The organism is Paenibacillus chartarius (assembly GCF_042432825.1).
Lineage (GTDB): Bacteria > Bacillota > Bacilli > Paenibacillales > NBRC-103111 > Gordoniibacillus > Gordoniibacillus chartarius.
Genome location: NZ_JBHLWN010000098.1, coordinates 1 through 57671, shown reverse-complemented (window position 1 = coordinate 57671; position 57671 = coordinate 1). Strand labels below are relative to the sequence as shown.

At 57.1% G+C, this 57671-nt stretch carries 46 protein-coding genes, 1 other RNA gene and 1 riboswitch (1 of these 48 running past the window's edge); of the genes, 31 read left to right on the top strand and 16 right to left on the bottom strand.

All coding sequences use genetic code 11. From position 1 onward, the window contains the following. From ACFFK0_RS24225 to ACFFK0_RS24210, 4 genes are all read right to left on the bottom strand, one after another. Positions 1-1288, bottom strand: partial view of an extracellular solute-binding protein gene (locus ACFFK0_RS24225; protein WP_377472953.1) — the 5' portion only. Its footprint begins 356 nt before the window's first position; only the first 1288 of its 1644 coding nucleotides appear in the window; the start codon lies at positions 1286-1288; its stop codon lies off the left edge, out of view. A gap of 201 nt (positions 1289-1489) precedes the next feature. Beyond that, positions 1490-3886, bottom strand: coding sequence for a helix-turn-helix domain-containing protein (locus ACFFK0_RS24220; protein ID WP_377472952.1), 2397 nt, complete (start codon positions 3884-3886; stop codon positions 1490-1492). Positions 3887-4029: 143 nt separating this feature from the next. Further along, positions 4030-8505, bottom strand: a complete 4476-nt coding sequence (locus tag ACFFK0_RS24215; protein ID WP_377472951.1) for a carboxypeptidase regulatory-like domain-containing protein — start codon at positions 8503-8505, stop codon at positions 4030-4032. A gap of 186 nt (positions 8506-8691) precedes the next feature. After that, positions 8692-9162, bottom strand: a complete 471-nt coding sequence (locus ACFFK0_RS24210) for a C40 family peptidase (protein WP_377472950.1) — start codon at positions 9160-9162, stop codon at positions 8692-8694. 3 nt (positions 9163-9165) lie between these two features. After that, positions 9166-9330: riboswitch (cyclic di-AMP (ydaO/yuaA leader) on the bottom strand. A 305-nt stretch (positions 9331-9635) separates the two neighbouring features. Here ACFFK0_RS24210 and ACFFK0_RS24205 point away from each other — a divergent pair. Further along, the gene (locus ACFFK0_RS24205; RefSeq protein WP_377472949.1) at positions 9636-12785 is read left to right on the top strand and encodes an Ig-like domain-containing protein; all 3150 of its coding nucleotides are present in this window, start codon (positions 9636-9638) and stop codon (positions 12783-12785) included. Positions 12786-12973: 188 nt separating this feature from the next. Here the strand turns inward: ACFFK0_RS24205 and ACFFK0_RS24200 are convergent, their stop codons facing one another. Further along, positions 12974-13792, bottom strand: coding sequence for a hypothetical protein (locus ACFFK0_RS24200; protein WP_377472948.1), 819 nt, complete (start codon positions 13790-13792; stop codon positions 12974-12976). A 15-nt stretch (positions 13793-13807) separates the two neighbouring features. Continuing rightward, a complete protein-coding gene (locus tag ACFFK0_RS24195) occupies positions 13808-15808 on the bottom strand; it encodes a M1 family metallopeptidase (protein WP_377472947.1) in 2001 nt (666 codons plus the stop codon). Between the two features lie 177 nt (positions 15809-15985). Between ACFFK0_RS24195 and ACFFK0_RS24190 the strand changes: the two genes are divergently transcribed. From ACFFK0_RS24190 to queF, 5 genes are all read left to right on the top strand, one after another. Next, the gene (locus ACFFK0_RS24190; RefSeq protein ID WP_377472946.1) at positions 15986-17470 is read left to right on the top strand and encodes a phosphodiester glycosidase family protein; all 1485 of its coding nucleotides are present in this window, start codon (positions 15986-15988) and stop codon (positions 17468-17470) included. Positions 17471-17735: 265 nt separating this feature from the next. Further along, entirely contained in the window at positions 17736-19004 is a 1269-nt protein-coding gene (locus ACFFK0_RS24185) for a DUF2157 domain-containing protein (RefSeq protein WP_377472945.1), read from the top strand. Next, a complete protein-coding gene (locus tag ACFFK0_RS24180) occupies positions 18994-19512 on the top strand; it encodes a GDYXXLXY domain-containing protein (protein ID WP_377472944.1) in 519 nt (172 codons plus the stop codon). Before ACFFK0_RS24185 ends, ACFFK0_RS24180 begins: the two co-directional genes overlap by 11 nt. Positions 19513-19564: 52 nt before the next feature. Next, positions 19565-20062 carry a YwhD family protein gene (locus ACFFK0_RS24175; RefSeq protein WP_377472943.1) on the top strand — a complete coding sequence of 166 codons (498 nt, stop codon included), beginning with the start codon at positions 19565-19567 and terminating at the stop codon, positions 20060-20062. Between the two features lie 278 nt (positions 20063-20340). Next, positions 20341-20838, top strand: a complete 498-nt coding sequence (queF, locus tag ACFFK0_RS24170; protein ID WP_377472941.1) for a preQ(1) synthase — start codon at positions 20341-20343, stop codon at positions 20836-20838. A 292-nt stretch (positions 20839-21130) separates the two neighbouring features. Here the strand turns inward: queF and ACFFK0_RS24165 are convergent, their stop codons facing one another. Next, on the bottom strand, positions 21131-21631 hold the full coding sequence (locus tag ACFFK0_RS24165) for a DinB family protein (protein ID WP_377472940.1): 501 nt from the start codon (positions 21629-21631) through the stop codon (positions 21131-21133). Positions 21632-21803: 172 nt separating this feature from the next. Then, positions 21804-23906: a transglycosylase domain-containing protein gene (locus ACFFK0_RS24160; protein ID WP_377472939.1), complete on the bottom strand. Its 2103-nt coding sequence runs from the start codon at positions 23904-23906 to the stop codon at positions 21804-21806. 309 nt (positions 23907-24215) lie between these two features. Between ACFFK0_RS24160 and speE the strand changes: the two genes are divergently transcribed. From speE to ACFFK0_RS24130, 6 genes are all read left to right on the top strand, one after another. Next, a complete protein-coding gene (gene speE / locus ACFFK0_RS24155) occupies positions 24216-25043 on the top strand; it encodes a polyamine aminopropyltransferase (RefSeq protein ID WP_377472938.1) in 828 nt (275 codons plus the stop codon). A 332-nt stretch (positions 25044-25375) separates the two neighbouring features. Beyond that, complete coding sequence (locus ACFFK0_RS24150; RefSeq protein ID WP_377472937.1) at positions 25376-25594, top strand: hypothetical protein; 219 nt, start codon at positions 25376-25378, stop codon at positions 25592-25594. An 855-nt stretch (positions 25595-26449) separates the two neighbouring features. Further along, positions 26450-26566: a putative holin-like toxin gene (locus tag ACFFK0_RS24145; RefSeq protein WP_377472935.1), complete on the top strand. Its 117-nt coding sequence runs from the start codon at positions 26450-26452 to the stop codon at positions 26564-26566. A gap of 325 nt (positions 26567-26891) precedes the next feature. Next, a complete protein-coding gene (locus ACFFK0_RS24140) occupies positions 26892-28583 on the top strand; it encodes a substrate-binding domain-containing protein (protein WP_377472934.1) in 1692 nt (563 codons plus the stop codon). A gap of 17 nt (positions 28584-28600) precedes the next feature. After that, the gene (locus ACFFK0_RS24135; RefSeq protein WP_377472933.1) at positions 28601-29179 is read left to right on the top strand and encodes a 5-bromo-4-chloroindolyl phosphate hydrolysis family protein; all 579 of its coding nucleotides are present in this window, start codon (positions 28601-28603) and stop codon (positions 29177-29179) included. Beyond that, positions 29176-30285 carry a hypothetical protein gene (locus ACFFK0_RS24130; RefSeq protein ID WP_377472932.1) on the top strand — a complete coding sequence of 370 codons (1110 nt, stop codon included), beginning with the start codon at positions 29176-29178 and terminating at the stop codon, positions 30283-30285. Before ACFFK0_RS24135 ends, ACFFK0_RS24130 begins: the two co-directional genes overlap by 4 nt. A gap of 233 nt (positions 30286-30518) precedes the next feature. On the opposite strand, the gene ACFFK0_RS24125 is transcribed toward ACFFK0_RS24130, so the two are convergent. The 4 genes from ACFFK0_RS24125 to ACFFK0_RS24110 form a co-directional block, all read right to left on the bottom strand. After that, the gene (locus ACFFK0_RS24125; protein WP_377472931.1) at positions 30519-31037 is read right to left on the bottom strand and encodes a CBO0543 family protein; all 519 of its coding nucleotides are present in this window, start codon (positions 31035-31037) and stop codon (positions 30519-30521) included. An 84-nt stretch (positions 31038-31121) separates the two neighbouring features. Further along, positions 31122-32063: a DNA-3-methyladenine glycosylase family protein gene (locus tag ACFFK0_RS24120; RefSeq protein ID WP_377472930.1), complete on the bottom strand. Its 942-nt coding sequence runs from the start codon at positions 32061-32063 to the stop codon at positions 31122-31124. After that, positions 32044-32607, bottom strand: coding sequence for a methylated-DNA--[protein]-cysteine S-methyltransferase (locus tag ACFFK0_RS24115; protein WP_377472929.1), 564 nt, complete (start codon positions 32605-32607; stop codon positions 32044-32046). Before ACFFK0_RS24115 ends, ACFFK0_RS24120 begins: the two co-directional genes overlap by 20 nt. Positions 32608-32680: 73 nt before the next feature. Next, entirely contained in the window at positions 32681-33841 is a 1161-nt protein-coding gene (locus ACFFK0_RS24110; protein ID WP_377472928.1) for an Ada metal-binding domain-containing protein, read from the bottom strand. Positions 33842-34074: 233 nt separating this feature from the next. On the opposite strand from ACFFK0_RS24110, the gene ACFFK0_RS24105 reads away from it, so the two are divergent. Continuing rightward, positions 34075-36138 (top strand): methyl-accepting chemotaxis protein, encoded by a 2064-nt coding sequence (locus ACFFK0_RS24105; protein WP_377472927.1) that lies wholly within the window; start codon positions 34075-34077, stop codon positions 36136-36138. Between the two features lie 340 nt (positions 36139-36478). Here ACFFK0_RS24105 and ACFFK0_RS24100 read toward each other — a convergent pair whose 3' ends face one another. Then, on the bottom strand, positions 36479-37324 hold the full coding sequence (locus tag ACFFK0_RS24100) for a helix-turn-helix transcriptional regulator (protein WP_377472926.1): 846 nt from the start codon (positions 37322-37324) through the stop codon (positions 36479-36481). A gap of 134 nt (positions 37325-37458) precedes the next feature. Here ACFFK0_RS24100 and ACFFK0_RS24095 point away from each other — a divergent pair, with 134 nt between their 5' ends. Further along, complete coding sequence (locus ACFFK0_RS24095; protein WP_377472925.1) at positions 37459-37932, top strand: YwiB family protein; 474 nt, start codon at positions 37459-37461, stop codon at positions 37930-37932. Beyond that, the gene (argS, locus tag ACFFK0_RS24090; protein WP_377472924.1) at positions 37929-39608 is read left to right on the top strand and encodes an arginine--tRNA ligase; all 1680 of its coding nucleotides are present in this window, start codon (positions 37929-37931) and stop codon (positions 39606-39608) included. Before ACFFK0_RS24095 ends, argS begins: the two co-directional genes overlap by 4 nt. Positions 39609-39632: 24 nt before the next feature. On the opposite strand, the gene ACFFK0_RS24085 is transcribed toward argS, so the two are convergent. Then, a complete protein-coding gene (locus tag ACFFK0_RS24085; RefSeq protein WP_377472923.1) occupies positions 39633-40814 on the bottom strand; it encodes a S8 family peptidase in 1182 nt (393 codons plus the stop codon). A gap of 438 nt (positions 40815-41252) precedes the next feature. On the opposite strand from ACFFK0_RS24085, the gene rpoE reads away from it, so the two are divergent. From rpoE to ACFFK0_RS24040, 9 genes are all read left to right on the top strand, one after another. Beyond that, on the top strand, positions 41253-41834 hold the full coding sequence (rpoE, locus tag ACFFK0_RS24080) for a DNA-directed RNA polymerase subunit delta (protein WP_377472922.1): 582 nt from the start codon (positions 41253-41255) through the stop codon (positions 41832-41834). Positions 41835-42044: 210 nt separating this feature from the next. Continuing rightward, on the top strand, positions 42045-43646 hold the full coding sequence (gene pyrG / locus ACFFK0_RS24075) for a CTP synthase (protein ID WP_377472921.1): 1602 nt from the start codon (positions 42045-42047) through the stop codon (positions 43644-43646). Between the two features lie 147 nt (positions 43647-43793). Then, on the top strand, positions 43794-44180 hold the full coding sequence (locus ACFFK0_RS24070) for a response regulator (RefSeq protein WP_377472920.1): 387 nt from the start codon (positions 43794-43796) through the stop codon (positions 44178-44180). Positions 44181-44604: 424 nt separating this feature from the next. Continuing rightward, complete coding sequence (fba, locus tag ACFFK0_RS24065) at positions 44605-45459, top strand: class II fructose-1,6-bisphosphate aldolase (protein ID WP_377472919.1); 855 nt, start codon at positions 44605-44607, stop codon at positions 45457-45459. A gap of 153 nt (positions 45460-45612) precedes the next feature. Next, the gene (gene murA / locus ACFFK0_RS24060) at positions 45613-46872 is read left to right on the top strand and encodes a UDP-N-acetylglucosamine 1-carboxyvinyltransferase (protein WP_377472918.1); all 1260 of its coding nucleotides are present in this window, start codon (positions 45613-45615) and stop codon (positions 46870-46872) included. A 583-nt stretch (positions 46873-47455) separates the two neighbouring features. Next, complete coding sequence (gene rho, locus ACFFK0_RS24055; RefSeq protein ID WP_377472917.1) at positions 47456-48754, top strand: transcription termination factor Rho; 1299 nt, start codon at positions 47456-47458, stop codon at positions 48752-48754. Between the two features lie 36 nt (positions 48755-48790). Continuing rightward, on the top strand, positions 48791-50068 hold the full coding sequence (locus ACFFK0_RS24050) for a radical SAM family protein (protein ID WP_377472916.1): 1278 nt from the start codon (positions 48791-48793) through the stop codon (positions 50066-50068). Positions 50069-50132: 64 nt separating this feature from the next. After that, positions 50133-50330, top strand: a complete 198-nt coding sequence (rpmE, locus tag ACFFK0_RS24045; protein WP_377472915.1) for a 50S ribosomal protein L31 — start codon at positions 50133-50135, stop codon at positions 50328-50330. Positions 50331-50450: 120 nt separating this feature from the next. Beyond that, entirely contained in the window at positions 50451-50885 is a 435-nt protein-coding gene (locus ACFFK0_RS24040; RefSeq protein WP_377472914.1) for a hypothetical protein, read from the top strand. Between the two features lie 50 nt (positions 50886-50935). Here the strand turns inward: ACFFK0_RS24040 and ACFFK0_RS24035 are convergent, their stop codons facing one another. Continuing rightward, positions 50936-51388 carry a hypothetical protein gene (locus tag ACFFK0_RS24035; RefSeq protein WP_377472913.1) on the bottom strand — a complete coding sequence of 151 codons (453 nt, stop codon included), beginning with the start codon at positions 51386-51388 and terminating at the stop codon, positions 50936-50938. Then, positions 51385-52161 (bottom strand): DUF5683 domain-containing protein, encoded by a 777-nt coding sequence (locus tag ACFFK0_RS24030; RefSeq protein ID WP_377472912.1) that lies wholly within the window; start codon positions 52159-52161, stop codon positions 51385-51387. The genes ACFFK0_RS24035 and ACFFK0_RS24030 overlap by 4 nt, the downstream gene beginning before the upstream one ends. A 155-nt stretch (positions 52162-52316) precedes the next feature. On the opposite strand from ACFFK0_RS24030, the gene ffs reads away from it, so the two are divergent. The 7 genes from ffs (at position 52317) to ACFFK0_RS23995 (ending at position 57385) form a co-directional block, all read left to right on the top strand. After that, positions 52317-52416, top strand: an RNA gene (gene ffs / locus ACFFK0_RS24025) — signal recognition particle sRNA small type. Positions 52417-52562: 146 nt separating this feature from the next. Then, a complete protein-coding gene (locus ACFFK0_RS24020) occupies positions 52563-53954 on the top strand; it encodes an ATP-binding protein (RefSeq protein WP_377472911.1) in 1392 nt (463 codons plus the stop codon). A 57-nt stretch (positions 53955-54011) separates the two neighbouring features. Then, a complete protein-coding gene (gene dnaX / locus ACFFK0_RS24015; protein ID WP_377472910.1) occupies positions 54012-55781 on the top strand; it encodes a DNA polymerase III subunit gamma/tau in 1770 nt (589 codons plus the stop codon). Positions 55782-55804: 23 nt separating this feature from the next. Next, positions 55805-56113, top strand: coding sequence for a YbaB/EbfC family nucleoid-associated protein (locus tag ACFFK0_RS24010; RefSeq protein WP_377472909.1), 309 nt, complete (start codon positions 55805-55807; stop codon positions 56111-56113). Then, a complete protein-coding gene (gene recR / locus ACFFK0_RS24005) occupies positions 56113-56709 on the top strand; it encodes a recombination mediator RecR (protein WP_377472907.1) in 597 nt (198 codons plus the stop codon). The genes ACFFK0_RS24010 and recR overlap by 1 nt, the downstream gene beginning before the upstream one ends. A 131-nt stretch (positions 56710-56840) precedes the next feature. Beyond that, on the top strand, positions 56841-57125 hold the full coding sequence (locus ACFFK0_RS24000) for a DUF2508 family protein (protein ID WP_377472906.1): 285 nt from the start codon (positions 56841-56843) through the stop codon (positions 57123-57125). Further along, complete coding sequence (locus ACFFK0_RS23995) at positions 57122-57385, top strand: pro-sigmaK processing inhibitor BofA family protein (RefSeq protein ID WP_377472905.1); 264 nt, start codon at positions 57122-57124, stop codon at positions 57383-57385. The genes ACFFK0_RS24000 and ACFFK0_RS23995 overlap by 4 nt, the downstream gene beginning before the upstream one ends. Positions 57386-57671: the final 286 nt, after the last annotated feature.

Sequence of the window (57671 nt, the reverse complement as noted above, 5' to 3'; positions counted from 1 at the left end):
GGGCCGGAGCCAGCTTATCCGGGTTCTTCATGACGAGGTCCGTATATTTCGGATAGCCGTTCTCCATCTTGTAAGATACGCCTTCGGTGCCGAAGTTGAAGAACAGTCCGCCTTCCTCGGAGTAGCCCCAGTCAAGCAGCTTGACGGCAAGCTCCGCGTTCTTTGACTTGGCGGAGATGGCGACGGTGCCCTGGTTGGAGAATGGCTGGTCGCGCTGGCCGAACATCGGCGTATCGCCTTTCTTCAGCACCGGATAAGGAGCCCCGACGAGTACAGCCTTCGGGTCCTTGCTCTGCACGATCGGCGTCCAGCGCCCGATGCCGCCTCCGGCGTTGCCGACGGTCGCACCGGTGGCGCCGTTCGCGAAGTTGGCGTCAATCGCCTTCATGTCGACGGTCGCCAAGTTTTTATCGATCAGCCCTTCGGCGTACCACTTGCGGAAGGTAGCCAGGAATTCCTTGAAGCCGGGCTCCATCGGACCGTATTTCACCTTGCCGTCCAGCAGGAAGAAGTCCTTCGTCACGCCGAACGCTCCGACGAAATCTCCGGTGTAGAAGTCGTTCAGCGGGTTAGGCTGGCCGACGAACGTGATCGGGGCGGTCGCGCCCTTCTTTTCCTTGAACGCCTTCAGCGTTGTGTACCATTCGTCGATCGTCTCCGGTACCGGCAGGCCGAGCTCGTCGAGCCAGTCCTTCCGAATGATCGGCCCGTGGAACACCTGCAGGTACGTATCGCCGCGGATGAACGGGAACTGGTAGTAGCTGCCGCTGTCGGTTTTGACCATTTTGTCAATTTCCGGGTGTTCCTTCAAATATTTCATCAGGTTGGGAGCGTGCTTGGCCAGAAGATCGTTCAGCTTGAGAATGTAGCCGTCTTTAATCGCCTTCTCCGGTCCGCCGGGGAAGCCCTTCGCCCAGTCGAACTCCATCATGTCCGGCATGTCGCCGGAGGCGAGCATAACGGTGAGCGATTCTTTCGCCTTCGTGTTCGGAACGGTAATGAATTTGAGCGGCACCCCGGTGCGCTTCTGCCAGTCCTGGAAGAACGGAATGTCCTCGAGCGAAGACTTGACGCCGACCAGGTTGCCTTGCAGCTCCGCCCAATACGTGAGCGTCTTGTCGGTCTTGATCGGGTACGTCGTAGGTCCTGTAGATGAAGATGCGGCCGATGAAGCGGAATTCTCGCTGCCGGAGGCGGCCGGTGCGGACGTGCCGTTCGAGCAGGCAGCAGCCAAGGCGCTCAGAACGAGCGTCGCCGCGAGTGCAGGGATGAGCTTGAGTCGTCTCATGTGTGCAGACCTCCCATTCAATTGTACGAAATTTCTCGTCGAGCGGTTGAGCTCGTGGCTCCATTCTAGGATAGCGCTTACATTTCGGACAATCGCCAATACCTCCAAATCGATCGCGAGTTTCCCTTCATCCCTATGCAAAATATCCAAACCGATCGGCAAAATCGCTCTCAGACAGCGAAGCGAAGCCGCGAAGCCTTGCTACGACTGCGCTTCGGCGGCCTCCTTAAATTTGCCCGGGGTGATGCCCTCGTACTTCTTGAACGTCCGAATAAAGGCGTTGACGTCGTTAAAGCCGACGAGGCCGGCCGCATCGGTGACGCTCTGGCCGTCCTCCGCCATGATCCGCTTCGCCTGCTCCACACGCGTCTTGTTTATGCAGTCGAGCAGCCCTTCGCCGGTATGGTCTTTGAACAGCTTGGATAAGTACGTCGGCTTCATATCGAAGGCATGGCCGATCATGGAGATGTTCAGATTCGGATCGCTGTACCTGCTGCCGATCAGCTCCTTCACCTCGCGGACGAGCTCGTCGAGCGCCTGCTGCCGGGACTGCTGCAGATGCTGCTGGCGAAGGCCCGCCGTATACTCGCATACTTGACGAAGGAATTCGGTCGTTTGCCGCTGCATCTCCTGCACCGTATCGAACTGCGTGAGCCGTTCGATTCGTCTTGGATTTTGCACGAGGAAGCTGTCCTGCAGAGACCCGATCTCGCTGACGGTCTTAATCATCGTACTGACCAGGTTCAAGGTTAAGCAGCGGGCGATCGGCACCGATACCGCGGGCGTGCGCCGGAAATTGATTTCGATTATGTCGTCCAGCGTCCGCTTCGCTTTCTCGAAATCGCCTACCTTGGCATAATTGATCAGCTGCTGCTCGACTTGAAGCGGATAATAGTAGCCGACCTCGCTTTCCGGGCCCGCGGCGGACGAAATCCGGCGCTGCAGCTCTTCGTAAGACAAAATCTCCTTGGAGCCCATCACCAGCTTATATTCGAGCGCGTCCAGCGCTTCCACATACGCTTGGGCGATGCCGGAGGCGGTGCGGTGAATGCCGCTCACAGCCAGCGTCAGCTGAATGCCGTACGACTCGGCCAGAAACCGCTGCGCTTCGGATGCGATGCGCATGAGCTCTTCGCCGCGGTTTTCCTCGCCGTTCTGGCGCAAATTGACGAGGCATGCGAACACATCGTCCACCTCCGCCACGTAGCCGATATTCCGCTGCGAAGCCAGCTCCTCGACGACGTTCGTGACGATGAACATCAGCAGCATCCGCTTGGCGGCAGGGTCCATATGCGACAGCCGTTCGTCAAACGCCTCGCTGGGCTCGACGGCCAGGACGATGACCGCGAATTCGTCCGAAGCGAAGGCCATGTGGAACGCCGCCAGCGACTCTTCGATCGGAATGCCCGCCGTATCCGCCCGCCCCTTGAGCAGACGTCCGATAAAATGCGACCTCACCAGCTGCCGCTGCCGGTCGATCTGCGCGGACATGCTGTCCAGCTTGGTGAATGTACGGTGGATCGCCTGCTCGAGCAGCTGGAATTCGTTGCCTGCGCCGGGAAGCGGCACATCCGCATTGCCGGACACGGCGTGCATCAGATTGCGCAGCGGGTTATAGTTGCGGCGGAGGAAGAACGTCATAAGCAGCGCGCCGCCGAGCAGGCTGACACCGGCGCTCGCAATCGTCAAATTGCGGACGAGCTCGGCCTTCTCCCAATACAGATTGCTCGGAATCATCGATACATATTTGAGCCCGGAGCGGCTGGAGACAATCGCCGTCACCTCATACCGCTTATCGCCGATCTTCCAGTAGTATAGCGGCTCGAGCTCGTCCGTAAAGCGGTCGAACGGCAGTGCGTCGGTCAAGGAGACCGCGGAATTCGAAACGAGCACCTCGTTCTGGGGACTTAGGATGAACACGTGGCCTTTGTTGAACAGCTCGACGTTGCGGATCGAGTTCAGGATGCGGTCCTGGTCGATCATAATGACATTCGTCGCCGGCGAGCTGTTCTTGTCCATCGTATATGAGCTGATCAGGGCGACGGTATTGTGCTGGACGCCGCTGTCGTCGATGCGGACGAGCGGGAGGTAGTCGAGATAGTCGCGTCGGTTCAAGGTTTCCAGCCACGCGTCGTAGCCTGCCCCGCTGCTGACATGGAGCAGCTTGTACGCGTATGCGCCGTCGCGCACCAGACTTGGCCAGATCACCAGCTGGTCGCGGTTCAAGAACGTGTAAAATTTATCGATAAATGTGTAAGCCTTTTCATAATCCCTCATATCCTGAGAGATTTGATACAGATCATAATTGTATTCTTCAGGGTGGGATAAGTATTTGTTCGAGTAGAGGAGCTCCTGCATGCGGACGTTCCAGGTCAGTTCGAAGTTCAGTCGTTCCATCGCTTGAAAATAGCTGTCCATCATTTCCCGGACCTGCTTCAGCAGGGAGCCGTTCGCTTCGTGAATTTGGCTCTCCAGGGTGCGGCTGGCGACGATATACACGAAAACGCTTACGATAAGGGGCAGCAAAAGCACGGCGAGATAGGACAGCATCCATGTGACGATGACGCTTTTGCGGCGCAGCGCGATAACGGGTCGCATCCGTAGGTAGCCTCCTCTCATGGTCTGGTTGCTGAACATCAGCTTTGTACTATTTTACATGGCGGCGGGTCCTAAGTATACCACACGATGCCTAGCAGAAAAAGCCGCCCCCAAGAAAAGGAAGCGGCTGTCCGGCGCAAGCGTCAAGACGTTTGGCCGGGGATTTCGTAATTGGTCAAATAGGCCGGAACATCGATCGTACCGATCCGCAGCTTCAAGTTTTGCAGATTGAGCAGCGAACCGATGACGCCGGCGGGGATCCGGAACTTGTAGTAGCCCGACGACGTTTCTTCAAAGTCGGTGAATCGGCTGCTGTCGCTGAGCAGGTAAGGAATATTCAGGATCGTTGTCGACACCTCTGGTGCGGTAAGGCCTCTAATCGGCTCATTGTTTTTGTTGAACATCTTGAACGTTACCGTAGCCGACAAGTCCCAATTGTAGCTCTTGCCCGTAATGCCCGACAGCGTCACATCCGGCAATTTGGCAAGCAAGCTCGTATTAAGCGCCGAAATATCGGAAGACGTAAACAGCTTGCCATTTCTTGCGGTTGTGAACTGCTCCTGAATAATCTGCTTCGCGTAGGCGACGTTCGAGCTGCTGGCATAGTAGAAGCCCCAATTCATCAGGTCGGTTGCCGTAACCGAGCTCCAATCGCCGAGCAAGGCCCGGTTTAGCTTGGCGCTGTTGTTGTAATTGATTGGGATGGACTGCATCAAGTTCATTAGGTCGGCGCTCTCTGCTGCAAGGAATTCGGCTTTCTTCTCATCGAGAACGAGCTTATAGATGTCGAAGTTATCGTCCACGATCCAATCGATCGTCGTTTCCTTGATATCCTGCAGCGTAAGCGGGCTGCTGCCGTCCGTCGAGAGGTACTGCTTGATTCTCGCATAGGCGGCATTCATATCGACGATGTGGAATACGGCACTCCCCGTCACGCCGAAGCGCTCATTCGTTGCGGTTACGGTGACGTCCCCGTATTGCCTCGTATTGAGGTAATAATTACTTCCGCCGCCATCAATATAGGCATTGTCGGATGGCGTCACCGTCCAGGTCAGGTCCGTATTGGTTGCATTGTACGGAGCAATATTCAATCCAAGCAGGTAGGAGCCCAAGGTGACGTAGCTGGAGGCCCCGCCTCCGAATTTGCCGAGGCTGATCGATGTGATCGGAATCGCGATGTTCGGCGTCGTTACGGTGAGCGGCGATTCCGCCGTCTGAATGGCCGTGCCGTTCACGGAGAGCTCCGACAGCACATACGAAACGGCATCCGCTTCGCCCGTGAAAATAACGCTGTACAACTGTGCCGCATCGTCGTAAGTCAGCTCGCTGAACGATACGTCGGCAAGAGAGAGCGGCGAACCGTCGACCTGAAGCGAGATGTCCGACGCCTGCAGCCCTTTGAGCGAAACCCCGGCGGCATTCTTCACGGCAAAACGAAGCTGAACCCGCCTTGTGCCCTCATCCAGTTGAAGCGGCGAGCCGTTCCACCCGGACAAAGCGGCAAATGGCGTAAGGTCCGACGTTAAGGCGCGAATCTCGCTCAGCGGCAGCAGCTTGTAGCCGCCGGTCTTGAACGCAGCCTCCAGCAAATGCTGAGCCAGCCGTAGTGTCACCTCATTCGTAACGCTGGCGATGCCAAGGCCATTCATCGTTTCGGCCGTAACGCCGTTCCAAGCCGCCTCTTGTCCGCCGGACAGCGGCAGCAGCGCGAGGTGAAGCTCCGGGGCATCGTTCGCGGTTTGAACGAGCTCTTGGACCGCTGCCGTCAACTCGCCGGTTGCCCCAAAGCCGAGCAGGCGAACCCGGTCCTTGCTGAGCGCGTAGCGATACAAGCCGATTTCTTCGACATCCAGTCCGGTAATGCCGAGCGATTGCAGGTCATAGATACTGACGTTAGACAGTGCAGTGCCCGTGATACCGAGCTCAGAATTAAGGTCCGAGAGCGCTCTGCCGGCACTCTTGCGCAGCTCGATCACGTCCGACGCCGGCGACACGTTGCCGGCCGAATCGATCGCATACAGCACGTAATCGCCGCGCGGGAGGCCGTCGGTTGCGATCGATAAGGCGGTTTGCGCGAGAGCGGAGGTGCTGGCGAGCTGCGCACCCAGAATTGAGGCCGCGTCCATGGGAGTGCCGTCAGGGACCAGGTAAAGCACCGCGTCCTCGTCAAGCGTCGCTTGAATCGACGCTTCCGCCCACAGTACGATTCCCGTCGATACGTCGTTTAAGAGAGGGCCAAGCGTGTCGGACAGCGTGACGTTATCGAAGGCGAGTCCTGTCCGGTTCGAGTAGCCCTTTACGCGAAGCAGCTTCGGCGTATCGCTCGTAAAGCGGATCGGGCGGTCCGGGATGGACAAGTACGAATCGTACATCAGCAGATCGTCGGCAAGGTAGACGGTGCTTACGTCCTCGTGTTCAAGCGCGTACGTCAGGCCGTCCTGATTATGCACGAACGCAGTAGCTGGACCCGACGGATCCGTTGCAGCGAAATAAGACCGATACGGGAAGGAGACTTCCTGGATGCGTTCCAACGTGCCGTTGATTCCGCCGATGCCGCTCAGTTCGATGTTCGAAGCGAGGGTGGCCATCGCGAGCCGCAGCGTTTCTTCGCTGGTGCCCGGTACCGCCGTCAGCTGTAAGCCCTCCATCCGAAGCTCCAGTGACGAATCGGCAAAATCGAAGTACGGCGCTCTCAGCACCGTCGTCCCGTCAAAGCCTCCGGAGAGCGTAACACTTCGCTGAAGGATCAGCGGCTCCGCTAACGTAATGTCGTTATTGAGGAAGATCGTTGCCACGGAGCTGTCCGCCAGTGCTGCGAGCAGCTCATCGGCTGTCGAAACGGCGATTCCTTGGGCTAAAGTAAAGTCAATCAGCTCGGCGGCGTCCGGCTGAATCGTGACCGTGCGCGGATGCGCAGGCAGGTAGCCGGTCATGCCGATATGGACGGTGTACGTCGCAAGCGGCGGGATATTCGTCAGCTCATAGTAGCCGCTCGCATCCGTAGTCGTCGTTGCAATCACGCTATGGTTCTCATTGAGCAGCTGTACCGTAGCGCCCTCCAGTGCAGCGGATAGGTCGGTTGTGGCGTAACCGGATATTTTGCCGGTCTTGTATGCGAGTCTCTGGTCCGGTATGACGACCGGGTCTCCGCTCGTTACCCGGACGGAACCGACCGTGGCCGTCATGTAGAGCGGCGACTCGACGGCGAGCGTGTAATCGGCGGCGGAGAACGGCACATAGCTGAACAGATAGCGGCCCGCTTCGTCGGTTATGGCGATGAACGGGGTGCCGTTCTCGGCGTATAGTTTTACGGAAATACCGGCAAGCGGCGCTCCGAGCGGATCGTACACGGCCCCGGTTACGGAGCCGGCGTTCTTGACGAGCGGAGCTTGCACCAGTTCGTTAACGCCCGGTACGACGATCACCGTCGTGACGAGCGGCGCATACCCGCTGCGCTCTGCGCGAAGCGTGTACGTGCCGGGCGGAATGCCTTCGAAGCGGGCGATGCCTGCGGCATCCGTAATCACCGAAAAGTGGAGGTCGCCGTTCATCAGCGATACGTAGGCTCCTTCAAGATGCAAGGCGCCGTCCCCGACATGCACCGGCAGCGAACCCGTTGCAGCCGGAATAGGCTGCAGCTGAAGCGTGCCGAAATTATACCCGCTGCTTGTTAACGTAATGCCGGTGAGGGACCGCGTTTCGTAACCCGCTGCTTGTACGGTCAGGCCGATGGCGCCCGTCGGAACGTGTTCCAAGATAAAGAAACCGCTCGCGTCGGTGAAAGCCGAATACGTCGTGCCGGTTACCGTTACCTGCGCTTCGGCGATCGGCAGCCCTACGTCGGAATTGACGTAACCGATCAGGGTTGCAGTGCTGGACGCAGGCTTAATCAGGCGGACCGTCGCTGCTGCTGCCATAGCATTCGCTTTTACGGTTACGGATGTAGAACCGGTGCCGTACACGGCGCTTTGTACGGATATCGTGTGCTCGCCCGCAGGCACGTTCGTCAAGATGTACCGTCCCGCTGCGTCGCTCATGCCGGTGATCGTCTGCGTGCCCGCCTGAATGGTTGCGATCGCACCGTATACAGGGGCCATCTCTTCCGTGTAGACGGTTCCAGTTACGGAGCCGAACGAGGGGATGCGCAGCGTGTCGAAACGGACGCTTTGACCGGCAAATACGGTAAATAACGGCGAGCTGACCGAATTGAAGCCGTCCTTGCCGATTTGAAGCACACCGTTCAGCGTCACCGGGACATCCTCCAGCGTGAACGCACCGGCGGAATCCGTCATCGTCTGCACCCTGTCGCTCAGGGCGACGGTCGCGCCCGCTACCGGGCTGCCATTATCATCCACGACCGTACCGTAAAGCGTACCGAATTGCTGTACCTGCTCGAGCTGCTCCGGCTGCATCTGAGTCATCAGCATTTGAAAATCGGCCGCATCGATGACGTTGTCCCGGTTGAGGTCAAGGTCCGAGGAACCGCTATGAATCGCTTTGACTATATCGTCTATATGTACTCCGTCATGTCCGGGGTCCAGGTTCACGGATGCCAGTGCCGACACCGGAATAGCGGTCGTCAGCAGACAAGCGCTTAACAGCAATTTCAACTTGCGCAATATGATCGATACCCCCTGACATCTAGGAAAATTCAACTATTTCGATCATAGCACATCGACAGCAATCGCTCTACAACTAATGCCTTAGACCTATGTGTTAAAAGCTGGAAATAAAAGAAAGCCCCGATGCATCGGCTCACGCCAAGGCCATTCGGGGCAATCGTTTGCTAGAGAAGCTTCTCAATCTTACTGTACATCTGTCGTCAGCTGGGTGTAAAGCTCGTCCCACAGCACGCGTCGTGCGGAGACATACCGCTTCTTATAGTAGGAATCGCTAAGAGCTGTCTTGATGACGCCCTTATCGGTAGCGGAGTGAACGAAGTAACCGTCCCCTACATAGATGCCTACATGCGAAATGCCCTTGCCGCTGGTGTTGAAGAATACGAGGTCACCTGCGCGCAGATCGTCTTGGGATACCCAGTAGCCTTCTTCGTTCTGAGCCGCAGAGTTGTGAGGCAGCTCAATGCCGAACTGGTTGAAGACATATGCGGTAAACCCGGAGCAATCGAAGCCGCTGGTGGTTGTACCGGCCCACTTGTACGGTGTCCCCATCAGACCCGCGATCGTTTTGTTCATCGGGGTTTCTGCGGAAGCGCTACCGACCTGGAACGTGAACAGCACAACGAAACTGAGCAGTAAAACGACAGCCTTCTTCAATTGAGGAGCTCCTTCCACTGCCTACGAGGTTAGCTGGAGGGTTCGGTCGAAGGTATGCCCTATGATCCCTACGAGCCTGAGTCATAGACTCAGTCGCGAAATCAATTCACCCGTGAAGACTGGTTCCCCCGTTTTCCGCGGACCGCGGAAATTCGGCAATTATTGGGTTATTTTTTGTCCAGACTACGTATTCGTCAAAAACCACAATATTCCTCCTATAAAACTTATATATTCGAAAAAAAATTGCAAGGTTCCCATAGTCGGTGAAAAGGGCGCTTGGAAAGTGCGTCGAATGGGTGTGGGAAAAATCATTTCCCTATGCCGTTGGTATAGGCTGGGCTGACAGCGACGGCAATTGTATACGATGGTTTGATGGATTTTCAAGTTTATGTCGAAATCCAAAGGGTAAATGTAGATTATTGCCGAATGGTGTGGATCAATGCATATCATTTCAGACATCAGGAGGTAGAGTTATGCAATGTAGAAAGGCAACGCAGCGGTTCACATCCGCTCTATTGGCCGTTGTTCTGGTATTGTCCGCTTTTTGCGGAGCAAGGACCGTCAAGGCGGACCCCACTTCGAGCCCGATGACGATAGGGGTCGAGGCTAACGGCAGCACGTCGGTCAAACAGGGAGACGAGGTCGTGCTTAGCGTAAAAGCCGATCATTTGGATGCGTTCGACAATCAAGAGAATATCGTTCAGATGCGGTTCATTATTTCCTTTGATAATCGGGTGTTTGAGGGCGAATCTTTCGCAACGCGAAACGACAATTTAAATCGTTACGAATACACGGCCCCAGGCTCCTACGTGCCTAACGGCAGTGTGTTTAATAGCGTAAACAAGACGGTTAGCCCGCCGATTGTCGTCAACCAGGGAGGGCCTACCGAAGGAAACCTGGTTTTCGAAATTCAAGCCGAGAACGGCGAAATGTTCGAATCGAGTCTGACGGCCGGCGGTGCCATCGAGCTGCTGAAGGTGAAGCTGAAGGTAAGGGACGATGCACCCCTGAATGACGTCTCCATACCTACCAGTGTTGAAGTCAAGAAAGATGACTTGATGGTAAAAGTTTATGGCACCGACGGCACGGACGGATGGGCATATATGAACGAATTTGATGGGAGTTATTTCGGCGACGGTAATGTAGTTACCTATGGGATAGCGATGTCCGACGCGTCGGTGCTGGCTTCGGACAAGACGGCACTGGACATCGATTACAGGTCGAATGCCGACAAGGAGCACGTCGTGTCCGATATAGGCCTGCCCTCGGCCCAAGGCACAACGAGCATTACGTGGTCAAGCAGCGATACGGATGTCGTTTCCGACACCGGCACAGTGACTCGTCCCGCCTATGGCTCAGGCAATGCTGCCGTAACGCTGACAGCGAATCTGACTTACGGCACGGCGACCGATTCGAAGGAGTTCCAAGTGGTGGTGCTGGAAGCGGAGCAGACTTCGACTCCGGTAACCTTCTCGAGCTTAACGCCGCTGACGGATATGCTGTCGCTGGATGTAGGGGACTCGGTTACACATGATGTGTATGCTACCTACAGTGACCTCTCCAAGGTGAAGCTCACCGGAGCGGGGTACGCGGTATGGACATCCGACGACACTACGGTTGCTTTGGTGAATGACGGTGTCATCACGGCGATGAAGACAGGCGATACGGTCGTCTCCGCGACGTACAATGGCGTTACGGCAACTGTAAATGTGTCGGTGCCGAAGCGATTTTCGGATATGATCGTCTCGGCGGGGAAGACCGGCTTGCTCACGGATGAGACGACTCAGCTGGCGGTAAAATGGACCTACACGAACGCTCCGGATGAAGTGAAGACGTCCGAAGTATCGGAATGGTCGTCGTCGGACACTGCGGTAGCGACGGTCTCATCTACAGGACTTGTTACTGCCAAGGGCGCGGGTACGGCACAAATTTCGGCAACGGTCGGCGCACGTACGAATTTCGTTACGGTGACTGTGTCGGAGCCGAAGCAATTTTCCGATATGATCGTCTCGGCGGGGAAGACCGGCTTGCTCACGGATGAGACGACTCAGCTGGCGGTAAAATGGACCTACACGAACGCCCCGGATGAAGTGAAGACGTCCGAAGTATCGGAATGGTCGTCGTCGGACACTGCGGTAGCGACGGTCTCATCTACAGGACTTGTTACCGCCAAGGGTGCGGGTACGGCACAAATTTCGGCAACGGTCGGCGCACGTACGAATTTCGTTACGGTGATTGTAGCGCCTGCGGGTACCTTCTCGAGCTTAACGCCGCTGACGGATACGCTGACGATGGAGGTAGGGGACTCGGTTACCCATAATGTGCATGCTATCTATAGTGATCTCTCCAAGGTGAAGCTGACCGGAGCGGGGTACGCGGTATGGACGTCTGGCGACACTACGGTTGCTATGGTGAATGACGGTGTCATTACAGCGTTGAAGACAGGCGACACGGTCGTCTCGGCAACGTACAATGGCGTTACGGCAACTGTGAATGTGTCGGTGCCGAAGCATTTTTCCGATATGATCGTCTCGGCGGGGAAGACAGGCTTACTCGTGGATGAAACGACTCAGCTTTCTGTAAAATGGACATACTCGAACGCTCCGGAAGAGGTGAAGACGTCCGAAGTCACGGAATGGTCGTCGTCGGACACTGGGGTAGCGACAGTCTCTTCTACAGGGCTTGTTACTGCCAAGGGTGCGGGTACGGCGCATATTTCGGCAACGGTTGGCGGACGTACGAATTTCGTTACGGTGACTGTGACGACGGCTGGTTCAGAACCAGAACCGACACCGGAACCGACACCGGAACCGACACCGGAACCGACACCGGAACCGACACCGGAACCGACACCGGAACCGACACCGGAACCAACACCGGAACCGACACCGCAACCATCTGCACCGGTAGCTGAAAAGCCTGCCGAATCTGTCCCGGAACCGGCTAAACCAGAACCGCAGCCGGAAGATGTGTTCGTCAGCAGCGTTGTAAAGGCTGACAACAACGTGGTGAAAAATATCGAAGCCAAAATCGAAGAAGCACGACAGTCCAAGCCGGCACCGGCGCCTACGGACACCAAAGGACATTGGGCGGAGAAGACAATCGATACGTTCGTTAAGCTGAATGTCATTCAAGGCTACACGGACGGTACGGCGAAGCCAAACGCATCGATTACACGGGCTGAATTCGCCGTCATTATTTCCCGCGTGTTCGATATTCATGGCGGCGCGAATGCGGCGGCTAGCCTCAACGATGTAGCGGACCATTGGGCCCAGGACGCGATCCGCAAGCTGGCCGAAGCCGGAGTCATCGGGGGCTATGGCGACGGTACGTTCCGTCCGGACAAGACGATTTCGCGTGAAGAAATGGTCATCATTTTGTCGCGCATCGTCAACATGAACAAGGTCGCAAAGCCCGCGGCAGCTGTGGCATTCGGCGACATCGGCGACTCCTACGCGAAGGAAGAGATTCGAGAAGCGGCGTCCGCCGGCATTATCAGCGGAAACGGCAGCGGAGCATTCGAGCCGAAAAGCAATTCCACGCGTGCGGAAGCGCTGACGGTGATTCTGAACACGCTCAATCTGAACCCGACGATCAAGACGATGTTGGATGAACTGAAGTAAAAATACGAAAGAGTCAGTGCGCGATGCGCATCTGACTCTTTTTCTATAAGTGCTGGCAGGGGAAATTCCGCTTAGCCGCAACTTTAACCCACGGAACCCACGATGCCGAAACCTACCATGCCGGAACCTACCGGGGCCCAGCCCAACACCGGCCCTAATCAACCCAAACGCCTCGGCGCCAAAGCTGTCTATGCCTTCGCTTTATCGTGCCACAGCGCATGCTGCGAGGCGATGCCCCACAGCTTGAAGAGCATTCGGAGGAGCGGGTAAAGCTGATGAATGATCAGAGCGGCGAGGCCGGCCCACACATAAGAGACAGTTGCGGCCACAATGCCGAAGAGAAGTGCTATGACGCCGACCGCCAAGGCGATGAGGACGACGCGGTGCACGTTGCCGAGCCAGCACAACAGCGTCGGCATCATCCGTACACCGGCGGCGCGGCCGAATTGCACGTACATGAACAGCAGCTGCAGCAGGAACACATATAGCAAATACCCTCCGGCATAAGGGAGCAAAGCAAGCAGCATACGGTCGGATAAAAAGTGAGCTTCGTACAGCGAGCCGACGATGCCGAACAGCCACGGCAGCGGAGCGGCGATCAACACGGTGAGGATCGCGTAGTACAGGAAGTAAATTCCGCCCAGCTCCTTGATGCCTCGGAAAAACCGGTACCCCGCGTTCAGATCTCTCCGCTCCAGCGAATAGAAGACGGCGGCGTTAAGCAGCGGCGTGACGATCATGCGTAACGCGAGAAGCACGGCGAACGTCCACAAGTAAGGCTCGATCAAATCGGTCTTCGTGAGGCGAAAATGGCTCTCCGCATAAAACAGCTGCCCGGCGCCGGAAGGCAGCCCCTCCCCGGGGTAACGGTGAAGCAGCGGCGTCAGAAGCGACGATACGTAGCGGTACAAAATAAATCCCCACAGCAGCTCGTAGACGAACAAGCACACCAAGGCGAAGGGCTGGCGCAGAGCGCTGTTCAGCCCCGAACGAATCCAATTCATCATGCTCCGTTCACCTCCTCACCATGCGATCCAGCGCAGCACAGCTTCGACGAGCTGAGTCGCGCCGAGATTCCAGCGAACGCTCCATACCGGATCAATGGAGGTCCGCAAGTAATTGTTGATATGCCGGTTCTCCAGCACCAGCTGATGCGACGGGTCGATCATGACCCAATCGACCGGCGCGGCGGAGCTGACCTTCAGATCGGTCTGCTGGCCCTTGCCGTCCCAGACGAGGTCGGCCGCGCGGCCGTCGGTGAAGTGCACGTGAATCGGCACAGCCGGGGTCGTTCCGCCATGACGGCGCAGTACGATGGTGTTGTCGTAAGCATTCGCACCGCCCAGTCCGGTCGGTTTCGAGACGACGGCGTCGACGCTGTAGTCGGTCATTAGCCCGCCGTACACGTATTGGTCGAAGAAATCGTCCCACTTGGCCTTCGTCACTTCCTCGAGCACAGTCTGGAAGTCTTGGGTCGACGGGTGCTTGAATTTCCAGCGCTGGAAATACGTCTTCAGCACGCGATCCATCTGATCTTTGCCGATCTGCTTCTCGATCGCGGTCAGCACCAGCTTGGCGCGTGTGTATACGTTGTCGGCATAGACGTCGTGATCCGGGTACTCCCAAGCGTTTTCCTTCAGAGCCGCAGGCGTCGTGATGTAGCTCGATTGGATCGGCAGATTGGAGACCGACCCGTATTCGCTGGCCATCAGATTGTCTTCGGCATAAGAGGTAAAGCCTTCGTCGAGCCATGCTTCCTCGAACTCGTTCGAGGCGACCATGCCGTACCAGTATTGGTGACCGATCTCATGGACGACGACGCGCTCGAGCTCCAGATCGGGCTCTTCCTTGCCGGCGGCCCAAGACGTAATGAGCGTCGGATACTCCATCCCGCCGGCGCCGTTTCCGCCCTCCGGCGGGACGACGATGGAGAGCGTCGAGTACGGATACGGACCGTACCACGAGCTGTAGCGGGCGAGCGCCTTCTTGGCCGCCGTCATGTAGCGGGCCTTGAAGGCGTCGTGAGCGGGATCGAGGTACAGCTTGATTTTGACGCCGGGTACGCCGGTTGTGGAGTAGGGCTCTTCGTAATATTTAAAATGGGGCGATGCCGCCCAGCCGAAGTCATGCACGTCGTCGGCGTAAAACTGATACGTCTTGACGGCTCCGTCGTCGACCGCGGGCTTCGTCGGAAAGCCGGTTGCCGCGACCGTGTAAGCGGAAGGCACTTTGATGCGCACGTCGTAGATGCCGAAATTCGAGTAAAACTCGCTGTTGCCGTGATACTGGTGCAGGTTCCAACCGTCGGCGCTGCGGCCGCGCGTACCCGCGGTTTCGTAGGCGGCGAGCTTCGGGAACCATTGGCCCGCCATGACGAAATCGTCGACATAGCCCATCCGGGCGAAGACGGACGGAAGCTTGACGAGGAACTCGGTGCGCAGCGTGACGGATTGTCCAGGTCCTACGGGCTTCGGCAGCTTAACCTGAAGCAGCGTGCGGTCGTCCTTGTTGCCGTCGTCCGGCTGTACGTACCGCATGCGGGAAGACAGATCGGTGCCGTCCTCGGTGCGGATCGTCTGCAGGTCGATGCGGCCGAAGGAGTCGGATTTGGCTTTGTCGCCGCGCAGCTGGCCGCCGGATTCGCGCATGAACGTCGTCTTCCTCGACTCGAAGGCGTTCGCATACAGATGCAGATACACCTCCTGCACCGGCTGCGACCCCGGGTTGCGCCAGGTGACGCTCTGGCTGCCCTTCAGCTCCTTCGTTTCCGCGGCCAGCTCTACGTTCATGTGGTACTCGACGATCCGGTCGCTCAGCACTTCCGTTTTCGGTACCGGCGCCGGCGACGAGGGCGGGGCGGAAGGCTGCTCGGCGACGGGCTCCGAGCTGTCTTGCTGTGTCGGTATGGAGGTATGGCGGGAAGGGGACTGCTGCATCGCGTACTCGGACAGTCCGGCTATGCCGCCGGCTGCCAGCAGGAGCAAAAGCCAGTGGACGGCTTTGCGCCGTGTGGTTGTGATCATCCTATTCACCCCGTTGACAAGCATCTACGTCATGTATATGTCGGGGCTCGTTCGATTATTTCCGGCTTGGACAAATATCGCGGACATTCATATGATTTTCATACAACGAGGAAGGGTTTGGCAGATTGCTTGTCAAATAGTTGTAGGGAGGATAGATGAAGGAGTCGGATATGGAACATGCAGCTTCGGATATGGCTGGACGGCTGGTCCTGGTATAAAAAATGGCTGATGGCGCTCAGCGTGCTGGCTTTTGCCTGCTCGACGTTTCTGTACTGGACGCCCCCCGGCACGTTCATAAGGGAAAAACTGGCGGAGACGGTCATCATGACGCAGCATCGGTGGTACGCTTGGGTGCTCGTCGGCGGCGACGAGCGGGAGCGGATGGTGCAGGCGCTTTGGACGCGAATCGAGGAGATGGGAGAGGCGGAGCAGCAGTTCGATATGGTCACCGTCACGCCCCGCCAGACACGCAGCAAGGAAGAGCTCATTCGGGTGGAGGATATTTCGGGCTCGGGCTACAAGGGGAAAATGATGTGGGTCTACGACCCGACGAGCATCCGCATGGTCGTACCGGCCAAGCCGGGGATGGGCGAGCGCATCACGGAAATGGTAGAGCGGACGGGCGCCGTAGCGGGGGTCAACGCCGGCGGGTTTGACGATCCGGACGGGCTCGGCAACGGGTTCGCCCCGATCGGGATGATCGTCTCGGATTCGGAGCTGCTGTATGACGGCGGCGGGGGCAAACAGCCGATCGTCGGTTTTACGGCGGAAGGCAAGCTGGTCGTCGGCAATTACACGATCGAGGAGCTGCGGTCGCTGCAGGTGAAGGAGGCGGCGTCGTTTTACCCGCGGGTCATTCTGGACGGCAAGCCGCTCATAACGAGCGGGGACGGCGGAACGGGCAAGCAGCCGCGGACGGCGGTCGGCCAGAAGGCGGACGGGACGGTCATCTTCATCGTCATCGACGGACGCCAGGCGAACTGGAGTATCGGCGCTACACTGCGCGAAGTGCAGGATTTGTTTCTGGCGCAGGGCGTGATCAATGCAGGGTTTCTGGACGGCGGCGCTTCGTCCGAGCTTGTCGTAGGCGGCGAGCTCGTGACAAGGCCGTCGAGCCGGTATGGCGAGCGGCGGCTGCCGTCGGCGTTCCTCGTGTTCGACGATCCGGACTCGGTCGTCGTCACGAACCCGTGGGCCGGGCTCGCCAAGATCGACCCGGGCGGCGCGGCCTCGCATCCGGAGTTCCAGGAGGAGCTCCGGAGGCAGCGCGAGCAGGCGGCGCGCAATCCCGCGCCGAAGGCGGAAGCCCCCGCGGGCTCGGCGGGGGGCGATGGGGCCCCCGGCGCCACGGGCGCGGGGGCGGGCAAGGGCGGCAGCACCGTGACGTCGGGGACGTACGGTGCGGACGGGCCGCCGGCGGGCGCTGCGCAGCAGCCCGCTGGCGGCAGAGGCGGCGCCGCCGGGCAGGCGCCGCAGGCCACGCCGGGCGCTGCGGGCAGCGCGCCCGGGTCAGGTGCCGCAGGCGGCTCGCCTGCGGCTGGCGCCCCGGCGGGCGGCGCAGCGCCTGCCGCAGCAGCGGGCGCGGCGACTGGCGCAGCCGCCGGATCGGGCTCGGCTAGGCCGGCGACACCGGCCGCGCCGCCGCAAACGGTACAACCATAGTTTGTGTAATCATGACGAGGCAGCTGCGGCGGCCTCTTTTTTCTGTGTTGGGACACGCTGCCGGACATGCAACCAGGCGGACTGGCGGCGCGGAGTTCCAATAGGCCTCGATCTATCGTTTGGAGGTCGGAAAAGCTGGATGCAGCGAATCAACCGTCCGGCCACGCAACCATCCCCGCCCCACCCGGTACTACACAAAAATAGCACTATGCGCCGGCCTCGGACGGCGATACACTGAATTCACCAACAGAAAGAGGTGAGTACAGTGAGCAGACGTTTCGTGGAGACGGAAGGACGCCGCTGGATCGAGCACGGGATCATTACCCCGGAGCAGCATGAACAAATCATTCAATTATATCCCGAACGCAAACGGGCTATCGGCTTCGTGCCGCTGTTCGGCAGCATTCTCGTCGGCCTCGGCATTCTGAGCTTCGTGGCGGCCAACTGGCAGGGCATTCCCGAGCTGCTGCGCCTGGCGCTGATGATCGCCGTGATGTCCGGTTTCTACTTCACGGGCCATACGCAGCTCGCCAAGGGCCATGACAAGCTGGGCGTCGCCTTCATCGCTCTGGGCTTAACCGCCTTCGGCTCAGGCATTATCCTGACGGCACAAATGTTCCATCTGGAGGCGTACAACGCATTTTCCTGGATCGCTTGGGCGACCGCAGGACTGCTGCTGACATATCTGTACAACAGCCGCTTTCTCTATGCCATCTCGGCGCTGCTGTATGGTATCGCGCAATTTTACAGCTCGACGAGCTTCCATCAGTTCAGCTATGCGGCACTGTTCCTCAGCATGGTCGGACTCGGGTATTTCGCCTGGAGCCGCCGCGACCGGCTGCCGGTATGGCTGTTCGGCGTCCTGGCGGTCGCGCAGTCGATTATGCTGATCGGGGTCCGCGACTGGAAATTCATCTGGGTGTTCGTTCCCGCCGCTGTCCTGTATACGCTCGGCGACTTGCTCGGCGGCAGCGAAAGCAACCGTCAAGGGGTCCGCCGTCTCGGCGGCGCATTCTACCCGCTGCAGACCGTCGCTCTCATCGCAGCGTTCCTGTTCGACTGGTTCATCGTCGTGTTCGCGGACCCGGACTCCTATCGTGCCGACACGATCCATGATCTGTTGCCTGACGCGCTGCCGTTCCTGATCCCGATGGCCGTCCTGCTGGCCCTGTCGCTTCTCGCCAAAGCGCGCAGCGGACGTGCCGTGACCGCGGCCGACTGGCTGCTCTTCCCGGTGCTGATGTACTTCACCGCCGCAGCGGACGCCATTTACATGATCATTTTGTTCGTCTTCTCGCTGTACCAGCTCTGGCTAGGCTACCATGAGGAATCGCGGCTGCGTGTCAATCTGGCGACGGTGCTGTTCCTGATCAGTACGATGACCGCTTACGGCAAGCTGACGTGGGATTTTATGGACAAATCGCTCTTCTTTATTATCGGCGGCGCCCTGCTTCTGGCTATCTCCTGGGTGCTGAACCGCCGCAAGCGGGACTTCTTCCGGAAGCCGAAGGGAGGCGCGGACCATGTGGACTAAGCATAGAGGCAAGCTCATGCCGGTACTCGTCCTACTGCAAATCGTATTCCTCGTCGGCATCGCCGGATCCTACTACGCCGCGGAGCGCTTCGGGCAGCCGGTTCGCATCAGAACCGCGCCGGTCGATCCGAGAGACATCGTATACGGGGACTACGTAACGCTGAGCTACGAAATCAGCAGCTTGAACCGTACGCTGTGGAAGTCCCCCGGCGAACCGCCGCGGAGCGGCGAGACGGTATACGTCGTGCTCGCGCCGCAATCCAACATCTATACAGCCGGCGCCATCTATCGGAACAAGCCGCAGGCCGAGGCGAATCAAATCACGCTGAAAGCCCGGGTTACCTATATGACCGAAGACATCATCAACGTCCGTTACGGTCTTGAGCGCTATTACGTCCAGCAAAATGAAGGCAAAGCGCTCGAAGAGAAGGCGGCCGACATGCTGGCCGTCGTCAAGGTGGCGCCGTGGGGGACGGCCGTGCTGAGCGGGTTGGAAGAAGAGCGCTGATTCGGGTACAATGGAGGCAGCACTTTTTCACAGATGGAGGCAGGTCAATCCTATGGAAGCGGACAAAACCAAAAAGCAGCTGTCGCTCAACATCGTCAGCTCGAATGTGAATCATAAAGGCTTCGGCGCAGGCTCGATCGATCTGAGCAACGTGTCCGGCATCATCATCGACGGGGACGAAGCTTATGTCGATGCCGGGACGCTGCACGCCAAGAGCAAGGTCGAGAAGGGCATCAAATTTTCGACGAATAAAGACGACGTGCCTAACGGGCGCAAATGCTGGATCGTCTGGGTGGCGGTCGACCGCGCCGAGACGGGCTCGTACTACGCCGGCATGACGGCCTGCGAGATGCTTATCGATACCGAAGCGAAGCGCGGCTGGAAAATTCTCGCCGATCACGTCAACCGCATGGACGCTGCGATGAAGCGCAAATTCATGCTGGAAGGGTTGAATGAGACGGAGAAGCAAGCGCTCAAACGCGTCCTGCTGGAGTTCAATCCGGAGGTGTGGGAGCGTTCGCCGGAGCAGCTCAAGGAGCTTCTTGCCTAAGCGGCGCAGACCTTGAAAAATTTGTGTACAAATTGTGTCAGCCATTGTCGCTCTCAAGCGATCGGGGTATACTAATGCCTAGTGTATGTTACACTCATATACTAGGACAGCAAGAAGGCAGACGCGTGCGTCTGCCTTTTTGTGTTGAGCGGCGGCCTGGCCGCGCAGCCTCCCGTCCGCTCGCGATGTCCATGGCGGGTAGCAACGTTTGGAGCTCGCGCAACCCCGTGGTTTATAGTAATGTAAAAGGTAGGCATATAAGGAAAGGGGAATTCTCAATGTCGGGAAGAAATCAAGAAGAATTGAAGGGCATCTCCCATCTGGGCAATCAGGGGACGACCTATACATTCGATTACAATCCGGGGCTGCTGGAGGCGTTCGAGAACAAGCATCAGGGTCGGGATTATTTTGTCAAATTCAACTGTCCGGAGTTTACGAGCTTGTGCCCGATGACGGGGCAGCCGGATTTTGCGACGATCTATATTTCGTACATTCCGGATGTGAAAATGGTGGAGAGCAAAGCGCTCAAGCTGTACTTGTTCAGCTTCCGCAACCACGGCGATTTCCACGAGGATTGCATGAACATCATCATGAACGACCTGATCGAGCTGATGCAGCCGAAGTACATTGAAGTATGGGGCAAGTTCACGCCGCGCGGAGGCATCTCGATCGACCCGTACTGCAACTGGGGCCGTCCCGGCACGAAGTACGAGCAGATGGCCGAATACCGTTTGATGAACCACGATCTGTACCCGGAGAAGGTCGACAACCGGTAAAACGGCCAAGCGAACGGGGCCGAAAGTCTTCGGTATCGGTACGGATCGTGATGCAATCGGAACGTCGCTGAAGCCGTAGACAAACGGAAAGCGCCCTGCCGGCGCGGCTATAACAGCTGTGCGCGGTCAGGGCGCTTTTACTTCGTTCTATGCTTTGGCGGATTCGTTACCGTGGCGTTACCGTGGCGTTACCCTGGGGGATAGACGCCGAGCAACTCGCAATACGTTTCTCCTCCAGCATAACGCCGTAAACGAGCCGTCCTTGAGACGGCGTATTTGTTTAAGTCTTGTCTTACTGGCCTGCGCCGGCTCCCATTGCCGCCCATTCTTCCTGGCTCGGTCCGTACACGCCCGGCACCTTCAGCCCGGCCAGACGCATCAGTACCGTCAGCTGGCCGCGGTGATGAGCCTGATGGCGGATGAACATGGCGATCAATCCCGGAACGGTGAATTCCATCATGCCCCACATGTTGCGCGATTCCTGCAGCGTAGCGTCGGTCCACTGCGACTTGATCGCGGAGACGGCGGCTTCGCTTGCCTTCTTGTACGACTCGGCCAGCTCCGCTGCGGAAGCCGGAACGACTTCTTCGACCGGTGCCTCGAACTTCAGCCCTGCCTCGCCCAGAATGGCGCCGTGCGCGGTAACCAGGTGCCACGCGAGCTCGCCCAGCGTGCGGTGTCCTGCGGCGCTCGGCTGCGCCAGAGACGCATCGCTAAGAGCCTCCAGCACCTTCTGCGTCAAATACGCTTCGTTCAGCAAATCCTCGGTAACTTCTTGAATGCTGTTGTACATCGTTCATCTCTCCTTCGAAGGAATAAGATCATGGCTCTAGGAGGGGGCCGGCATGCGGGCGGAAGCCTCCCGGGACGTAATATGTCTTCTTCAAGGATAACTTTGTCCCCATCGAGCTGGCAAGTTTTAATTGGAAATTCAATCCAGTAGGCGGCCCGCCTCGTTTCGTTCGTCAGCTGTTCCACCAGCGCTTCAGATCGTTCCACCACGAGCTGTTCTGCCCGCGCTTCAGCTTCTCTTCCTGCTTTTCGTTAGCCGGAGCGCCGCGGTTCGTGCACGCCTCCACCGGCTCCGTTCCTTTCACGAAAGCTTCCAGCTTAGCGTTCTTCATGCAGTCCTCGTTCGCCAGCTTGCCGCTCGCCGGGTCGATATAGGCGGTCACGACGCCTTCGGGGATTTCGAACAATTTTGGCGGAATGGCTTCCAGCACACCCTCCGTAAACTCGGCGAAGATCGGCGCCGCCATATGCGACTCGACCGGATTGACTTTCTTTCCTTTGTCGTAGCCGACCCACACTGCCGTGGCCAGCTCCGGAGTGAAGCCGACCATCCACGCGTCCGTGTCGGTCGTTCCGGTCTTGCCGGCCACAGGCCGCTTCATCGTCGCCGACACCCGGCTGCCCGTGCCGCCCTCGTCGAACACGCTCTCCATGAGGCTGGTCAGCACATACGCGTAGTTCGGGTCGAACACGCGCTCCTCTACGGGAGCCGCTTCGTACAGCACCTTCCCGTTCGGGTCCTCGATCCGCGTAATGGCGATGGGCTCGACGCGTACGCCATGATTCGCAATAATGCTAAACGCCGAAGCCATCTCGAACGGAGTGACCGGAGAAGCGCCGAGCGCCAGCGACGGCATCGCCTTCAGCGGGCTTGTTATGCCCATCTTCTTGGCCGTATCCACGACAGCCTGCGGGCCTATATCGAGAATCGTATGGACGGCATACACGTTGTTGGATTCCGCCATCGCCCGCCGCATATCGATCCACTCGCCGCTGTATTTATCGTTAAAATTACTTGGCGAATACGTATCCTTCCCATCGTTATAAGTGAATACCGTCGGGATGTCCTGGTAGCGGGTAACCGGCGTCATCCCTTTCTGCAGCGCCGTCAAATACATAATCGGCTTGAACGAGGAGCCCGGCTGGCGCCGCCCCGTCACCGCCCGGTTGAACTGGCTCTCGTTATAATCGCGCCCGCCGACCATCGCCTTCACATGGCCGGTACGCGGATCGATCGCGACCAGTGCCGCCTGCAGCTCCTGCGTCCCGCCGACCTGCTTCTGGACCGCTTCCTCCGCGATCTTCTGCGCCTTCAAATCGAGCGTCGTGTAGATGCGGATGCCGCCCTCGTCGAACTGATCCTCCGGAATGCCGAGCTTCTCGATCGCCAGCGTGCGTACATAGTCGCTAAAGTACGGCGCTACCGCCTCTTTCTTCCCGGTCAGAGGCTGGAACGTCAGCTTCTGCGCAGCGGCCTTATCGGCCTCCTGCTGCGTGATGAAGCCGCAGTCCACCATCGTCTGCAGGACGAGCTTTTGGCGGTCGAGCGCGTTTTCCATATTGTAATAAGGAGAATAGTAACGGGGCCCTTTCGGCACACCCGCGAGCAGGGCGCTCTCGGCCAGCGTCAAATCCTTCGCATTCTTGCCGAAGAACAGCTGCGCCGCCGCTTCGATGCCGTAGGTCGAATGGCCGTAATAAATCTGGTTGAGGTACTCCGCCAGAATGCCGTCCTTGCTCATTTGCATTTCCATTTGCACGGCGTACACGGTTTCCTTCAGCTTGCGCGACCATGTCCGTTCATGGGTGAGGTACAGATTGCGGGCGAGCTGCTGTGTGATCGTCCCGGCGCCCTGCACCTTAGCCATATGCTGCAGGTTGACGAGCGAGGCGCGCGCCACCGCTTTGAAATCGACCCCGATATGCTCGTAAAAATGCTGATCCTCAATCGCCAGCGTCGCCTTCACCAGATACGGCGAAATGTCCGCAAGCGGCACCATTTGGCGGTTTTCCCCGTTGTAGAACGAACCGATCAGCTCGCCGCGGGCGTCATACATTTGCGACGTTTGCATGATTTTGGTGGCGGGAAGCTCTTGGGAACGCAAATACAAAGCCGCAACGAACAAGCCCGCGGCCAGAAGCAGGATCGATACGAGCGAAAATGAAAACAGCCGCTTCAGCCGCCGCAGCCAGCGCAAAGCGGGAATATCGTCGTCGGGATCCGGCTCGCGGCCGCGCGGGGGCCGGGAGGGGGCGGTCATTTTCTGCTTCGTCATGCGATCCGCTCCTTGTACGAGATAATGAGTGCAGGAACAAAGTCCCCCTAAAGTGACGTTAACCTCCGAAGCTGATTTCGATTACTTATGGGGGAGCCCCGCTTATCGAAGGAAATATGCTGTTCCTTGTAGGAGGCTTTCTTTACCAGTATGGGGTGCGAGGCGGCGGGGTATTCAGGGGGAGGCGGACAATTGTTAATTTTTTCGGAACTGCCCGTGTTTGTATTGCATTTCGGGGACAATCCTCTATAATACAATTTATGCTAATGGGCACAATGGAAAAGAACCCAAGAAAGAGGGCGAGAATAGATGGAATTGTGGTATACGGAGAAGCAAACGGACAATTTCGGGATTACAGCGAAGATTACGCAAACTTTTGTAACGGAGAAGACCGAATTTCAAGATTTGGCGATGATCGATACGGCCGAATTCGGCCGCATGCTTGTGCTGGACGGCATGGTCATGACGACGATCCGCGACGAGTTTGTCTACCATGAGATGGTGGCGCACCCTGCGCTGTTCACGCATCCGAATCCGGAGATGGTGCTCGTGGTCGGCGGCGGCGACGGCGGCGTCATCCGCGAAGTGCTGAAGCACCCGAAGGTGAAGAAGGCCGTTCTCGTTGAGATCGACGGTAAAGTGATCGAGTATTCGAAGAAATACTTGCCGGAAATCGCCGGCGAGCTCGACAACCCGCGCGTCGAGGTGATCGTGAACGACGGCTACATGCACATTCACGACCACAAAGCTACGTACGACGTGATTATGGTCGACTCCACGGAGCCGGTAGGTCCAGCGGTCGAGCTGTTCACGAAGGGCTTCTACCAAGGCATCTATGACGCGCTGCGCGAGGACGGCATCTTCGTTGCGCAGACCGACAACCCTTGGTTCAAGGCTGACCTGATCCAAACGGTGAACCGCGACGTGAAGGAGATTTTCCCGATCGTGCGCGTGTATACGGCAAACATCCCGACGTACCCGAGCGGTCTGTGGACGTTCACGATGGGCAGCAAGAAGTACGACCCGCTGCAGGTCGACGAGTCCGCGATCCCGGAGATCGAATCGAAGTATTACACGCCTCGTCTGCATAAGGCCGCATTCGTGCTGCCGAAGTTTGTTGAGGATTTGGTGAAGTAAGGTTTGGCGTATAGAGCGGCGTTCCCGTTGTCGGGGGCGCCGCTTTTTGGTGTTTATCTATCGTATTGCATATCATAAAATTCTGTTTAATTGTAAATATGTGGACAAAAATACATATTTACTATATAGGATAGAAACCAACGAGTTATTTATAGCTATTGAAACAAATCCTGAAAAGGCTGAAGTTATTCACTCAACAAAGTAACGGTTTATTCATTTCCTTGTTAGATTGAAACAATTGATATTAATGCCAAATGCAACTTTTTGAACTCTAACGCATCAATAGATATATCCAAATGTTTATAACTGTGCACAAAATTGGGAGGTATAAAATGAAAAGAAGATGGCTAGTTATTTCTGCGGCATTCGTTATAATAGCCTCGGCAGCGATATGGGGTACAAATGCCCTCGTAGCTAATGCTGGTCCGACGACGAATCCGGTGACAGGTGTTGGGTCGGATTTTACCCCTGCGTTACCTGGAGACGAAAACGTCAAAGCTGTAAATAAGGCTGTAGAAGAAGGAAGAATCGAATTTGCACGTCCTAAATGACAAGGATCGAGCCTGGTGGGTTTAAGACGCGCCAGGTTCTTCTTGTTTGTAGAGGGAAGCGGTTACGAGGTAATACCAGTTTTTGAAGATAGCAGAACGGATGATCGGATTTGTCGTGAAGTGGCGGAGGCACTGAACGCCGATTGTGCCCGCACTGTGCGGTGACGGTCACAAGACGGTGTTCAAACCAATTCATCGACCAGATAGGTTAGTGCACTGAGATTGCTGTGTTTAAGGGGAATGTCCGTTTCTTGGGGAGACGCACAAAGCAGCAGTGCGTTTCGTGGATGGAAGGTTCGCGGATGCGGCCCGTCTGAATGGCCTGAGGCGGTTGCGAAGCACTGCGGGGGTCATGCTCCGCCACGTCACAGACACCGCTTATCAAAGCATAGCCGGTAGTTAGTGTCGCAGGGGATCCACCTAGAGAAGAGGGAGAGCGTGCAGTTTGGGAAGTCCGGGCTGTCCGCTTTCGATAACGGTTCCGCAGTCCGTTATTTTTGAAGCAATAGGCCTTTTTCGCAGAATAGAGGTGTGGGGGGGCGTTAATTTTAAGCAAACAGCGAATTTTGGGCTATCGGCGGTCGGGTTTGGCAAAATAGATCCCTGAAAATCCGCTATTCCCGGCAATAGGCTGGTTACGGAGGAAATAGCGCCTCGTCAGTCCTTTATCTCGACGTCATAGAGTGATTTCCGATGCACTCCCGCAGTAGTTAAGCTGGAGTGGAGGCCATCCCTCTTACCGGAGAGCAACCCAGCGAACATGTGTTTGAATCTATCGAATTATGCTATAATGCAATTGGGTGAAAATCCCGCCGGCAATCGGCTTGCTGGGCGGTCGGCCTCCGAAAGGAGGTGATGTGTTTGGACGTGAAAGATGCGTTGACGTTGATGATTAGCTCGGGTGTGCTGCTTGTTGCCATTCTCACGCTGGTCGTGAACATCGTCGTCGCTCTGACCAATAGACGCAAATAGACCGCCCCCTCAGCCAAGGTATGCGGTCTATTCCACAATAGAAACCCATGCCGACCGCCTTTACAGCGGTTTGTCGGAAGGAGTCGTGTTACCAGCACGGCTCCTTTATTTACTATAAGCATATCACGGGAAATGTATGACTTCAATCCTAATCCGCCGGCCCCTTCGTCATCGCAATGACAGTCTGTTTATGCCAGCCACTTCAGATGCCCCCCAAACAAACAAGTATAAATTTACATTCCCTTAACATGAATCGGCCTGTCGTATAAAACTTCTGAGTTACGATGGAGGGGAATCCAGTTGTTTTCGTAGGAGGGTATGCCTTATGCAAAATTTCACTACGACTATAGGCACCGCGCTGGCCGCCGCCTTCAAAGGCGCAGGGGCAGCGAAACGCGCTTGGCGCATCACGACGGTACTTACTGCAGCTGTAATGGTCGCAGCGGTACTGGCCGGATGCGCCCCGCAGGCTGCGCCGGCTGTACAATCCCCGCCATCCGAGACAGCGGCGAAGAAAAACTCCGGCAAGCCGCTGCTGCGCATTCTATCCAGCTCGGAGAACAAAGAGCTTGAACCGATCATCGATGAATACACGGCAGGGCAAGATTTTGACACCGAGTTCGTCTATATGGGATCGATCGACAGCATGGCCGAGCTTCGCACGAACGCCGCCGCCTACGATGCGGTATGGCTGGCTAGCTCGCAGTGGATTGCTCTTGGCGATACGGACAAGAAGGTGAAGAGCCAGAAGTCGATTATGACCTCGCCGGTCGTCTGGGGCATCAAAGCCAGCGTAGCGGACCGTCTCGGCTTCACCGCCGGTAAAGACGTTACCGTCCAGCAGCTGGCCGAGGCGGTACGGCAAAAGCAGCTGACGTTCGCGATGACCTCGGCGTCCCAATCCAATTCCGGTGCGTCCGCGTACATCGGCTTCCTGTATGCGATGCTGGGCAACCCGCAGACGCTGACGACAGCCGATTTGCATAAGCCCGAGCTGGAGGGGCAAATCAAATCGCTGCTCGCCGGGGTCAACCGCTCCAGCGGTTCCTCCGAGTGGCTGAAGGAGCTGTTCCTGCAGGGCGACTACGATGCGATGGTCAACTACGAGGCGGTCATTATCGCCGCCAACAAGAGCTTGACCGCCGCCGGCAAAGAGCCGCTCCGGCTCATTTACCCGGTAAACGGACTAACGGTGGCGGATTACTCGCTCGGCTATATCCATAACGGCAAGCCCGACCAGGAGGAGCGTTTCAAGCGGCTGCAGGAGCATCTTCTCTCCGAGCCGGCGCAGCGGAAAATCGCCGCTCTCGGCCGCCGCACCGGCTTCGGCGGGGTCGTCGCGAACCCGGATCCGGCCGTGTTCAATCCAAGCTGGGGCATCGACGTCAAGAAGGTGCTGTCGCCGATTCCGTTTCCCGAGCCGGACGTCATGATGGAGGCGCTGCAGCTGTACCAGTCGGCGTTCAAGAAGCCGTCCTACACCGTCTTCTGCATCGATTACTCCGGAAGTATGGAAAGTAACGGCGGAGAGAAGGGCGTGAAGGCGGCGATGGAGCTTCTGCTCACGCAGGAGAAGGCTCAAGCCTCGCTGCTGCAGGCTGCGCCGGACGATGTCGTCGTCGTCATCCCGTTCAACTCCAAGGCGCTGGACGTCTGGACTGCCCGCGGCCCTAACGAATTCCCGGCTCTGCTCAGTAAGATCAAAAACCTGAAGCCCGGCGGCGGCACGGACATTTACGATCCGTCGGCGAACGCGCTCGAGCTGCTGCGCAGCGTGGACCAGAACCGCTACGTCACTTCCGTCGTACTGATGACGGACGGCCAGTCGCAGGGCAGCTTCAAGACGCTGAAGAGCAAGTACGACGAGGTCGGCAAAGATATTCCGGTGTTCTCGATCATGTTCGGCGACGCTCAGGAGTCGCAGCTTAAGGAAGTGGCGAAGCTGACCCGGGCGGACGTATTCGCCGGCGGCAAAGACTTGGTTGCCAGCTTCAAGAAGGTGAGGGGGTACAATTGATAAGGCGCGCCGCCGCATTGCCGCAAGTTAAAATCATACTGGCCACGGCGCTGAGCGCCGCAGCGTTCCTCGTGTTTCTGTTTGCGCTGGACTTCGGCGTCATCTTGTCCGCCGTCCTCGGGGCCGCCATCTATGGGGCGCTGCAGCTGCTCCTTACAACCACGGACCCGACGATCAGGCTTTACGGCGAGCTGCTTCGCGAGGCCAGGAGAAAGCTGCACCGGCTGCGCGAGGCATCCGGCGGCCTCCGCAGCCGCGTCGTCCGCGGGCATGTGGACGAGATTATCGCCATAACGAACCGGGTTATTGCGTTTACGGAGAAGAAGGCGACGCAGCTGCCCGAAGTACGGCAGATGTTGAGCTTCTACCTCGATGCGACGGTGCAGATCGTCACCGCTTACGCCGAGACGGCTGCGCTGACCGGGTCGGACAGCCGGGCCGGGAGCGATTTTGCCGGGAAGGCGGAGGAGAGCTTGGAAGCGATTCGGGACCATTTTCACGCGCAATATGAACGTCTCGTACGCAGCGATCTGTCCGACCTGACGGCGCGGATGGAGGCGCTGAAGGAGATGCTGGATTGGGAGGGACTGAGATGAGGAAGGCACAATGGATAGGCGCGCTGGTTCTGCTCGCGATCATCGCCGTCAGTGCGGTCATTAAGCTGCAGATGGACCGGTCCGCACCGGCCGCGGGGGGCGGAGCCGCAGCGCCGAATGCGCCGGTGACGCTCAAAGGTATCGTGGGCAGCGAGAAGGAAGCGTTTTTTGGCGATAAGGAAGTTCTGGACATTGCCCGGACGCGGTATGGGTTTGCGCTCGATATCCGCAAGGCGGGCTCGCTTGAAATGACGGAGGAGGCGGCGCTGAAGGCGAACGACTTCGTTTTTCCGGCGAGCGAGACGGTTGTGGAGCAAATCAAATCGTCCGTGCAGGTGACGGGGACGGAGGAGGTGTTCCGCACGCCGCTTGTCTATTATTCATGGGACGCGGTTACGAGGCTGCTCAAGGAGCGCAATATTGTGCGCGATGCGGGAGCGGACGTGCTGGAGCTGGATACGGCGAAGCTGGTCGAGCTGATTGCGGCGGACAAGAAGTGGGAGGATATCGGGCTGAAGGTGTTCGGGCCTATTGCCGTTGACACGTCCGACCCGGCCAAATCGAATTCGGGCAATGCCTATGCCGCTCTCGTGGCGGCGTCGCTGAACGGGGGTAATCTGGTCACGGCGGATCGGGTGGACGGGCTAATGCCGAGCCTGCGGAACATGTTTGCCAAGACAGGCTTCAAGAAGTCGTCGACAACCGATCTGTTCGAAGAGTACGTAAAGACCGGCATGGGCAGCCATAAAATTATTGTTGGTTATGAAAGCGATGTGCTGTATTTTTCCAAGCAAAATCCGGACGTTTGGCAGTCGCTCCAATCCTCCGTTGCGCCGCAAATCGTTTATCCGGCGCCAACGATGTGGTCGGTGCATACGCTCGTTACACTGAACGAGAAGTCGAAGGGAATGACGGCCTTCCTGCAGGACCCGGATGTGCAGCGCATCGCTTGGGAGCGCTACGGATTCCGTACCGGACTGATCGGCGTCACGAACGATCCGGCGGCTTTCCGGGTGAAAGGGATCGCGAGGTCGATCGACAACGTTATGCAAACGCCCGATTATGCCACGATGCAGAAGCTGCTGGAGGCGTACCGGGCGAAGTAGGCATGCTTTGGCGGGGGAGCGGTAGGCTTTCGGTAAGCTGAGGCCTCGGTAAGAGGGACGCCAGGGCGCCGCGAGGCATTCGTGAGGTATTCGTAAGGCTGCTGCAAGTCATTTGTGAGGCCTCCGACATGCTTCGAAAGGCATTGGAAGGCGGACAGGCCGCACGATCAGGCGGACACGGCTGGTGTCTGGTGTCTGCCGATTGCCGGGGCGAAGAATGCGCGTGCAAAGCTCTAGGCGGGTTGCCGGGGTTGAGCGGAAGAGCGTTTTTTGGCCCAGCTCGCGAAGCCTTCCGCCGCCAGCTTGAACCCGCAGCACATTGCAATGTAGATCGGGAACGAGTACAAGGGGCTCCAAGCGATCTCCCGGTAAATTTGCATCCACTTGGCGAGCGGTTCGAAAACAAATGCAAACAGGGTCGCCATCCCGATCGTAACCGGGATAAAGCTGCGCCACCTGGGGGCGTATTGGAAGGCGAGCATGCTGAATATGGAAATCATCCAGTCGATTTCGACAGCTCGGGGGCCCCAGGGCAGGAACATTTTCGGATAGTCCCACAGCTGCAGCTCCCCGCCTATCGTATCGGCTATCGTGCTGAAGAGGAAGATCAACAAGCCGTAGAGCAATTGGATTTTGGCGGATTCCCATCGGACCAGACGGGCCCAGATGAACGTAAGCCCAACCGCAGCGCCCACCAGGAACAGCCATTGCCAGGAAAATAGCACATTGTGCCGCCAATACTCCCAACGCATCCTGGTGAGCTCCTGCTGTATCTGTTGCATGCGGTCCATCTCTGCGGAAGTCATTGCCGTCGCCTCCAGAATCCGTTAATCGGTTTACCGGTTATCTTTTCCTAAAGCGGCGGTTTTTAGTTCATAAAGACTGTGCCACAGGTAAAATGTCGCATACGCCTCCCATCCGGCCCAGCCCGCGAACAGCGACTGCAGCTCTTGCGGCGTCGGCTTGCGGTCAAGGCCGAGCTGTGCTTTGACGGCGTTGTGGAGCCCCGCATCGCCGATAGGGAACGCGCGCGGATCGCGCAGGCAGCGCATCCGCACGTAGTGCGCCGTCCACGGCCCGATGCCGCGGACGCGCACCAGCTCGCGCTCGGCGGCATCGAAGTCGCCGAGCGCGAGCAGCGCGGCCCGCGACAGCTCGCCGCGCTGCATGAGGGCGGCCACCTCGCGGATGGCGGCCGCTTTTGTTTTGGTGAGCTGCAGGGCCTGCAGCTCACCCGGGTCGGCGCCGGCGAGTGCCGCGGGGTCCGGGAAGCGCCGGTATGTCCGGCCTTCCCGGTCCGCGGCTTCGCCGTAAGCCTCGGTGAGCCTTCGCTTCAGCTTGTAAGCGAAGGCGAGGTTGACCTGCTGGCCGGCGATAGCCCAGCAGAGCGCCTCGAACAGATCGGGGATGCCGATCAGTCTCAGCCCGTACATGCTGCGCGCGAGCGGGCCGAGCACGGGGCCAGCTTCGGCCAGCCGCTGCCATGGCGCGAGGTCGCGCTCCAGATCGAACCAGTCGCGGATATACGACTGAATGCGGGAGAGCTCCGCATCGCTCTGCGGCGCACCTTGCAGGAAGCGTACCCGCAGTGCGCGGTCGTCCGGGCAGGAGATTTCCAGGAGCGCGCTTTCGGCGGCTCCCTCCGCCCGGATGAGACGGATTACCTTGTCGCCGTCGACCTCGTACAAGCATTCGAGCGGCGAGCGCGTCATGTACTCGAGGCAGCGTTGGAACCGGAACGGCTGCGAGACCGGCAGCTCAAAACTCAAATCGGGCATGTCCGCCGTCCACCACGCCTTCGATCCGCTCCAGCTCCAGCAGCCGCCGCTTCATCGCGAGTCCGCCGCGGAAGCCGGTCAGCTTGCGGTCTGCGCCGATAATGCGATGGCACGGCAGCAGCACCGGCACCGGATTGGCGCCGTTCGCCATACCGACGGCCCGGACGGCCTGCGGCCGGCCGACAGCGCGGGCAATGTCGCCGTACGTCCGCGTCTGTCCGTAAGGCACCTCGCCGAGCGCCTGCCATACGGCACGTTGAAAGTCCGTTCCGATCAGGTCCAGCGGCACGTCCGCGAACGACACCGCCTCCCCCGCAAAATACGCCCGCAGCTTGGCAGGGACGCCGCCCATCCGCTCGAACGCCCCCTCGTCCTGCTGCAGCCGGGCGCCCGGCGCGACCTTGTCCGTCCACCCCCGGAAATGCTCCAAGCTCTCATGCGGGAAAATAACCCGGCACAAGCCACGCTCCGACCCGATCAGCGTCCACTCTTGGCCATCCAGCTCGATAGCCGTCCATAACAGTTGTTGTCTAGCCGTTGCCATAACGTCCTCCCTCTGGTAGTAACCGTACCGATAAAACTCCCGTGCATAGGGTGATCCATCTATTGAAACTGCCTTAATCATTCCCGCTGGCGCCGGGGGGCCCGCCGAGCTGACTCCCGTCGCCGTTAACTCGCAAACCGGTTTTCATGCGCTCGTCGCCGCTAAGGGTCTTATCCCCGTTATGAATCTCACTATCGCTAAGGGTTACATACCCGTTATGAGTCTCGCCATCGCTAATAGCTTCACCGCTGCTAATGCTCCGGCTGCTTTCGGCCCTGCGGTTTGCGCTTTCGCTGCCAGCAGCCTGAGCTTCCGATAACCTGCTCTCACCAAGCTCCCGATAATCCTGAGGCGACATGCCGGCATGCTCTTTAAACCACATGGCAAAATGGGACGCGCTCTGAAACCCTACCGTCCGGGCAATCTCGGCAATACGGAGCTGACCCGCCACAGTCGGCGTTGCCGGCATTCCCGCCGCAGCCGCTGCACCCGGCCCCGATGCTCCCGTTCCGGAAGTCACATCCGCACTCGATGCCCCCGCAATCGTCTCCGGGAGCACCGTCCCAGCAGCCGCATCCGACCCCGGCGTCACCGTCGGTGCCGTCACAGCCGTCGGCGATGCCGTCACACCCGACGGCGTCGCCGTCCCGTCCGCGGCCATCAATGCCGTCGTCCTATCCGCCGCAACCGACATCGGCACTCCTGCTACCGCCCCCGCCGGTTCCTCTCGCAGCTCAGTACCCGCCATCTCCCCGTCTCCCGAGCCGTCCGCTCGATAAGCGGCGCTGCCCGCCGTCAACAGCCGCTTCGCCGCTGCAAAACGCACATCGTGCAGCTTCTCCATCGGCGAACGTCCCGTCACCCGCTTGTACGTCCGCTGCAGATGGAAGGGGCTGACAGCCAGCCTCCGCGCCAGCTCACGCAGCGTCAGCCGCTCGCCATAGTGCGCTTCTATCCACGCATCAGCCTGGACAGCCAGCGCCGCATCCGGGCGAAGCGCCCCGTTCGCCTCCGGCCGGCACCGCTTGCATGGCCGGAACCCGTCACTCAGCGCCGCATCCAGAGAACGGTAAAACGTAATATTTTCACGATAGGGGGTTCGCGCCCGGCAGGAGGGACGGCACACGATGCGCGTCGTCTTCACGCCGGTATAGTACACGCCGTCGTAAGTGGACTCCTTCCTGGCAATCGAGGCATACAAGTGCTCAAACAATGTCGGATCCAGATCGCTCACCGCCTTTCCGTTACGCCCAGTATACCCCCCGAGGGTCGCGTATTCCAATGGGGAACGACTAGGAGAGCAACATTTCGACAGCGGCGGCATGCTCTGTAAGGCAACGTCGGCAATAACTTGAAAATGCAGGAATTGTCCTTTTCAGGAGGATTTTGTCGAATTGATATAGAATCCCGGAGGTGATAAGGCACGAAAACAAAGAAATTCACTTAGAAAGCTGGAGGAGTTACGTTTTGAAAGGGTGGCTTGGAAAAAACATTCGCAGTTTGTTCGCCAAATTGCTTTTGATTTCAATTCTGTGCATGACGATCCCGATGCTGTTCATGCTGAATTATGTTTCGAGTTCCACAACCGATATGCTGGAGAAGGATGCCGCTCTATCGGTGCAAAACATGGCGCTCGAAAAAGCGGACGATATCGATTCGGCCTTTTCGGATCTCGCCGTAATCGCGACGAACCTCGCAGATCAACCGTACGCCGTCGAGTTTTTTTCGGATCTGAAGGCCGGCAAGAAGCTGGATCCGGTCAAGAAACGAAAGCTGTCCGCCTATCTGGAACAAAAAGTAAAAGAATCGAACGGCATGTTTGATAACATATTCTACGTTTATGACGACGTAGCGATGATTGACGGGCTTGGCGGCAAAAGTGAAGGCTTCAAATTCGAAGGCCCGGCTCTAACGTGGCTTCAAGACGTACGCAAGAGCAAGAAAACGGCCGTCGGAGCTGCTGTGCCTTCGCCGGCAACCGGCAGCCCTGTCGTCTCTGTCATGGCTCCGGTCATCGACCGCCAGACGGATACCGTCATCGCCGCGCTTGTCATGGCGGTTCAGCTCAATATCAGCTCCTCGGCGATTGTAGGCAATAAAGCGGATTCGACAATCGATACGATGATCGTCAATCCGGACGGCCTAGTGATCTCCTCCAAGGACCCGGCTCGCATCCTCAAGCTTGATTTAAGCAAAGAACAAGGGGAATTAGGGGGATTTTATCAACAGTTCAAGAGTAGTCCGTCGGGTGCCGGTACGTTTGCATGGGACGGAGTCCGCTATATCGCGTATTACGTCAAGGGCAAAACGGAAGGCATGTATACCGTTTCTTATATGCCGACCGAACACTACTTGTCCCGAATTAACGAAATGAAGCGCAGCGTTTCCTGGCAAATTATTCTAAATATCCTCATTGCCTCCGCCATCATCGCTTACTTTACCTACCGGATTATGAAGCCGGTGAAGCTTGCAGCGGAGCGGCTCCAGATTCTCGCGACCGGCGACTTCTCGCAGGATATTCCGCAGAAGTATATAAGGTCCAGGGATGAGACCGGCATGCTGATGCGCTCCATGCAGGACATGAAGGAGAAGACGAGGGATATGATTGCGACGATTGCGAAGCAGTCGGAACAGCTGGAACAATCCGTTGCCGTCGTCAATTCCAACTTATCGGAGCTTAACAGACAGATGGAAAATGTCACCGCAGCCGCCGAGGAAATGTCCGCAGGAGCGGAACAGACCGCCGCTTCCGCGCAAGAAATGAGCGCTTCGTCGGCGGAGCTCGAAAGAGCCGCTTTGTCTATTGCGGTGAAGGCTCAGGAAGGAGCTTCGGCTTCCGAGAAGATCAGCTCCAGAGCGAAGCAGCTCAGCGAGAATGCAATTGCCTCGCAGCAGTCGGCGGGCGACGTCATCAGCCGCGTAAGGGCGGGGATGGTAGCGGCCATCGAGCAATCGAAGTCGGTCGATCAAATTAAAGTGCTGTCGGATTCGATCCTGCAAATTACGTCGCAGACGAATTTGCTCGCCCTCAATGCGTCCATTGAAGCGGCAAGAGCGGGGGAAGCAGGCAGAGGCTTTGCCGTGGTCGCAACGGAAATCCGCAAGCTGGCGGAAAACTCCAAATCTGCCGTCACCGAAATTCAGGGTGTGGCGGACATGGTGATTTCTTCCGTGCAGAACCTGCAGATGAACTCGGAAGAGCTGATTCATTTCATCGACCGATCGGTTATGGATGACTACAAGCGGATGGTGGAAACCGGGGATCAGTATTTCCGGGACGCGGAGTATGTGCTGGAATTGGTTACGGACTTTAGCGCCACCGCCGAGGAGCTGAGTGCATCCATCCAAAATCTGGCGTCGATTGTCGGCGAGATTACGACGGCGAACGGCGAGTCGGCGGCGGGTACCGAGTATATCGCTCAGCAGGCCGGCAAATCTCTCGAGCAGACGGGGCAGGTGGCCCAGGCGGTTCAGGAGACGAAGGAGAGCGCGGAAAGCCTGAAGAGCATGGTGTCGACGTTCAAAGTATAAGGCGGCTGTATGAAAACGAAGAGGCTGGTTCCATCCAAAGCTCTCGTTGAGACGACGTAGTATTCACATGCAAAATTCAGATGCAAAAGAATCTTCATCTCCATGGAGTCCGTGGAAGTGAAGGTTCTTTTTGCATGAGATTGCGGCGGCCCGAGATCGATAGCACGCAGCTACGTTAACGATGCAAAACATCGTTAACGCCCCCAGCCATGTCCGCATCCGGTACGTTAACGATGCAAACCATCGTTAACGCCCCCAGCCATGACCGACAGCAGCCACTTTAGCGATGCAATCCATCATTACCCCGCCCCATCGCCCCAGCACAGCATCACCCGCCGCTCTACATCCGATACGATCCGCGGAACTGGGCCGGCGTCATCCCCTCTTGCTCCTTAAACAGCTTGATGAAATAGCTCGCATTCCCGTACCCGACGCGCTCCGCCACCTGCTGCACCTCCAGCTTCCAATCCTGCAGCAGCAGCTCCTTCGCCTTGCGCAGCCGCACCCGCTTCAAGTACTCGAACGGCCGCATCCCGAGCGTCTGCTGGAACAGATGGCACGTATGCTGCGGCGAGACGCCGAGCGTATCCGCCAGCATGTCCAGCGTCAGCGGCTCGGCGCTGCGCTCTTCCATCAGGCTGAGCACCGGAGCGAGCTGCTCCGCATGCTGCCCCTTGGAACGCAGCTCCGAGGCCGAGCCGTATGCGGACAAATCGAGCACAAGCTCGTACAGAACGGCAGACACGCGCAGCGACCGCAGCGGATCGGCCGATTGGGCGCCCGCGAGCGCCTCCCGGCAGCGCAGCAGCGTCCGCTCCGGGCTCGAAATATGCAGCGCCTCGGTGCGCAGCAGCCCCAGCGTCTCCAGCATCTCGGCCGCCTGCCGGCCGTTCCAGGAAATCCACACGACCTCCCAAGGCTCCTTCACGGCGGCATATTCGTGCTCCTCGTGCGGATACAGCAGCATGCCCTGGCCCTTGGACACCGTCAGCCGGCGGCCGTCCGCCGCTTTCAGAACGCCCTGCCCCGACACGGTCTGAATCCATTGAAAGTCGGGAAAACCGTGCTCCCGCCACATCGGCTCCTGATGCGCCCAGCCGCCGACGCTTGTCACATACAGCGGCAGCTGTTTATCCGCCTCCGTCAGTACGCTAAATACATTCACCAGCATTGTCGATCGCCCCATTCAAAGCCTGTTCCCTTATCATATCACGCTCCGTCCGGCTTCTGCACAGCTTACCCTCATTGAAAATAGCCCCGCAATACTATACACTTATAGCTACTTACATTGCCCACGAGACTATGGAAACGGGTGTACATATGCATAAACCGGAAGCAGCGCCAGCCCCTCGGCCGCCTGTGAAGGTCGCCGTTACGGTCGAGAGCCGGGGCGGCGGCCAGCGCACGGCTTACCGCACGCAGGGCGACTGGTACGACAAGGGAGACCGCAGCTTCATCCGCTACGCGGAGCCGGCCAAGGAGTATGGGCGAACGACGACGATCGTCAACATCGGACCCGCCTCCGTCAAAATTTTGCGCCAAGGCGACATCCGCTCCGACATGACGTTCGTGCAAGGGGAGCTGCGCATCGGCTACTACGAAACGGCGCAGGGCCGCATGGAGCTCGCCGTACGCACGCGCTCCGTCCGCGATACGTGGAGCTCCGCAAGAACCGGCTCGGCAGCTAGAGTCCGGCGCGGAGCGGTCGAACTCGCCTATGATCTCGAAGTAGCCGGAGAACGGGCCGGCACTTATCATGTGAAGCTGACTATTCAGGAGGAACTATCGTCATGACCTCGAATGTGCTCGATACCGTCAAACAAACCCTTAAGGAAGAAATCGCCCGGAGCATCGTCGCCGCAGGAATCGTGGCCGCCGACCAGCTGCCGGAATTCGTCATTGAAGTGCCGAAGGAGAAGGCGCACGGCGACTTCGCTACGAACGTTGCGATGCAGCTGACCCGGATCGCGAAGCGCAACCCGCGCGACATCGCGCAAGCGATCTCCGACAACCTGAACAAAGAAGCCGTACATGTCGCATCCATCGACATTGCAGGTCCAGGCTTCATCAACTTCAAGATGGACAAGAGCTACCTGCACCCGATCATCCTCCAGGTACTGGAAGCCGGCGAACGCTACGGCTTCGTGAACATCGGCCGGGGCCAGCGCATCCAGGTCGAGTTCGTCTCGGCGAACCCGACCGGCTCGCTGCATCTCGGCCACGCCCGAGGCGCAGCTGTCGGCGACGCCCTGTGCAACCTGCTGGCGTTCGCCGGCTACGATGTTACGCGCGAATATTACATCAACGATGCCGGCAATCAGGTCGTCAACCTGGCCAAATCGCTGGAAGCCCGTTACCGTCAAGCGCTCGGGCAGGATGCCGAAATGCCGGAGGACGGTTATCACGGAGCGGACATCAAGCAGTTTGCCGAGGAGCTGGCACAAGAGAAGGGCGATGCGCTGCTGCAGCTCGGCGACGAGGAGCGCTTTCAATTTTTCCGCACGTACGGCCTGACCAAAGAACTGGACAAAATCAAACGCGACCTCGCCCGCTTCGGCGTCCATTTCGACGAATGGTTCTCCGAAACGTCGATCTACGAGAGCGGCGTCATTCCCGAAGTGCTCGACCAGATCCGCGCTCAGGGCCATATTTACGAGCAGGATGACGCAACGTGGCTGCGGACGACAACGTACGGCGACGACAAGGATCGCGTGCTGATCAAGAACGACGGGACGTTTACGTATTTGACGCCGGACATCGCTTATCACCGCAACAAGTACCAGCGCGGCTTCGACCGGATGATCAACATCTGGGGCGCGGACCATCACGGCTACATCCCGCGGATGAAAGCGGCGATGTCGGCGCTCGGCTACGATGCGGACAAGCTCACCGTTCTGATTGCCCAGATGGTGTCGCTGTTCCAGAACGGCGAGAAGGTGAAGATGTCCAAGCGGACGGGCAAGGCGGTGACGATGGAGGATCTGATGGACGAGGTCGGCGTCGACCCGATGCGCTACTTCTTCACGATGCGCAGCATGGATTCGCATCTCGACTTCGACATGGATCTTGCGGTGTCCAAATCGAACGAGAACCCGGTATTCTATGTACAGTATGCGCATGCGCGCATTTGCTCCATTTTCCGCCAAGCCGAAGAGCAGGGGATTCCGGTACAGCCGGTTCGCGAAGTGGACTTGTCCGTGCTTCGTACCGAGGAAGAATTCGACCTTCTGCGCAAAATGGGCGAGCTGCCCGAAGAAGTCGAAATCGCCGCCGGACAATACGCTCCGCACCGCTTGATCCGTTATGTATACGAACTGGCGAGCCAGTTCCACAGCTACTACAAAGCGGAGCGGGTGATTGTCGAGGATGCGGCGCTGACGCAGGCGCGGCTTGCTATGCTGGCCGCCCTGCGCACCGTCATCGCCAATGTGCTGCGCCTTGTCGGCGTGTCCTCCCCGGAGCGGATGTAATCCGCCCTTCCGGAAACACGCCGGTCAACCGCCGCGGAGCAGCTCGGCTACTGCACGTCTTGCATGAATACGGCCGGCCGTAACGCCGGCCTTTTTGCTGTCCTCGAACATGACCGATGTCCGGCGCAGCAGCTCCTTCACTTGCGGCGTTCTCAGACCCGGCCGGACCGACAGCAGCAAGGCGACTACGCCGCTGACGTGCGAGGTAGCCATGGACGTGCCGCTTAGCTCGTGGTATTTGCCGTGCAGCCACGCCGAATATACGTTCTCTCCGGGGGCGAAGATGTCGATCCGGCGGCCCCGGTTCGTGAACGGCGCCACTTTGTTCGCCCTCGTTGTCGCGCCGACCGAGATGACCTGCGGGAAGCGGGCCGGATAGTCGATGAACGACCGCCTGCCGTCGTTGCCGGACGAGGCCACAATGATTTTGCCGGAACGGAACGCGTTCAGCACGGCCAGCTCGAGGGATTTGTTATACGACTTCATACCGAAGCTCATATTGATGATGTCCAAATCGTTCTGTACGCACCAATCGATGCCGGCGATAATGTCCGACACATAAGCGCTGCCGTTGCTGTCGAACGCCTTGACGGCGTGTATGGTCGCTCGAGGTGCAACGCCGATCACTCCGTTCTGCTGCAGGCCGGCGCCGGCGATCGTTCCCGCGATATGGGTGCCGTGTCCGTTGTCGTCCAGGGGCGGGATCGAGCGGTTTACCAGATTGATGCCGCGGCCGATACATCGCCTGAGGTCCGGATGAGACGGATCGATGCCGGTGTCGATGACTCCGACCCGGACGTTATGTCCGGTCGCCCTCCGCCAAGCTTGAGGCGCGCGAATTTGGTTCACGCCCCAAGGGATATGGGGGGAGACGGGCGGTCTGCGGGACGAAGCGGGGTGACTGCTCATGTTCGGCTGATAACCGAGCTGCAGGCGCTTCTTCGTGTCCGTCTCGACGTCGGCGATGAAAGGGAACGCCAGCAATTGACGTTTGGCCTCCATAGCACAGGAGATCGAGATCCCGTTGATAATGGGTAGCGGCTGAATCCCGGTCAGATGCGTCCAGACATGCTTCCGCCGATTCCACTCGTTCATGCAGGCGGCGAACGCCTGGCTGTTCTCGAACCGAATGATGAGCCTGCGGGACGAAGGTGCCGAGCTGCCGATTTCGTCGTTCAGACGCTTCAGGAATCGAACCGTGTCCACAAGCAATGCCTCCACTCGCGAGGGAATAGATTCACTTCTTTTCCCAGCGTATTCGGCCGTGGTACTGCCCGTCTCGGCGCTCGGTGCTATTCCTGCAAAATAGGCCGTCCTCCGTGTCAAGCCGCGGAATCCCACATACGATACAGAGAGGGCGCACGGAACGCCCCGATCGGCAAGGAAAGGCGCCGAGGATACAGTCAAATAAGCGGAGGAGACGACCGCAGGGGTTGCGGCTGGCAAGGTCTCCTCCGTTTATTTTTGTAAATATAAGAAATTTATCTCGCCGAGCTCAATAATTTGGCTTATATTTCAACGGGTAACGCGCGTCTGCAAGACGGCGAAAGCCGTTTCCTCTTGTTTGGTGCGGGGCAAGTTGCATTTTTTACCGAAATAAGGTTTACTTATCTTTATCGATGATCGAAGGGATGATGGGGTTCCATGAGTCAATACACGCTCAAAATCAGCGAAGAACAAGCCAAGGAAATGCCGATGGTAGACCTAGCGTTCGAATTGTTGAAAGCGGCCAATACCCCTTTCTACTACCGTGATCTGATGGCGGAGATCGCCAAGATCAAAGGGCTGTCGGACGACGACGTCATGAAAGTCATCGCTCAACTATATACGGAAATCAACATCGATGGACGCTTTGCGTGTGTCGGTACGAATCTGTGGGGACTGAAGCGCTGGTATCCGGTCGAGAAGTCGGAGGATACGGTGGGCAGCGGCAAGCGTCCGCGCATCATCAACGACGATGACGACGACCTGGACGACGAGGAGCTGTACGCGGAGGAAGAGGAAGAGTCGTACGCAGTCGAAGAAGACGAGTTCGACGCCTTCGACGCTGACCGCGACGAGTTCGATACGACCGACGATTCGGAAGAAGAAGGCGAATTCTTCGAAGAGGAAGCCGAGGAGGAAGACGCTGAAGAAGCCGGCGAAGAATCGGGCGAAGACGGGTTTGAGGCTGACGGCGACGATGAAGAAGCCGATTATGACGACGATGACGACGACGATAAGTAAACGAAGGAGCGCCTCGATCGAGGCGCTTCAGATTGTCCTTGACACGGAAGAAGGTACCATGTACACTATTGCATGGGCTTTAAAAGAAATTTAACAAATTGTTAAAAATAAAAGTGCCCCGTGTGGAACGGGTGTCACTTTTTTTTGTTTTTTTGAAGCATATTACCAACACTAATCTTAGCAGCGGACTTATGAGGAGGTCTACATATCATGACTAAGTATATATTTGTAACAGGCGGTGTGGTGTCCTCCTTAGGAAAAGGGATCACGGCGGCTTCGCTTGGAAGGCTGCTCAAAAACCGGGGGCTCAAGGTTACGATTCAGAAGTTCGACCCTTACATTAACGTTGACCCGGGAACGATGAGCCCGTACCAGCACGGCGAGGTGTTCGTGACCGACGATGGCGCCGAAACGGACCTCGACCTGGGCCATTACGAGCGTTTCATCGATATCAACCTGTCCAAGAACAGCAACGTGACGACCGGTAAAGTATACTCTTCCGTCATTACGAAGGAACGCCGCGGCGAATATCTCGGCGGCACGGTCCAAGTCATTCCGCACATTACGAATGAAATTAAGGAACGGATCGTCCGGGCCGGACGCGAAGCGCAATCCGATGTCGTCATCACCGAGATCGGCGGTACTGTCGGCGATATCGAGAGCTTGCCGTTCCTCGAGGCGATCCGCCAGATGAAGAACGATATCGGCCGCAATAACGTCATGTATATTCATGTAACGCTTGTTCCTTTCATTAAGGCTGCAGGCGAAGTGAAGACGAAGCCGACTCAGCACAGCGTGAAGGAGCTGCGCGGACTAGGCATTCAGCCGCATGTGATCGTATGCCGGACCGAGCATTCGCTGGCCGACGACCTGAAGCGCAAAATCGCTCAGTTCTGCGACGTCGAGCCGGAAGCGGTCGTCGAATGCATCGATGCCGATACTTTGTATGAAGTACCGATGCTGCTGCGCGAGGAGGGCCTTGACGACATCGTAGTCAAGCACCTGGGCTTGTCCGCAGGGCAGCTTGATCTGACCGACTGGGAACACATGGTCAGCCGCATGAAGAACCTTCAGCACAAGACCGAAATTGCCATCGTCGGCAAATACGTAGCTCTGCACGATGCTTATTTGAGTATTGTGGAGGCGCTGGAGCATGCCGGTATCGACAGCAACACCGAAGTAAATATCCGCTGGGTGAACGCGGAAGAAGTATACGACCACAACGTCGACGAGCTTCTTTCGGGTGTGCAAGGGATCCTCGTGCCGGGCGGCTTCGGCGACCGCGGCATCGAGGGCAAAGTTTCGGCGATCCGTTACGCCCGTGAGAAACGCATCCCGTTCTTCGGCATCTGTCTCGGCATGCAAGTAGCCGTTGTGGAATATGCACGCTCCGTTTCGAAGCTGGAGGGGGCGAACTCCTCCGAGATCAATCCGGCGACGCCTTATCCGGTCATCGATTTGCTGCCGGAGCAGAAGGATATCGAGAACCTGGGCGGCACGATGAGGCTTGGATTATATCCATGCAAAATCGTCCCGGGCACGCTCGCCATGGAGTGTTATCAGGATGAGCTCGTCTATGAGCGCCATCGCCACCGGTATGAATTCAACAACCAGTACCGCGACCTGATTGAGTCGGCGGGGCTGAAGATCAGCGGCACATCGCCGGACGGTCGTCTCGTCGAGATGATCGAGCTGCCGGGTCATCCGTGGTTCCTGGCCGTACAGTTCCATCCGGAGTTCATCTCCAGACCGAACCGCCCGCAGCCTTTGTTCCGCGAATTTGTGAAGGCCGCTTTCAAACAAACCCACTAAGCCTGCAGCGGCACTGAATGGCTGCAAATGGTGCTAGAGGGAAACTCTTCAAACTTTTAGCGTGAATCGAGCAGGAATATAGCTCTTGACAGCGAATTACTGAAATTACGGTTATGACGGCTGCGACTCACTCGAGGAGGTATCGGTTTGAAGAAGAAGGTATTAATCGTCGACGATCAGAACGGTATTCGTGTTTTGCTAATGGAAGTGTTTAGCAACGAGGGGTATGATACGTACCAAGCGTCGAACGGGAAGCTGGCGCTGGAGATCGTCCGCAACGCAACGCCGGACCTGGTGCTGCTTGATATGAAGATTCCCGGCATGGACGGCTTGGATATTCTCAAGCATATCAAGAGCATGAATCCGGCGATCAAGGTTATTATGATGACAGTCTACGGCGAGCTGGACATGATAAAGGAAGCGACGGACCTCGGTGCCATCATGCACTTTACGAAGCCGTTCGATATCGATGAGCTGCGGATGGCGGTCAATCACCAATTGAATCAACCTTCTAACAACACGTTTGCTGTATAGTCACCCGCGGGTTCAAACCTCGAATGACATGAATAGTGAAATAAAGCGGACAGTCTTTGCGACTGCCCGCTTTATTATGTGCTGGCGGCGGAAGGTGACCGTTGCGGCTCCGCCTGCACGGAAGAAGCTCATCCGGTTGAAAGGGAGCGCCTCGTCGAAGACGAGCCGGGAGCTGCGAAACGCACGCGCCCGGCCTGTATTCCGATATCGGGAGAGCCCTCTCTTCGCGGCGCTTTAGCTGTATGCACATTGGGCATAATCATAGGGTGTCCGGGTTGCCGCAGCAGTTGTCCGGAAAGCTATGAAAATGCTTAGCTAAACTGTGTCATTTCCGGCTACTTGTGCTATAATAGGGCAGTATGACAATGAGCGGTCCCTATTAAGAGACGCAGACAAACCACCTAATCGTAGGAGGAAAGAAGCCATGCCATTAGTTTCAATGAATGAGTTTCTCCCTAAAGCCAAGGCGAATAAGTTCGCTGTAGGCCAATTCAACATGAACAACCTGGAGTTTGCCCAGGCGATCGTGGAGGCGGCAATGGAGCTGAAATCGCCGTTCATCTACGGCGTTTCCGAAGGCGCCCTGAAGTACATGGGCATCGAGTTCACGGTAGCCATGGCGGAAGCGGCTGCGAAGAAATCCGGTCTTCCGATCGCGCTTCACCTGGACCACGGCAGCAGCTTCGAAGTAGCGATGAAGTGTATCCGCGCGGGCTTCAGCTCCGTTATGTTCGACGGTTCCCATCATCCTTATGAAGAAAACATCAAGCTGACGAAGGAAATCGTTAAAGCAGCTCACGCTATGGGCGTATCCGTAGAGGGCGAGCTCGGTACGATCGGCGGCGTTGAAGACGACATTTCCGTTGAAGAAGAGAATGCCAACCTGGCGAAGCCGGAAGAAGCGATCCGTTTCTACGAAGAGACGGGTGTTGACGCTCTGGCGATCGCAGTCGGCACGGCGCACGGCATGTACTCCGGCGAGCCGAACATCCACTATGACATCATCGAGAAGGTATCCGCGGCGATTCCGGTGCCGATCGTTCTGCACGGCGGATCCGGCGTACCGGACGAGATGATCAAGAAGTCTATCGCGGCAGGCGTAGGCAAAATCAACGTCAACACCGAGAATCAAGTGGCGATGACGGAGACGATCCGCGATATCGTAACGAAGGATCAGAAAGTTTACGATCCTCGCAAATACTTGACTCCGGCTCGTAAAGCGATGGTCGAAGTCGTGAAGTCGAAGATTCTTCTGTTCGGAAGCAACAACCAAGCGTAAATCCCCATCTGATATATTGGGAAACGTTCAGCCCGCAGCGGCTCGGCGTTTCCCTCTCATCTATTATCCCGCCGTTATTCGGATGTCCCGATTTGATAGACGCACACATAACACCGAGACATGTAAGCAGCTTGTAGGGGGAAGAATCGTTCTATGGAAAAATTGATGATTGCCGGAGGCCGGCCGCTGCGCGGCACGGTTCAGATCAGCGGTGCTAAGAATAGTGCGGTGGCATTGATTCCTGCGGCCATTTTGGCGGAAACCCCTGTTACCCTTGATAATTTGCCGCATCTTAGCGATGTCAACACTTATGCCGAAATTCTTAGCGAGCTTGGCGGCGAAGTGACGTGGAACGATGACGTGATGGTCATTGATCCGAGCCGAATGAAGTCGATTCCGATGCCGAACGGCAAGGTTAAGAAGCTTCGGGCTTCGTATTATTTGATGGGGGCTCTGCTGGGCAGATTCGGCGAAGCCGTAATCGGCTTGCCGGGAGGCTGCAACTTTGAGCCGAGACCGATCGATTTGCATATCAAAGGCTTCGAGGCGCTCGGAGCGGAAGTGACGAACGAGAACGGCGCATTGCATATTCGTGCCAAACAATTGCGCGGCGCAAAGATTTATCTTGATATGGTCAGTGTAGGGGCTACGATTAATATTATGCTGGCGGCAGCTCGTGCCAAAGGCTCCACAATTATCGAAAATGCGGCCAAAGAGCCTGAAATTATAGATGTTGCTACATTATTGAACTCCATGGGTGCCAAAATTAAGGGAGCGGGTACCGAGACCATTCGCATTGAAGGCGTAGATGCGATGCACGGCTGCCGGCACTCCATCATTCCGGACCGGATTCAAGCCGGTACGTACATGATCGCCGCCGCCGCCACACGCGGTGACGTCACAATCGACAATGTCATTCCGAAACATATGGAAGCGATGACTGCCAAGCTGCAGGAGATGGGCGTACATATTTACGAGATGGACGAATCGATTCGTGTCGTCGGACAACCCGAATATCACAGCGTCGATGTGAAAGCGCTCGTATATCCCGGCTTTGCGACCGATCTTCAATCGCCGATGACGAGCCTGCTGTGTCAGGCGAGTGGTGTCAGCATCCTGACGGATTATGTATACAGCAACCGCTTCAAGCATGTCCCGGAGCTTGTACGGATGAATGCCAAAATCAAAGTCGAAGGCCGCTCGGCTGTAATTGAGCGATCCATACTAAGCGCCGCCAAAGTTCGCGCAACCGACCTTCGCGCCGGGGCCGCACTGGCCATCGCCGCGCTAAGCGTGCCGAACGGAGAGGTGACCGAAATCACCGGCGTTGAGTACATCGACCGCGGCTACGATAACTTTGTCTTCAATCTCTCCATGCTGGGCGCCGAAGTGTGGCGAACCGAAGAAGAGTGACGAGTATTCCGTATTGCGAATCGGGCTTTCTGACTGGCGAAATAACTTCCTCCATTCCGGAGTCCCCGCAAAGTTATCGAACTTAGCTTCGATGTGCAGCTCCGCTTTGCGGGGGAGCAGTCGCTTCTTCGAATTACTGCGGATAAGAGTTTTTCTCAGGCCTTTGTCGCAGTCTATGTATGAGATTGTGGTTATCTTAGTAACAGTAAATATTGCGGTTTCTCCTTAGTTCTGTAGCATAGTACATTGTTTCTAGTCTTATGCCTGCGCTGCGGGATGTCGATTCCGCAGCCGCAGGCCTCCCTCCCCCCAGCCGTAATCCGGTTGGAAGTAACGTCGAGTGTGCGGAGCTGCGGAGGATGTGCTATGGGGGCGGAGAGCGAAGCGTGCGCCTTTAAACTCGGGTTCCATCCGCTATGTTGAATTCAGGGAACCCGAGTTTAACGAAGCCGTAAACCCATGGCACAATCCGCAGCAGCGCAGCACCCGCGCGATAAACTCGCCCGGCAGCATATGATTATTTCCAACCGATTACGGCAATACTGTTTAGATCATATTAATAGTTTGGTGGTTGATCCTCATAATGGATATGCAATTAGCACAACTGGAAGCTCTGAAGCTGACCGAGCTCTACAAGCTCGCCAAGAGCCATCAGATTCCCGCCTACGGGCAAATGAAAAAGCGAGAACTTATTTTTGCCATCTTGAGAGCTCAGGCGGAGAAGAGCGGCCTCATGTTTATGCAGGGCGTGCTCGAGGTATTGTCGGAAGGCTTCGGCTTCCTCAGACCGATCAACTACTTGCCGAGCTCCGAGGACATCTACATCTCGGCTTCGCAAATCCGCAAATTCGATTTGCGGTCGGGCGACCTGGTATCCGGCAAATGCCGGCCGCCGAAGGAGAACGAAAGATATTTCGGTCTGCTGCAGGTAGAAGCGGTCAACGGACTCGATCCGGCTACTGCGTCGGAGCGGCTTCATTTTCCTGCATTAACACCGCTTTACCCGCAAAAGAAAATCACGATGGAGACCTCCCCCGAGAAGCTGTCCACCCGAATTATGGATTTGCTCGCCCCGGTCGGGTTGGGCCAGCGCGGCCTGATCGTCGCCCCTCCGAAAGCCGGTAAGACGCTGCTCCTGAAAGAAATCGCCAACAGCATCTCCACCAACTACCCGGATATCGAGCTGTTTGTGCTGCTGATCGACGAGCGGCCGGAGGAGGTCACGGACATGCAGCGCTCGGTCCGCGGCGAGGTCGTGGCGTCTACGTTCGATGAGCTGCCGGAGAACCATATCAAGGTGGCGGAGCTCGTCATGGAGCGTGCACAGCGTCTCGTGGAGTCGAAGAAGGACGTCGTCATTTTGCTGGACAGCATTACACGTTTGGCGCGCGCCTACAACCTGGTCGTTCCTCCTACGGGCCGTACGCTTTCCGGCGGTATCGATCCGGGTGCGTTCCATCGGCCGAAGCGCTTCTTCGGTGCGGCGCGGAACATCGAGGAGGGCGGCTCGCTGACGATTCTTGCGACAGCTCTTGTGGAAACGGGCTCGCGGATGGACGATGTCATCTATGAAGAGTTTAAAGGAACGGGCAACCTCGAGCTGCACCTGGACCGCAAGCTGGCGGAGCGCCGTGTATTCCCGGCGATCGACATTCGCCGCTCCGGCACGCGCCGCGAGGAGATGCTTCTCACGAAGGAAGAGCTTGAGAAGATTTGGGCGATTCGCAAGAGCATGAACGATTCTCACGAATATACCGAAGCGTTCATCAAGAAGCTGGCCGACACGAAGACGAACCAGGAATTCCTCGATTCCATCGAGAAGCCGAACGTGAATGCGCCGGGCGGCGGGACCAACAAACGTGTGAAAAATTCCGCCTCCTGATCAGATTGTCTACTAACGAAATGAAGGTGTACCTCCATGAATTTGGTTTACGCAGATGCGGACGGAAACGTGTACGATCATCCCGGCTACACAGCTCTCGGCCGTAACGGCGATATGATCACGGATATACTAGAGGAAGAGCTGATTCCGCTCCCCGAAGGAGCGACGCTGGTCAGCCTTCCGAACACAATGCCGGTAGCTATCGACGATGAGACGGGCGAGATGGTGACGGTTCCCGGCGATGTTACCGCAGTTGGCGCGCTGCTGCCGCAGGGCTTCACCCGGCTGCTGCTGCCCAGCTACGTCAAGACGGATAAAAAAGCGCTTCTCCCGCTGTTTGGTTATACGGCGGTTGTCTGGAAGGACGGCCGATTTTATGTCGCTGCGGATCCGACCGACGATCCGGAGCCGTGGAATCCGCGCAATTGCGACCCGGACCAGCTCGAAGTGCAGGTCAAGAGGCTGACAAGCCAGTATCCGGACAACCGGCTGTACCAGCATTTGTCCCACTGCGCTCTCGGTTACGAATGCCTGACGGCCTCGAATACGTTTCTGCAGCGTCTGGAAGGGGCTGTGCCGGTGTCGTACACCTGCAATGCCGGCTGCCACGGATGTATTTCGGAGCAGCCCGACGACAGCGGTTTCCCTGCGCCTCAGACGCGAATGAACTTCAAGCCGACGGTCGAGGAGATCGTACAGGTGATGCTGGAGCAGCTCAAGGAACCGGAGAGCATTATCTCGTTCGGTCAAGGCTGCGAGGGCGAGCCGGCGACGATGGCGGCGCTCATTATACCCGCGATCAAAGAAGTGCGCGAGCGCACGAAGCTCGGCTACATCAACATCAACACGAATGCCGGGCTCACCGACCACATTCGCGGTATTGTCGATGCCGGGCTCGATTTGATGCGAGTCAGTACGATCAGTGCGCTGGATGACCACTATAACGCTTATTACAAGCCGCGCGGCTACACGTTGCAAAACGTGGAGAAGTCCCTGCGTTACGCAGCGGACAAGGGCGTCATTACCTCGATTAATTATCTCATCTTCCCGGGGGTTACCGACCGCGAGGAAGAAATCGAGGCGATGATCGATTTTGCCCGCCGTACCGGCCTGAAGCTCATTCAAATGCGGAATTTGAACCTGGATCCGGAAAGCTATTACAGCATTATTCCGAAGCCTCGCGGCGAGATTGTTGGAATGAAGCAGATGCTGGACATCTTCCGCGAAGAGCTTCCGGATGTCGTAATCGGCTCCTACACGCATGCTCCGTCCTTCTTCAAAAGACTTGCGGCGGATGAAGCGCCTATGTTATAATCGAATTCGTGTCAATAGAACTCTGGATTCGCAAAGAGTCCAGGGCGGAAAGAGGTGAACGAAAATGAGAGAAGCGATTCAACCGAAATACCATGTGACGACTGTTACTTGCGCCTGCGGCAACACGTTCGAGACAGGTTCCGTTAAGCCGAACCTTCGCGTGGAAATTTGCTCCAACTGCCACCCTTTCTTCACGGGTAAGCAGAAGTTCATCGATGCCGGCGGCCGCGTTGATAAATTCAAGAAGAAATACGGCATGTAATCTGCATGCGATTCCCATTAGGGATTGCGGCATAGGAACACCTCCCACGGGTATTCTAACGGGTAGACGGAAGAAGAAGCTTCTTCTTTCCGAACTCGTCAGATCGAGGGAGGTGTTTTTGTGTTGACCAATCATCACGACAACGGCCATCATCGATGTTATCGCCAATACCGCTTACCGATTATTACGGCTGTGCTTGGAGCCGCTCTGGCACTGTCCGGCTGCGGGAATCACAATGCCGACGGCACGCCGAAGGCGCAAAACTATCCGGCGGACGGTTATATGGGTTTAACCAGCGTCAGCCCGAACAATCCGGTTAACCCGGGATATCATCACACCCGCGATGACGTACGCATGATGCGTCAGGTCATTAACGGCATTCCGGAGGTTACGAATTCGACCATCACCTTGAACGGTCCCATCGCAAATGTCGATCTTGATTTGAAGCAGGGAACCTCCGAAACCGATGCAAGCCGCATCCGCGACCTAGCCTTCCATCAGTTGGAGCAGCAGATGCCGCGCTACCAGATCAGAGTAACGACAGACCGGCGATAATCACGGTATCGCTAGCCTAGCCGAAGACGGCTAGGCTGCTTGTCGTTAGATCAGTTTTGTGCGAAGCTTCCTACGGACAGGGCGTGCTGTGCCCACACGATATCCCGAATCTGCGCAGCGTTGTGATGAGTGCAGTCGATGACAACGACGACCTCGGGCAACGGCCTCTTTTTGCGCACGACACCCTTCTTTTTTAATAGCCGCATTTGAAAGAGGCACCCGACGGCAAAGCCGGCTAGCGCCGCGGCGAGCCCGCAAATAATCGGTCCCCAAGGCAAAATAAAGCCGACACTTGCCCCGATTACAGCAATGCCGGTAGCCGCAGCAATTCCCGTCTCGACGACACTTGTACGATACGGTGGCTGCTGAAATGACAAGTCATGCTGGGGTTCCGTTTCCATATTCCAAACGACGATGTGCTCGCGCGCGACACCGAGGTTTTCGATCATAGCCAGCGCTTGCTCCAATTCAAGACTGTGGGGGAACGTAGCCGTAACGATCATAGCCGAGCCTCAATACCGTTTCCGATGCAAACCTTAGAATAACGGTAACGATCAGTTAAAAATTGGCGCTGCTCATCCCGGAACAGCTTGTTGTGCTCTACTGCCCTTACGAAAGCGTGATATACGGCCCCGCCCATGACGGACGGCATGAAAAGCAGCCAATGCGGGTTAAGCAGCGTCGTCGAATAACTCAAGTTGCCGAGCACAAGGTACAGCAAAGCTTCATAGGCCCGAGAGTTCGAAGCGTAAAACCACCACCAGAACATGGCATAGAACGCAAGAAATATGCGATGATTGTACAGCTGTCCCATTCCCGGGAACAATGTAGAATATATCATTGCAGTAACGGGATTCTTTTGTTCGACATATTGAACTTCGGAGCCGTATAGATGCACACTGGGCAGCCGTGACTGTTCCCGGTCCGCGAGGTCGTAGAGCTTGTTCATGGTCAAAGTTGAGCGATAACAGTCGCCGATGCTCAGGAGATAAACGGCCAAATACCCAAACATCCAATTCGGTTCGAGGATGCTCTTAGCCTCCTCGAAGCGCCCGCAGAACGACAACACCATCGCCTCGTTAATGTGGGCAAGTGTGTTGATAATCACCTCGGATAAAGTGAGAAGCGTGCCCCGAGAAAATTTTTGCAATAAATAATGCCCGAAGCCGGGGAAAACAGCCGACCACCAGGCCACCATCAGCGGATTGCGGGGATGCAGCTGGATTATGCCGAATACGCTTAATCTGGCAAGAGGGCGCCGAGGAGCGTCGTTCATGAAGCAACTTACCTTTCTATCGGTTAATGGACAACAAGCGGATCCAGTTTGTCATATCTTTGCCATAATGGTTTTTGGTCATTCGGGCCCGCTGCTATCCGTTATCCAAGATCACCCAGTTGCACTTTGCCTGCCGATGGGCTATACTAAGTTTCGGCCGGGTCCTCCGCAATGGATGCCCGCGAATCTGGTCAGGTCCGGAAGGAAGCAGCCATAAGCGGGAAGTTTCATGTGCCGGAGGGGTGCCTGGCTCTACATACCCTTTCGACAACAACTAACAAACGATAGGCCTCATCGACCAGTAATAACTGGGACGTGAGGCCTTATTTGTATTTCCGCCCAAATGCCGGAAGGGAAATGCAAGCCATCCGCAGAACTATGCAAACGGAGGTGCATGCTATATGGTGGATCCGGCAAAATCTTTCGTAGACCTTCGAAGCGAGGCAAAGCGAGTGCTGCGGCACTTCGATGCTTCGGGCCGAATTAACGTCGTCCTCGTTACACCTCAAGGCTTCGTCATAGCGGCGAATGACAGCTTCGCTCGGAGCTGCGGCTGTTCGGCCGCGGCGGAACTGTCGGGCCGGCCGGTTCGTGAGCTGCTCGAATGGCCGGAAGGCAGCTTGCCGCTAGAAGAAAGGATGATCCCGGGAGTAGGCGGCATCGTACCGGTGGAGGTAGGCGGACAATCCGCATTTGCCGTCTATGTCCGGAATTCACTGACTCCTGAACAAAACCGTTCTCGCGCACTCCTGGAGCGTTTCTCTGCAAGCTTTATAAAAGATGTGAATTTAGGTGTTCTGTTAATCGATTTGGATTATACGTTATTAAATATCAGCGATACGGCTTGCCGCATACTGGGGTATGAACGGGAAGAAGTGATGTTCCGCTCGCTGGATGATATTTTCGCACATGTTCCCGTTCAGCATCGGCTTGTGCAGCGCACTATTCTCGATGGCGTTATCGTGCGCAATCATGCGGTGTCTTGGGCGAACGCGGAAAGCCGCTATGATCTGCTGCTCGACTCCAACGTGTTGAGAGGGGAAGACGGGCGCATCGTCGGGGCGTATGTCATGTTTAAAGACGTTACGCATTTGCGGTCGCTCGAGGCCCAGGTACAGCGCAGCGACCGGCTGGCGATGATCGGCCAGATCGCGGCGGGCACCGCCCACGAGATTCGCAATCCGCTTACCTCCATCAAAGGGTTTCTGCAAATCCTGAAGTCGACGTTCGAGGACCGGGAGATGCTGAAGGAACGCTCCTTTACCGAGGTAATGCTGACCGAAATCGACCGGATTAACGAGCTCGTCAGCGAGTTTTTACTGCTCAGCAAGCCACGGGAAGCGACGCTGTCTGAGGTCGACATTCAGGTGGTGCTTGAAGGGATTTTACCGATCATCCGCAATGAAGCGCTGCTGCACGGAACGGAGGTCAAGTACGTTCCCTTGCAAGGCGGACTCCCTTCCGTTATCGCTGACCAGGAGCTGCTGAAGCAGGTGTTTCTCAACATCAGCAAGAACGGCATCGAAGCGATGGGCGAAGGGGGCGTATTGACGATTGTGGAGCGGCTGGACCCGCTGGAACGAAAAGTGCTGATCGATATTCACGATACGGGACCGGGCATTCCGCTTTTTCTGGTCGATAAAATCTTCGATCCATTCTTTACGACGAAAGAAGAGGGGACCGGACTGGGCTTATCGGTATGCCAGCGCATCGTGCACGATATCGGCGGGACGATCCGAGTGTCGTCCAAGGGCTACGGTACCACGTTTACCGTAGGTATCCCTTTTTCCTGACGGATCGTGTATAATAGAGGTCATCAAATTGTGGCTCGCCACATGGAGAGGAACCTCATGGCACATATTGCATTATACCGGACATACCGGCCGCAAAGCTTCGGGGATGTCGTCGGGCAGAAGCACATCGTGCAGACGCTGCAGAACTCTCTCCGTGAGCGAAGATTTACGCACGCTTATCTGTTCAATGGACCTCGCGGTACAGGAAAGACGAGTGCGGCCAAGATTATGGCCAAAGCGGTCAACTGCGAGCGGGGGCCGGCAGAGGAGCCTTGCAACGAATGTGAAGCCTGCCGCCGCATCACGGAGGGGGCGGTCATGGACGTCGTGGAGATTGACGCCGCTTCCAACCGGGGCGTTGAAGAAATCCGCGATATTCGGGACAAAGTGAAATACGCGCCGACGGAAGTCCGGCATAAGGTATACATCATCGACGAAGTTCACATGCTGACGACGGAAGCCTTTAACGCGCTGCTGAAGACGCTGGAGGAACCGCCGGCGCATGTGATGTTTATTCTGGCGACAACGGAGCCGCACAAGCTCCCGCCGACGATCATTTCCCGCTGCCAGCGTTTCGACTTCAGACGCGTTTCCTTAGAGGAGCAGATGGAGCGAATCAGCTACATCGCGGGGAAAGAGGGAATCGATATCAGCCGCGATGCGCTGCATTATATCGCCAGGCTGTCGGACGGCGGGATGCGGGATGCGCTCAGTCTGCTCGATCAGATTATCGCTTATTCCGGGGAACGGGTGGAGCTCTCCGACGTGCTCGGAATTACGGGCGGACTAGCCGGAGAGCAGTTCGAGAAGCTGATCGCGGCGATGCGCGAGCGGGATATCGGTACAGCGATGGAGCTGGTCGACGCTTTCATGCAAGAAGGCAAGAGTGCCGACAAATGCATGGAGAGCCTCATTCAATATTTCCGCGACCTGCTCGTGGTGAAGATGATCCCCGATTCGAAATCGATGACGGATCGGATCTGGAATGCGGAGCAGCTAGCCCGCATTGCAGCGCCTTTTACGCCGCAGGAGCTGATGCAGACGATTGAAGTTCTCAATCATTATCTCAGCGAGATGAAATATTCCGCACAGCCGCAGACATTATTCGAAGTAGCGATGATGAGGGCGTGTGCCGGTGACCGCGTAGCGGCGGGTGCGCAGCGGACCGCTGCCGCAGCGGAGCCGTCCGGCGTTGCGGCGGCCGGTATCGAGCCTGCGGCTGTTGCCGAGCTGAACCGCAAGGTACAGCGGCTGGAGGAGCAGCTGCAGAAGCTGCTGCAGGGCGGGGCGGCTCCGGACGGCGGCGGTGCCGCGCCTCGTCCGTCCGTGATGGGCTCGCGGGCCGGCGGTTCCGCTGCTTCAGCACCGGTTCGCAAATCCAGCGTGAAGCTGCAAGGCTTCCTGGCTTCGGCCGATTCGGCGGAGCTTCGCGCCGTTCTGACCGCTTGGCATTCGATTCTGTCGGTTGTGAAAGACAGGAAAATCACCGTCCATGCATGGCTTGTGGACGGAGAACCCGTCGGCGTGGAAGGCGATACGGTCTTGCTTGCCTTCAAGAGCGCCATGCATCGGGATACGACCGAGAAGCCTGCAAACCGGCAGCTGATCGAGCAGGTGATGCACGAGGTGCTGGGCAGGCCGGTCCATTTCGCAACGGTCATGATGAAGGAATGGAAGGATGCCCAGTCCGATGCTTCCGGGGCGAATGCGCCGAAGGAAACGATGCAGCTCGAGCACGAGGACCCGAAGGCGGCGTCCAAGGAAGAGTGGATTTCCGAAGCGATCCACCTGTTCGGCGACGGGCTGGTCAAGATTCAAGACGACTAATTCCAATATAGGAGCGATTACAAATGAACCAAATGCAGCAAATGATGAAGCAAGTGAAGAAGATGCAGGAGCAAATGGAGAAGACGCAGCAGGAGCTTGCCAACAAGACGGTGGAAGGCTCGGCAGGCGGTGTCGTTACCGTTACGGCGAACGGCCAGAAAAAAATTATGGCGATTACCATTAAACCGGAAGCTGTAGACCCGGAAGACGTCGAAATGCTGCAGGATCTCGTATTGACAGCGGTCAATGACGCGCTTGCGAAAGCGGAAGAGCTGGCCAACAAGGACATGGGGAGACTGACCGGCGGCTTGAACATCCCCGGGCTGTTCTAATGTTTTACCCGGAACCCATATCTCGATTAATTGACGCCTTTTCCCGTCTGCCCGGAGTCGGTCCGAAGACGGCGGGGCGTCTTGCCTTTCATGTGCTGCGCATGAAGGAAGATGACGTGCTCGATTTTGCCAAGGCGCTCGTGAACGTCAAACGCAATTTGCATTACTGCTCGGTCTGCTGCAATATTACCGATATCGATCCGTGCCGGATTTGTCAGGACAAATCCCGGGACGGGTCTGTCATCTGCGTCGTGCAGGAGCCGAAAGATCTGGTTGCGATGGAGCGTACGAAGGAGTTTACGGGCTACTACCACGTGCTGCATGGCGCCATTTCGCCAATGGAAGGAATCGGCCCGGATCAGATTCATATCCCCGAGCTGCTGAAGCGCCTTGGCGACGAAAGGGTGCAGGAACTGATTCTTGCCACCAACCCGAACGTCGAAGGCGAAGCGACGGCAATGTATTTATCCCGGCTTGTCAAAGGCTTCGGCCTGAAGGTGACACGGATCGCGCACGGTTTGCCGGTCGGCGGGGACTTGGAATATGCCGATGAAGTGACGTTAACCAAGGCGCTCGAAGGGCGCCGCGAGCTGTAAGGAATGTCCCGGACGCTTTGGCGTTCCGGGGCTTTTTTGTATTCCGCTGCTTGTTCATAAACTCGTATTGCCCCTCATAATCATAGTCTTGAGCGAATTGGACAAGATTGGTGTCGAGGGAGGACCAGAATATGCAGTTGAAAATGTTGCGGCAATGGATGCAACCGAGGCGGCAGCGTCAAGAACGAGAGCGGAACGAAAAGTACGAGTTATACCAGGAAGTGCGTAAAGCCCATGCTGATTGGGAAATAGCGCAAACCCGTTTGGATTATGCGGTCAGCAAGGATGAGATCGACTACGCAATCTATGCGCTGGAGGCAGCGGAGAAGCGCTACGAGATGCTGATCAAGGCGGCGAAGCAAGCGAAGCTCAGCCTGATTGACAGCGACAAGGTGATGGAGGCTGGCGGTGCATGAAAATGATCATGTGGGGGGTTCTCGGCGTTTCGGCGCTGCTGCTGATCATCGTTGTCCTGCGCAGCCGTGCTGCCGGCCGTTGGCTGACTTATCTAGGTGTGAATATCATAGTTGCGGCATTTCTGCTGTATTTTGTGAACCTTGTCAGCTCTTATACGCAATTTACTTTGCCGATTAATGTAACTACGATTGCAACGGTTGGTGTGCTCGGGGTGCCGGGGCTCATGCTGCTGGCAGCTTTAAAGCTCGTTCTCATTTAAGGGGGAAAATTTCTCGACACCCGGTGTTGACTCCGGGTGTCGTTTCGTGTTACTTTATTACTCGCCGCTCCGAATTGCCGGATTGAGCAACGGGGAGTATAAGAATTACCAGTTGCCACGGACAGGGCGGGTGTGATATATTATAAAAGTCGCCGCTAAAACCGGTGACGTTGAGATTGCTCTTTGAAAACTGAATGACGAGTGAGAGGTTTTCGCAAGAAAACAAACACGCAAGTGTTATCAATGAGCAAGTCGAACTACCCTTATTGGAGAGTTTGATCCTGGC

Bases quoted from the DNA above. Each gene is read 5' to 3' on its own strand.
- ACFFK0_RS24220 (WP_377472952.1), bottom strand. From the start codon at position 3,886: ATGCGACCCGTTATCGCGCTGCGCCGCAAAAGCGTCATCGTCACATGG.
- ACFFK0_RS24205 (WP_377472949.1), top strand. From the start codon at position 9,636: ATGCAATGTAGAAAGGCAACGCAGCGGTTCACATCCGCTCTATTGGCC.
- ACFFK0_RS24200 (WP_377472948.1), bottom strand. From the start codon at position 13,792: ATGATGAATTGGATTCGTTCGGGGCTGAACAGCGCTCTGCGCCAGCCC.
- ACFFK0_RS24195 (WP_377472947.1), bottom strand. From the start codon at position 15,808: ATGATCACAACCACACGGCGCAAAGCCGTCCACTGGCTTTTGCTCCTG.
- ACFFK0_RS24190 (WP_377472946.1), top strand. From the start codon at position 15,986: ATGCAGCTTCGGATATGGCTGGACGGCTGGTCCTGGTATAAAAAATGG.
- ACFFK0_RS24180 (WP_377472944.1), top strand. From the start codon at position 18,994: ATGTGGACTAAGCATAGAGGCAAGCTCATGCCGGTACTCGTCCTACTG.
- ACFFK0_RS24175 (WP_377472943.1), top strand. From the start codon at position 19,565: ATGGAAGCGGACAAAACCAAAAAGCAGCTGTCGCTCAACATCGTCAGC.
- queF (WP_377472941.1), top strand. From the start codon at position 20,341: ATGTCGGGAAGAAATCAAGAAGAATTGAAGGGCATCTCCCATCTGGGC.
- ACFFK0_RS24165 (WP_377472940.1), bottom strand. From the start codon at position 21,631: ATGTACAACAGCATTCAAGAAGTTACCGAGGATTTGCTGAACGAAGCG.
- ACFFK0_RS24160 (WP_377472939.1), bottom strand. From the start codon at position 23,906: ATGACGAAGCAGAAAATGACCGCCCCCTCCCGGCCCCCGCGCGGCCGC.
- speE (WP_377472938.1), top strand. From the start codon at position 24,216: ATGGAATTGTGGTATACGGAGAAGCAAACGGACAATTTCGGGATTACA.
- ACFFK0_RS24150 (WP_377472937.1), top strand. From the start codon at position 25,376: ATGAAAAGAAGATGGCTAGTTATTTCTGCGGCATTCGTTATAATAGCC.
- ACFFK0_RS24145 (WP_377472935.1), top strand. From the start codon at position 26,450: ATGTGTTTGGACGTGAAAGATGCGTTGACGTTGATGATTAGCTCGGGT.
- ACFFK0_RS24140 (WP_377472934.1), top strand. From the start codon at position 26,892: ATGCAAAATTTCACTACGACTATAGGCACCGCGCTGGCCGCCGCCTTC.
- ACFFK0_RS24130 (WP_377472932.1), top strand. From the start codon at position 29,176: ATGAGGAAGGCACAATGGATAGGCGCGCTGGTTCTGCTCGCGATCATC.
- ACFFK0_RS24125 (WP_377472931.1), bottom strand. From the start codon at position 31,037: ATGCGTTGGGAGTATTGGCGGCACAATGTGCTATTTTCCTGGCAATGG.
- ACFFK0_RS24120 (WP_377472930.1), bottom strand. From the start codon at position 32,063: ATGCCCGATTTGAGTTTTGAGCTGCCGGTCTCGCAGCCGTTCCGGTTC.
- ACFFK0_RS24115 (WP_377472929.1), bottom strand. From the start codon at position 32,607: ATGGCAACGGCTAGACAACAACTGTTATGGACGGCTATCGAGCTGGAT.
- ACFFK0_RS24100 (WP_377472926.1), bottom strand. From the start codon at position 37,324: ATGGGGCGATCGACAATGCTGGTGAATGTATTTAGCGTACTGACGGAG.
- ACFFK0_RS24095 (WP_377472925.1), top strand. From the start codon at position 37,459: ATGCATAAACCGGAAGCAGCGCCAGCCCCTCGGCCGCCTGTGAAGGTC.
- argS (WP_377472924.1), top strand. From the start codon at position 37,929: ATGACCTCGAATGTGCTCGATACCGTCAAACAAACCCTTAAGGAAGAA.
- rpoE (WP_377472922.1), top strand. From the start codon at position 41,253: ATGAGTCAATACACGCTCAAAATCAGCGAAGAACAAGCCAAGGAAATG.
- pyrG (WP_377472921.1), top strand. From the start codon at position 42,045: ATGACTAAGTATATATTTGTAACAGGCGGTGTGGTGTCCTCCTTAGGA.
- fba (WP_377472919.1), top strand. From the start codon at position 44,605: ATGCCATTAGTTTCAATGAATGAGTTTCTCCCTAAAGCCAAGGCGAAT.
- murA (WP_377472918.1), top strand. From the start codon at position 45,613: ATGGAAAAATTGATGATTGCCGGAGGCCGGCCGCTGCGCGGCACGGTT.
- rho (WP_377472917.1), top strand. From the start codon at position 47,456: ATGGATATGCAATTAGCACAACTGGAAGCTCTGAAGCTGACCGAGCTC.
- ACFFK0_RS24050 (WP_377472916.1), top strand. From the start codon at position 48,791: ATGAATTTGGTTTACGCAGATGCGGACGGAAACGTGTACGATCATCCC.
- rpmE (WP_377472915.1), top strand. From the start codon at position 50,133: ATGAGAGAAGCGATTCAACCGAAATACCATGTGACGACTGTTACTTGC.
- ACFFK0_RS24035 (WP_377472913.1), bottom strand. From the start codon at position 51,388: ATGATCGTTACGGCTACGTTCCCCCACAGTCTTGAATTGGAGCAAGCG.
- ACFFK0_RS24030 (WP_377472912.1), bottom strand. From the start codon at position 52,161: ATGAACGACGCTCCTCGGCGCCCTCTTGCCAGATTAAGCGTATTCGGC.
- ACFFK0_RS24020 (WP_377472911.1), top strand. From the start codon at position 52,563: ATGGTGGATCCGGCAAAATCTTTCGTAGACCTTCGAAGCGAGGCAAAG.
- dnaX (WP_377472910.1), top strand. From the start codon at position 54,012: ATGGCACATATTGCATTATACCGGACATACCGGCCGCAAAGCTTCGGG.
- ACFFK0_RS24010 (WP_377472909.1), top strand. From the start codon at position 55,805: ATGAACCAAATGCAGCAAATGATGAAGCAAGTGAAGAAGATGCAGGAG.
- recR (WP_377472907.1), top strand. From the start codon at position 56,113: ATGTTTTACCCGGAACCCATATCTCGATTAATTGACGCCTTTTCCCGT.
- ACFFK0_RS24000 (WP_377472906.1), top strand. From the start codon at position 56,841: ATGCAGTTGAAAATGTTGCGGCAATGGATGCAACCGAGGCGGCAGCGT.
- ACFFK0_RS23995 (WP_377472905.1), top strand. From the start codon at position 57,122: ATGAAAATGATCATGTGGGGGGTTCTCGGCGTTTCGGCGCTGCTGCTG.